The sequence below is a fragment of the Collimonas rhizosphaerae genome (assembly GCF_038896935.1).
Lineage (GTDB): Bacteria > Pseudomonadota > Gammaproteobacteria > Burkholderiales > Burkholderiaceae_D > Collimonas > Collimonas rhizosphaerae.
In genome coordinates this window covers 343,488-396,539 of sequence record NZ_JBANDC010000003.1, presented here as the reverse complement: position 1 = coordinate 396,539, position 53,052 = coordinate 343,488, and the positions used below count along the sequence as shown (strand labels likewise).

At 61.0% G+C, this 53,052-nt stretch carries 56 protein-coding genes and 2 pseudogenes (1 of these 58 cut by a window edge); 31 read left to right on the top strand and 27 right to left on the bottom strand.

Annotated features, from left to right (window positions below; genetic code table 11):
- A partial coding sequence (locus V8G57_RS06330) for a hypothetical protein (RefSeq protein ID WP_342828642.1) occupies positions 1-629 on the bottom strand: 629 nt, incomplete at its 3' end.
- On the opposite strand from V8G57_RS06330, the pseudogene V8G57_RS06325 reads away from it, so the two are divergent.
- A pseudogene (locus tag V8G57_RS06325) lies at positions 526-765 on the top strand (hypothetical protein); the annotation flags it as partial. The gene V8G57_RS06330 and the pseudogene V8G57_RS06325 overlap by 104 nt on opposite strands.
- On the opposite strand, the gene V8G57_RS06320 reads toward V8G57_RS06325, so the two are convergent.
- On the bottom strand, positions 753-893 hold the full coding sequence (locus tag V8G57_RS06320; protein WP_342828641.1) for a hypothetical protein: 141 nt from the start codon (positions 891-893) through the stop codon (positions 753-755). The pseudogene V8G57_RS06325 and the gene V8G57_RS06320 sit on opposite strands and share 13 nt — an antisense overlap.
- On the opposite strand from V8G57_RS06320, the gene V8G57_RS06315 reads away from it, so the two are divergent.
- Both V8G57_RS06315 and V8G57_RS06310 read left to right on the top strand, forming a co-directional pair.
- Positions 892-1,725: a YadA family autotransporter adhesin gene (locus V8G57_RS06315; RefSeq protein WP_342828640.1), complete on the top strand. Its 834-nt coding sequence runs from the start codon at positions 892-894 to the stop codon at positions 1,723-1,725. The two genes, V8G57_RS06320 and V8G57_RS06315, sit on opposite strands and share 2 nt — an antisense overlap.
- A 402-nt stretch (positions 1,726-2,127) precedes the next feature.
- Positions 2,128-3,846, top strand: a complete 1,719-nt coding sequence (locus V8G57_RS06310; RefSeq protein ID WP_342828627.1) for a methyl-accepting chemotaxis protein — start codon at positions 2,128-2,130, stop codon at positions 3,844-3,846.
- A 47-nt stretch (positions 3,847-3,893) separates the two neighbouring features.
- On the opposite strand, the gene V8G57_RS06305 is transcribed toward V8G57_RS06310, so the two are convergent.
- The 3 genes from V8G57_RS06305 to V8G57_RS06295 all read right to left on the bottom strand — a co-directional run bounded on the left by V8G57_RS06305 (position 3,894) and on the right by V8G57_RS06295 (position 6,834).
- A complete protein-coding gene (locus V8G57_RS06305; RefSeq protein WP_342828625.1) occupies positions 3,894-5,303 on the bottom strand; it encodes a heavy metal sensor histidine kinase in 1,410 nt (469 codons plus the stop codon).
- Positions 5,300-5,983 (bottom strand): heavy metal response regulator transcription factor, encoded by a 684-nt coding sequence (locus tag V8G57_RS06300; protein ID WP_342828624.1) that lies wholly within the window; start codon positions 5,981-5,983, stop codon positions 5,300-5,302. The genes V8G57_RS06305 and V8G57_RS06300 overlap by 4 nt, the downstream gene beginning before the upstream one ends.
- Positions 5,984-6,066: 83 nt before the next feature.
- Positions 6,067-6,834: an alpha/beta hydrolase gene (locus V8G57_RS06295; RefSeq protein ID WP_092399880.1), complete on the bottom strand. Its 768-nt coding sequence runs from the start codon at positions 6,832-6,834 to the stop codon at positions 6,067-6,069.
- Between the two features lie 320 nt (positions 6,835-7,154).
- Here V8G57_RS06295 and V8G57_RS06290 point away from each other — a divergent pair, with 320 nt between their 5' ends.
- Both V8G57_RS06290 and V8G57_RS06285 read left to right on the top strand, forming a co-directional pair.
- Positions 7,155-7,388 (top strand): hypothetical protein, encoded by a 234-nt coding sequence (locus V8G57_RS06290; protein WP_092399878.1) that lies wholly within the window; start codon positions 7,155-7,157, stop codon positions 7,386-7,388.
- 297 nt (positions 7,389-7,685) lie between these two features.
- Complete coding sequence (locus V8G57_RS06285; RefSeq protein ID WP_342828620.1) at positions 7,686-10,562, top strand: sensor histidine kinase; 2,877 nt, start codon at positions 7,686-7,688, stop codon at positions 10,560-10,562.
- Positions 10,563-10,578: 16 nt separating this feature from the next.
- On the opposite strand, the gene V8G57_RS06280 is transcribed toward V8G57_RS06285, so the two are convergent.
- Both V8G57_RS06280 and V8G57_RS06275 read right to left on the bottom strand, forming a co-directional pair.
- Positions 10,579-11,211, bottom strand: coding sequence for a response regulator (locus V8G57_RS06280; RefSeq protein ID WP_144737133.1), 633 nt, complete (start codon positions 11,209-11,211; stop codon positions 10,579-10,581).
- 12 nt (positions 11,212-11,223) lie between these two features.
- Complete coding sequence (locus V8G57_RS06275) at positions 11,224-11,568, bottom strand: hypothetical protein (RefSeq protein WP_342828619.1); 345 nt, start codon at positions 11,566-11,568, stop codon at positions 11,224-11,226.
- Between V8G57_RS06275 and V8G57_RS06270 the strand changes: the two genes are divergently transcribed.
- From V8G57_RS06270 to V8G57_RS06235, 8 genes are all read left to right on the top strand, one after another.
- Positions 11,558-11,974 carry a type IV pilin protein gene (locus V8G57_RS06270; RefSeq protein ID WP_342828618.1) on the top strand — a complete coding sequence of 139 codons (417 nt, stop codon included), beginning with the start codon at positions 11,558-11,560 and terminating at the stop codon, positions 11,972-11,974. The two genes, V8G57_RS06275 and V8G57_RS06270, sit on opposite strands and share 11 nt — an antisense overlap.
- The gene (locus V8G57_RS06265) at positions 11,965-12,540 is read left to right on the top strand and encodes a GspH/FimT family pseudopilin (protein WP_342828617.1); all 576 of its coding nucleotides are present in this window, start codon (positions 11,965-11,967) and stop codon (positions 12,538-12,540) included. Before V8G57_RS06270 ends, V8G57_RS06265 begins: the two co-directional genes overlap by 10 nt.
- Positions 12,541-12,972 carry a hypothetical protein gene (locus V8G57_RS06260; RefSeq protein ID WP_144737127.1) on the top strand — a complete coding sequence of 144 codons (432 nt, stop codon included), beginning with the start codon at positions 12,541-12,543 and terminating at the stop codon, positions 12,970-12,972.
- Positions 12,969-14,141 (top strand): PilW family protein, encoded by a 1,173-nt coding sequence (locus tag V8G57_RS06255; protein ID WP_342828616.1) that lies wholly within the window; start codon positions 12,969-12,971, stop codon positions 14,139-14,141. Before V8G57_RS06260 ends, V8G57_RS06255 begins: the two co-directional genes overlap by 4 nt.
- Positions 14,142-14,153: 12 nt before the next feature.
- On the top strand, positions 14,154-14,771 hold the full coding sequence (locus V8G57_RS06250) for a pilus assembly PilX family protein (protein ID WP_342828615.1): 618 nt from the start codon (positions 14,154-14,156) through the stop codon (positions 14,769-14,771).
- Between the two features lie 59 nt (positions 14,772-14,830).
- Positions 14,831-18,619 carry a pilus assembly protein gene (locus V8G57_RS06245; RefSeq protein WP_342828614.1) on the top strand — a complete coding sequence of 1,263 codons (3,789 nt, stop codon included), beginning with the start codon at positions 14,831-14,833 and terminating at the stop codon, positions 18,617-18,619.
- 55 nt (positions 18,620-18,674) lie between these two features.
- Positions 18,675-19,262 carry a hypothetical protein gene (locus V8G57_RS06240; protein ID WP_342828613.1) on the top strand — a complete coding sequence of 196 codons (588 nt, stop codon included), beginning with the start codon at positions 18,675-18,677 and terminating at the stop codon, positions 19,260-19,262.
- A gap of 542 nt (positions 19,263-19,804) precedes the next feature.
- Positions 19,805-20,680 carry an amino acid ABC transporter substrate-binding protein gene (locus tag V8G57_RS06235; protein WP_342828612.1) on the top strand — a complete coding sequence of 292 codons (876 nt, stop codon included), beginning with the start codon at positions 19,805-19,807 and terminating at the stop codon, positions 20,678-20,680.
- A gap of 67 nt (positions 20,681-20,747) precedes the next feature.
- On the opposite strand, the gene V8G57_RS06230 is transcribed toward V8G57_RS06235, so the two are convergent.
- The 4 genes from V8G57_RS06230 to V8G57_RS06215 are packed head-to-tail and all read right to left on the bottom strand — an operon-like array spanning position 20,748 to position 22,498.
- Complete coding sequence (locus V8G57_RS06230; protein ID WP_342828611.1) at positions 20,748-21,107, bottom strand: hypothetical protein; 360 nt, start codon at positions 21,105-21,107, stop codon at positions 20,748-20,750.
- Between the two features lie 9 nt (positions 21,108-21,116).
- The gene (locus tag V8G57_RS06225) at positions 21,117-21,338 is read right to left on the bottom strand and encodes a hypothetical protein (RefSeq protein WP_342828610.1); all 222 of its coding nucleotides are present in this window, start codon (positions 21,336-21,338) and stop codon (positions 21,117-21,119) included.
- A gap of 6 nt (positions 21,339-21,344) precedes the next feature.
- Positions 21,345-21,869, bottom strand: a complete 525-nt coding sequence (locus tag V8G57_RS06220) for a GTP-binding protein (RefSeq protein WP_342828609.1) — start codon at positions 21,867-21,869, stop codon at positions 21,345-21,347.
- Entirely contained in the window at positions 21,869-22,498 is a 630-nt protein-coding gene (locus V8G57_RS06215; protein ID WP_342828608.1) for a hypothetical protein, read from the bottom strand. Before V8G57_RS06215 ends, V8G57_RS06220 begins: the two co-directional genes overlap by 1 nt.
- 631 nt (positions 22,499-23,129) lie before the next feature.
- Here V8G57_RS06215 and V8G57_RS06210 point away from each other — a divergent pair.
- Complete coding sequence (locus V8G57_RS06210) at positions 23,130-23,519, top strand: hypothetical protein (RefSeq protein ID WP_342828607.1); 390 nt, start codon at positions 23,130-23,132, stop codon at positions 23,517-23,519.
- A 40-nt stretch (positions 23,520-23,559) separates the two neighbouring features.
- Here the strand turns inward: V8G57_RS06210 and V8G57_RS06205 are convergent, their stop codons facing one another.
- Positions 23,560-23,973, bottom strand: a complete 414-nt coding sequence (locus tag V8G57_RS06205; protein WP_342828606.1) for a hypothetical protein — start codon at positions 23,971-23,973, stop codon at positions 23,560-23,562.
- Here V8G57_RS06205 and V8G57_RS06200 point away from each other — a divergent pair.
- Positions 23,963-25,426: a glycoside hydrolase family 28 protein gene (locus V8G57_RS06200; RefSeq protein WP_342828604.1), complete on the top strand. Its 1,464-nt coding sequence runs from the start codon at positions 23,963-23,965 to the stop codon at positions 25,424-25,426. The two genes, V8G57_RS06205 and V8G57_RS06200, sit on opposite strands and share 11 nt — an antisense overlap.
- Positions 25,427-25,491: 65 nt before the next feature.
- Entirely contained in the window at positions 25,492-26,199 is a 708-nt protein-coding gene (locus V8G57_RS06195; RefSeq protein ID WP_342828603.1) for a hypothetical protein, read from the top strand.
- Between the two features lie 59 nt (positions 26,200-26,258).
- On the opposite strand, the gene V8G57_RS06190 is transcribed toward V8G57_RS06195, so the two are convergent.
- Entirely contained in the window at positions 26,259-26,579 is a 321-nt protein-coding gene (locus tag V8G57_RS06190) for a hypothetical protein (protein WP_342828602.1), read from the bottom strand.
- Between the two features lie 312 nt (positions 26,580-26,891).
- Between V8G57_RS06190 and V8G57_RS06185 the strand changes: the two genes are divergently transcribed.
- The 12 genes from V8G57_RS06185 to V8G57_RS06130 all read left to right on the top strand — a co-directional run bounded on the left by V8G57_RS06185 (position 26,892) and on the right by V8G57_RS06130 (position 36,663).
- Entirely contained in the window at positions 26,892-26,990 is a 99-nt protein-coding gene (locus V8G57_RS06185) for a sodium/glutamate symporter (RefSeq protein WP_217647639.1), read from the top strand.
- 29 nt (positions 26,991-27,019) lie between these two features.
- Positions 27,020-27,679 (top strand): methyltransferase family protein, encoded by a 660-nt coding sequence (locus V8G57_RS06180; protein ID WP_342828601.1) that lies wholly within the window; start codon positions 27,020-27,022, stop codon positions 27,677-27,679.
- 80 nt (positions 27,680-27,759) lie between these two features.
- Entirely contained in the window at positions 27,760-28,776 is a 1,017-nt protein-coding gene (locus V8G57_RS06175) for a transporter (protein WP_342828600.1), read from the top strand.
- Positions 28,777-28,892: 116 nt separating this feature from the next.
- Positions 28,893-29,372: an OsmC family protein gene (locus tag V8G57_RS06170; RefSeq protein WP_342828599.1), complete on the top strand. Its 480-nt coding sequence runs from the start codon at positions 28,893-28,895 to the stop codon at positions 29,370-29,372.
- Between the two features lie 139 nt (positions 29,373-29,511).
- Positions 29,512-29,712, top strand: coding sequence for a hypothetical protein (locus V8G57_RS06165; RefSeq protein ID WP_041742042.1), 201 nt, complete (start codon positions 29,512-29,514; stop codon positions 29,710-29,712).
- A gap of 25 nt (positions 29,713-29,737) precedes the next feature.
- Positions 29,738-30,649, top strand: a complete 912-nt coding sequence (gene rarD, locus V8G57_RS06160) for an EamA family transporter RarD (protein WP_092401391.1) — start codon at positions 29,738-29,740, stop codon at positions 30,647-30,649.
- A gap of 152 nt (positions 30,650-30,801) precedes the next feature.
- Positions 30,802-31,593 (top strand): MipA/OmpV family protein, encoded by a 792-nt coding sequence (locus tag V8G57_RS06155; RefSeq protein ID WP_342828598.1) that lies wholly within the window; start codon positions 30,802-30,804, stop codon positions 31,591-31,593.
- A gap of 28 nt (positions 31,594-31,621) precedes the next feature.
- The gene (locus tag V8G57_RS06150) at positions 31,622-32,308 is read left to right on the top strand and encodes a response regulator transcription factor (protein ID WP_342828596.1); all 687 of its coding nucleotides are present in this window, start codon (positions 31,622-31,624) and stop codon (positions 32,306-32,308) included.
- Positions 32,298-33,647 (top strand): sensor histidine kinase, encoded by a 1,350-nt coding sequence (locus V8G57_RS06145; RefSeq protein ID WP_342828594.1) that lies wholly within the window; start codon positions 32,298-32,300, stop codon positions 33,645-33,647. The genes V8G57_RS06150 and V8G57_RS06145 overlap by 11 nt, the downstream gene beginning before the upstream one ends.
- A gap of 135 nt (positions 33,648-33,782) precedes the next feature.
- Positions 33,783-34,475, top strand: coding sequence for an HAD family hydrolase (locus V8G57_RS06140; protein WP_342828593.1), 693 nt, complete (start codon positions 33,783-33,785; stop codon positions 34,473-34,475).
- Between the two features lie 69 nt (positions 34,476-34,544).
- A complete protein-coding gene (locus tag V8G57_RS06135) occupies positions 34,545-35,174 on the top strand; it encodes a glutathione S-transferase family protein (protein ID WP_342828592.1) in 630 nt (209 codons plus the stop codon).
- Between the two features lie 103 nt (positions 35,175-35,277).
- Complete coding sequence (locus tag V8G57_RS06130; protein WP_342828639.1) at positions 35,278-36,663, top strand: MFS transporter; 1,386 nt, start codon at positions 35,278-35,280, stop codon at positions 36,661-36,663.
- A gap of 3 nt (positions 36,664-36,666) precedes the next feature.
- Here the strand turns inward: V8G57_RS06130 and V8G57_RS06125 are convergent, their stop codons facing one another.
- From V8G57_RS06125 to imuA, 3 genes are read right to left on the bottom strand one after another with little or no spacing between them, the layout of a single operon-like run.
- Entirely contained in the window at positions 36,667-39,831 is a 3,165-nt protein-coding gene (locus V8G57_RS06125; RefSeq protein WP_342828591.1) for an error-prone DNA polymerase, read from the bottom strand.
- Positions 39,832-39,837: 6 nt separating this feature from the next.
- Positions 39,838-41,310, bottom strand: coding sequence for a Y-family DNA polymerase (locus tag V8G57_RS06120; protein ID WP_342828590.1), 1,473 nt, complete (start codon positions 41,308-41,310; stop codon positions 39,838-39,840).
- Positions 41,243-42,013 carry a translesion DNA synthesis-associated protein ImuA gene (imuA, locus tag V8G57_RS06115; RefSeq protein ID WP_342828589.1) on the bottom strand — a complete coding sequence of 257 codons (771 nt, stop codon included), beginning with the start codon at positions 42,011-42,013 and terminating at the stop codon, positions 41,243-41,245. The genes V8G57_RS06120 and imuA overlap by 68 nt, the downstream gene beginning before the upstream one ends.
- Before the next feature lie 167 nt (positions 42,014-42,180).
- Between imuA and V8G57_RS06110 the strand changes: the two are divergent.
- Positions 42,181-42,544 (top strand): annotated as a pseudogene (locus V8G57_RS06110) (type II toxin-antitoxin system RelE/ParE family toxin).
- Complete coding sequence (locus V8G57_RS06105) at positions 42,541-42,882, top strand: helix-turn-helix domain-containing protein (RefSeq protein ID WP_092401364.1); 342 nt, start codon at positions 42,541-42,543, stop codon at positions 42,880-42,882. The pseudogene V8G57_RS06110 and the gene V8G57_RS06105 overlap by 4 nt, the downstream one beginning before the upstream one ends.
- On the opposite strand, the gene V8G57_RS06100 is transcribed toward V8G57_RS06105, so the two are convergent.
- From V8G57_RS06100 to V8G57_RS06090, 3 genes are all read right to left on the bottom strand, one after another.
- Positions 42,864-43,550 (bottom strand): amino acid ABC transporter permease, encoded by a 687-nt coding sequence (locus V8G57_RS06100; protein WP_342828638.1) that lies wholly within the window; start codon positions 43,548-43,550, stop codon positions 42,864-42,866. The two genes, V8G57_RS06105 and V8G57_RS06100, sit on opposite strands and share 19 nt — an antisense overlap.
- Positions 43,551-43,552: 2 nt before the next feature.
- Positions 43,553-44,305, bottom strand: a complete 753-nt coding sequence (locus V8G57_RS06095; RefSeq protein ID WP_342828587.1) for an amino acid ABC transporter permease — start codon at positions 44,303-44,305, stop codon at positions 43,553-43,555.
- 83 nt (positions 44,306-44,388) lie between these two features.
- Positions 44,389-45,204, bottom strand: a complete 816-nt coding sequence (locus V8G57_RS06090; protein WP_092401356.1) for an ABC transporter substrate-binding protein — start codon at positions 45,202-45,204, stop codon at positions 44,389-44,391.
- 206 nt (positions 45,205-45,410) lie between these two features.
- On the opposite strand from V8G57_RS06090, the gene V8G57_RS06085 reads away from it, so the two are divergent.
- Positions 45,411-46,169, top strand: a complete 759-nt coding sequence (locus tag V8G57_RS06085) for an SDR family oxidoreductase (protein ID WP_342828586.1) — start codon at positions 45,411-45,413, stop codon at positions 46,167-46,169.
- Positions 46,170-46,202: 33 nt separating this feature from the next.
- On the opposite strand, the gene V8G57_RS06080 is transcribed toward V8G57_RS06085, so the two are convergent.
- The 8 genes in view from V8G57_RS06080 to V8G57_RS06045 are tightly spaced (at most 53 nt apart) and all read right to left on the bottom strand, a layout consistent with a single transcriptional unit that may run on beyond the window.
- Positions 46,203-46,772 carry a flavin reductase family protein gene (locus V8G57_RS06080; protein WP_092401351.1) on the bottom strand — a complete coding sequence of 190 codons (570 nt, stop codon included), beginning with the start codon at positions 46,770-46,772 and terminating at the stop codon, positions 46,203-46,205.
- A gap of 53 nt (positions 46,773-46,825) precedes the next feature.
- Positions 46,826-47,815: a Gfo/Idh/MocA family protein gene (locus V8G57_RS06075; protein WP_342828585.1), complete on the bottom strand. Its 990-nt coding sequence runs from the start codon at positions 47,813-47,815 to the stop codon at positions 46,826-46,828.
- 9 nt (positions 47,816-47,824) lie between these two features.
- The gene (locus V8G57_RS06070) at positions 47,825-48,835 is read right to left on the bottom strand and encodes an SIS domain-containing protein (RefSeq protein ID WP_342828637.1); all 1,011 of its coding nucleotides are present in this window, start codon (positions 48,833-48,835) and stop codon (positions 47,825-47,827) included.
- A complete protein-coding gene (gene nagA / locus V8G57_RS06065) occupies positions 48,828-49,961 on the bottom strand; it encodes an N-acetylglucosamine-6-phosphate deacetylase (RefSeq protein ID WP_342828584.1) in 1,134 nt (377 codons plus the stop codon). The genes V8G57_RS06070 and nagA overlap by 8 nt, the downstream gene beginning before the upstream one ends.
- Complete coding sequence (locus V8G57_RS06060; protein ID WP_342828583.1) at positions 49,958-50,923, bottom strand: glucosamine kinase nucleotide-binding domain-containing protein; 966 nt, start codon at positions 50,921-50,923, stop codon at positions 49,958-49,960. Before V8G57_RS06060 ends, nagA begins: the two co-directional genes overlap by 4 nt.
- 10 nt (positions 50,924-50,933) lie before the next feature.
- Positions 50,934-52,055 (bottom strand): ABC transporter ATP-binding protein, encoded by a 1,122-nt coding sequence (locus V8G57_RS06055; protein ID WP_342828582.1) that lies wholly within the window; start codon positions 52,053-52,055, stop codon positions 50,934-50,936.
- A gap of 20 nt (positions 52,056-52,075) precedes the next feature.
- Complete coding sequence (locus V8G57_RS06050) at positions 52,076-52,969, bottom strand: carbohydrate ABC transporter permease (protein WP_342828581.1); 894 nt, start codon at positions 52,967-52,969, stop codon at positions 52,076-52,078.
- Positions 52,970-52,981: 12 nt separating this feature from the next.
- Positions 52,982-53,052 carry the 3' portion of a carbohydrate ABC transporter permease gene (locus V8G57_RS06045; protein ID WP_041742035.1) on the bottom strand. Its footprint extends 853 nt past the window's final position, so the window shows 71 of its 924 coding nt (coding positions 854-924); the start codon falls outside the window, past its right edge — the gene reads right to left on this strand; it ends in the stop codon at positions 52,982-52,984.

Genomic DNA, 53,052 nt, shown 5'->3' with positions numbered 1-53,052 from the left:
AACATCGGTTCGCTGTCGACAGGGCTGAGCACGACCAACAGCAATGTGACGTCGCTGTCGACCTCGACTTCGACCGGTATCAGCACCAACGCCAGCAACATCGGTTCGCTGTCGACAGGGCTGAGCACGACCAACAGCAATGTGACGTCGCTGTCGACCTCGACTTCGACCGGCATCAGCACCAACGCCAGCAATATTGGTTCGCTGTCGACCGGCCTGAGCACGACCAACAGCAACGTGACGTCGTTGTCAACCTCGACTTCGACCGGCATCAGCACCAACGCCAGCAACATCGGTTCGTTGTCGACAGGGCTGAGCACAACCAATAACAATGTGACGTCGTTGTCAACGTCGACCTCGGCCGGCATCAGCACCAACGCCAGCAACATCGGCTCGTTGTCGACAGGCCTGAGCACAACCAACAGCAATGTGACGTCGCTGTCGACATCGACTTCGACCGGCATCAGCACGGCGCAAAGCGGCGTGAATTCGCTGTCCACCGGCCTGAGCACAACAAATAGCAATGTGGGCTCATTGTCGACTGGCTTGAGCACAACCAACAGCAACGTGGCGTCGCTGTCGACCTCCACTTCGACTGGCTTTGCTACGCTGTCGACGGGAGTTGCCAACTCTGTCCAGTATGACAACCCCGGTCATACCAGCGTTACCCTGGGAGGAGTTGGCGCGACAACGCCAGTGACCCTTACCAATGTGGCTGCCGGCGTGAGGCCAACCGATGCGGTGAATTACAGTCAGCTGTCGTCTTTGTCTACATCAGTGTCGACGGACATCAATTTACTGTCAGCCGGCTTGAGCACGGCGACGAGTGGCATCAGTTCGTTGTCAACCGGTGTCGCATCCGTATCGGCAAACCAGGCGGGATCCGGTACCATGCCGGCCTCGTTGAGATCGCTCGCAGCTACGTCAAATGCCGCTGCGGCGAACGGCGCAGTGGTTGGCGGCACGACGATGGGCGGCGCCAACAGCGACGGCACGGTGCAGACGCGCGGTGCTAACGGCACGGTGATCAACAATGTGAACCCGGCAACCTGCGGCACAGTGAAGGGTGTAGATGCGACCGGTTCCGGCTTGTGCGCGCAGGCGACCAAAGACGGCGCGACGGCATTCGGCTCCAATGCGCAGGCAACCGATGCCAACACGACTGCCGTGGGCTTCCGTGCCTTGGCGTCGCAGGCAGGATCGGTGGCGATCGGCAATAATGCCCAGGCGACCGGCGATCCTACCGTCGCGATTGGCCAGAATGCGCTGGCCTCGGGCAATAACTCCGTCGCGACCGGCGCAGGGGCGCAAGCCACCGGGAATAATGCAGTGGCCCTGGGCGCCGGTTCCATCGCGGACCAGGCCAATACGGTATCTGTCGGAGCTCCTGGCAGTGAACGCCGCATCACCAACGTGGCGGCCGGCGTCGATCCAACGGATGCAGTGAATGTTTCGCAATTGTCAGCGGTGAAAAACCAGATTGGAGATGTCCAGCGCATTGCCTTTAGCGGTGTGGCAATGGCAGGGGCTCTGGCCGGTCTTCCGCAAGTCGATAATGGCAAGAACTTCGCATTAGGCGCCGGAATCGGCAGTTATGCCGGCTACACGGCCCTGGCTATCGGCGCCAGCGCTCGTGTCAACCAGAGCACTGTCATCAAATTCGGTGTCAGTACAACTTCCGGTACGCGTACATTGCTCAATGCTGGAGTTGGCTATTCATGGTAGCGATGAACTAGTTGTTAAATGTGCTTCGAATGAGCGTCCTTGGACGCTCATTTTTTTTACAGGCACGATTTTCATCAATCCGGGCCTCGGAAAAGCAAGCAATCGCCAGGTTCTTGCCGCACCTGATGCGGAAGCCCGAGTCTCCCTTGGCCGACGGCGCATGCCAGCGATGCCGGCTGTCCCTGCAGGCTGCCGCCAGGCCCCCTAAAAAAATGATGATGCTTGCCGTTAACTACGTTGTGGACGGTGTTGTTAAGCGAATGTCATCAGATTTCGCGGATCCCGGTCGATATCGGCCGGCTGGCGTCCTGCACGGAAACGGGATCGATGGAAAAATTCGCGGCTGAGAAAAGCGATTTTCTTCGGCGTTGATTAATCGCACTCTTGACAGAAGAAATAGAAATGAAAATTGTAAATCTTAAAGTCGGTACGCGGATGGGAATCGGGTTCGCGATTGTTCTTTCACTTTCAGTCGTTTCGATCACCACCGGCATATGGAACCTGCGCCAGGTTGCCATGGAGACGCAGCGCATGATGGAAAGTCCCCTGGCAAAGGAACGGATCGTGTCCGACTGGACCGTCCTCACCAACGCCGCCATCGCCCGCACTTCGTTCATTGTCAAAAGCACGGACGATACTTTAGCCACCACGTTTGCGGAGGACATCGACGCCAGCGCCAAGAAAGGCACCGAAATCCAGAATTCGCTCGAACCGCTGCTGACCTCTGCCTCGGAAAAAGAGAAATATGCACTGATCAAGACTTTACGCGAAAAATACCAGCAGTCCAAAGTCGCGGCGATGAAAGCCAAGCAAGGCGGAAAGGCTGAGGAAGCATCGCGGATATACAACAGCGAATTCATGCCGACGGCGAAAAGTTACCAAGGCGAGCTTTTTGCGTTCCTGGCCTTGCAAAGAAACAATATCGACCAGACCGGGCTTCAGATTGCCCAGCTATATAACCGCAGCTTCAACCTGCTGCTGCTGTTGGGCGTGCTGGTGATCGCATTGGGCGCGGTGTGCGCCTTCCTGATTTCTCGTTCCATCACGCGTCCGCTGGGCGAAGCAATCAAGGTAGCGCAAACCGTCGCTTCCGGCGACCTGGGCAGCCGCATAGAAGTAAAAACCACCGATGAAACCGGCCAGCTGATGCAGGCGTTGAAAGATATGAACGACAGCTTGCTGAAGGTGGTCGGCGAAGTGCGCGTCGGCACTGATACTATCGCCACGGCGTCAAACCAGATCGCCTCAGGCAACCTGGATTTGTCTTCGCGCACGGAACAGCAGGCCAGTTCGCTGGAAGAAACCGCGGCTTCGATGGAACAGCTGACCAGCACCGTGAAGCAGAATGCCGACAATGCGCGGCAAGCCAATCAACTGGCGGTGTCCGCATCCGGCGTCGCGGTGAAAGGCGGCGGCGTCGTGTCGCAGGTGGTTGAAACCATGGACCTGATCAACGCGTCGGCCAAGAAGATTGTGGATATCATCGGCGTGATCGACAACATCGCGTTCCAGACCAATATCCTGGCGCTGAACGCGGCGGTGGAGGCGGCCCGGGCCGGGGAGCAGGGGCGCGGCTTCGCGGTGGTGGCCAGCGAGGTGCGCAATTTGGCGCAACGCTCGGCTGTCGCCGCCAAAGAGATCAAGCACCTGATCGACGATTCGGTGGAAAAAGTCGGTGTCGGCGTCAAGCTGGTCGGCCAGGCCGGCGCCACCATGGGCGAGATCGTCGACAGCGTCAAGCGCGTAACCGACATCATGAGCGAAATTACGGCGGCCAGCGAGGAACAGACCGCGGGCATCGAACAGGTTAACCAGGCAATCATGCAAATGGACCAGGTTACGCAGCAGAATGCGGCCCTGGTAGAGGAAGCCGCGGCGGCGGCTGCGTCGCTGCAGGATCAGGCCGGCAACCTGGTGCAAGTGGTCAGCGTATTCAGCACCGGCGCGACGCAAGCGCCTGGTGGCGCACTTTTGAAGACGGCAAGCCGTCAGGCTTCGGTTGTCGCAGCACCGGTACGCATAGCGGCCCGTAATGCCAGCTTGCCTTCGGCGAATGTGAAAACCTTCAAGCGCGTGGCGAATGCGCCCGCAGCTGCCGATAGCGAGTGGGACCAGTTTTAATTTCGTCCCTGAAAATGCTTCTGCCGAGGAGGTATTGTTGCCGGCCGTCAGGGCGCATCCCGCCTGGGGAAAAATAGCGTGAAGCGGGTTGTGCCATCGCTGCTGGCGGCATTCCAGCTTCCCTGGTGCAGCAGCATGATGCTGCGCACGATGGACAGGCCCAGGCCGCTGGCGTCGGACGAACCGCGGCGCGAGGCGTCGGCGCGGTAGAAGCGGTCAAACAGACGGGCCAGGTGCCGCTCCTCTATGACCGGGCCCCTGTTCTCCACGCTGATGGAGGTGCCGGCAGCGTCCTGCTGCGACAGCAAGGTGATTTCCGTGCCCGCGTCTGCGTAGCGCACTGCATTCGACAGCAGGTTCGCCAGCGCCCGGCGCAGCAGGTTGGGATCGGCCCAGACCGCGCCGTCGCCACGCCACGCCAGCGTGATGTCACGTTCTTCGGCGAGCCCTTCAAAATAATCGGCAATGCGCTCCAGTTCCGCGGGCACCTCAAGCGGCTTGCGTTCTATGGCGTGATCAGCATGTTCCGCACGGGCCAGGAACAGCATGTTGTCGGTCATCTTGGACAGGCGCTGCAATTCCTCGAAGTTCGAGCCCAGCAGTTTTTCGTAATATTCGGTGCTGCGCTTCTGGCCCAGCGCTACCTCGGTCTGGCCCAGCATGTTGCCGATCGGGGTGCGCAGGTCGTGCGCCATGTCCGCGGATACCTGGCTCAGCTGCGCGAAGCTGGTTTCCAGGCGGTCCAGCATGGCGTTGAAGCCGTCGATCAGCGGCAGCAGTTCGCGCGGGGCATTCCTGCTGTCGATGCGGGTGGACAGGTTGCGGATGCCGATGGAACCGGTTTGTGCTGCCAGCTGCCGAAGCGGCAACAGGCTGCGGCGCGCAATCCAGTAAGCCAGCATGGCCGCCAGCAGCGCTGCCGCCAGCGCCACGCCGAATATCTGCAGGCGGTATGCCGCCAGCATGCTGGTGCGCTCGGTGAGCAGGCGTCCGGTGGTGATCTGCAATTCGTGTTCCATGTGCTGCGGATCGGTGACGCGCGCCGTCGCGGAGACAACAATGAAAGGCGTGCCGTTCTCCACCGAATGATGCACCGCGGACAAGTCCAGCGCGGCGCCGGCAGCCATCGGCTTCATCTCGGGTACGGCAATCCTGCCGGGATTGACTTCGATCAGCGGCGCCTGGCCCGGAAACTTCAACACCAGCAAGGCTTCGCGGTTGCCCAGCATGTTGGCGAACAGTTCGGGCTTCTGGTGGATCAGGTCGAGCAGGTCGACGTCGCGCAGCAGGGTGCGTATCTGCTCCACGCGGGTCACCAGCGCGGCGTCGTCGCGTTTCACCAGCTGCGCCACCAGCACGCTGTATAGCGCATAGCCCACTGTCGCCAGCACGGCGAACGAGAGCAGGGCAAACAGCAAGGCCAGGCGTGAAACGAGGGAGTGGCGCGACCGGTTCATGGTTCCACTTCGCAGCGGTAGCCGACGCCATGTACGGTATGGATCAGGCGGATGGCGAACGGATCGTCTATTTTCTTGCGCAGGCGCCGCACCGCGACGTCTACGACATTGGTGTCGCTATCGAAATTCATGTCCCACACGCGGGATGCGATCAGGGAACGGGACAGCACCTGTCCCTGGTTCAGCATGAAGAACTGCAGCAGTGCGAATTCCTTGTTGGTCAGCGTGATGCGGGCGCCGGCGCGGACCACCCGGCGCTTGGGCACGTCGATCTGCAGGTCGGCGATTTCCAGCAGGTCTTCCTGCCGCGCCTGGCTGCCGCGGCGCAGTACGATCTTCACGCGCGCCAGCAGCTCGGCAAAGGAAAACGGCTTCACCAGGTAATCGTCGGCCCCCAGCTCAAGTCCCTTGAGGCGGTCTTCCAGCGTGCCGCGCGCCGTCAGGAACAGCACCGGCGTATCCGCCTGCTTCTTGTCCAGCTGCAGCCGCCGCATCACTTCCCAGCCATCCATGCCGGGCATCATCACGTCCAGCACGATCAGGTCGTAGCGCAGCTCCTGCGCCATGTGCAGGCCGTCGCTGCCGTTGACGGCGACATCCACCACATAGCCGGATTCCGTCAGGCCGTTGCGCAGGTATTCGCCTGCCTTGAGTTCGTCTTCGACGACAAGAATTCTCACGCTGTGTCCCTGTATCCTGAACCTGGCACGCTGCCCAAGCCTGATTTTACCCCGGCAGGTCTGATGCGCTTGTGCCGTGGCAATCAGTTGCCTGCAGATTGTGCGGCTTCTTCTATCATCGCGGCCACTTCCTTGGCCCGCGAGATATAGATGGTATGGGCGCCATCCACTTCCACCGTGTGGCTGTGGGCGCGCGCCGCGTACATGCGTTCCAGGTCCGGGTTGATGGCGCGGTCCTGTTTCGCCACCATATACCAGCTCGGCTTGACGCGCCAGGCAGGATTGGTGATCAGCGTGGTGTTGACGCGCGCTGCCGCCGGTATTTGCGAGCGGGCCATGAATTCGGCCTGGTCGGCCGGCAGGTCGCCGGCAAAATCTTCATGGAAATGGGCCGGGTCGACAAAAACGAAACCGTCCGGCGTGGTCACGGTGCGGATTTGCCCGGGAATCTTGTTTTTGTTGGAGGCAGTGGATTCGCCGGCATCCGGCGCGTGTGCGGCGATGTACACCAGCCCGGCGACATGCGGATCGGTGCCGGCCTGGGTGATGACGGCGCCGCCGTAGCTGTGCCCGACCAGGATGCTCGGCCCCTGCTGGCGGGCCAGCACGCGCACCGTGGCGGCGACATCTTCGTCCAGCGAGGTCAGCGGTTCCTGCACCATGTTGACGTTGTAGCCGTCCTTGGCCAGGATGTCGTACACGGGTTTCCAGCCGGAGGCGTCGGCAAACTGGCCATGCACCAGCACGATATTCTTGACCGGAGCGGCGGATGCCGGCGCCGCAGCGAAAGCCAGCAGCAAAGCGGAAGCAATTGCGCAAGCAATGCGGGTTGGGGTGAGGGAGATGTTCATCATTATTCCTTGGTGGTGGGGGCACGGGGTTGGACTACAGGTACAACGTTCCCGTAGTATGGTTTTCGTGCTCCGTCAGCCTGATGACCAAGTGATGACAAAAAAATGACAATGCCTGGCGTTGTGCCGTTCTGCTGCCGTCGAATTGACGCAACGTAAGGAATTCCCGACGGCGGTTTCTCCCGTGCCCACCTGGAAATCATGATTTCCTGATGCCTCCTGTCCTTCGGATTGATTAACATTTCTGCTGAGGGAGTATCAAAACAAGATTGCATTTTTGGAAATGCATCTGATTTCATGTTAACAACCGAAGGCAAGCAATGAAGAATGCAGACGACGCGGATGAGTACACCAAGAATGCCAACAAGATGCTGGATGCCGTCATGGCCAAGCTGGAACTGAAAAACGACGCTGCACTGTCGCGCCGCCTTGAAGTTGCTCCCCCTCTCATCAGTAAAATCCGCCATGGCCGGCTGCGGGTCGGCGCATCCATCCTGATCAGCCTCCATGAAACCAGCGATATTTCGATTGCCGAACTGAAGAGTTTTTTTTGATGTGCAGCGGTATGTTCCAGGGCGGCCCTGCATTTTAGTCCTGATTGCCATGGGGGATCCTTTGAGCGGCAGGCATCAGCTGGATGCTTAGATAAGGATTTTCACCATATTCTGTCGCATGAGGTATCCTCGGAAAAACCTCGTTTGTGTCCTCACATGGCGGCAGGAACCTGAATGATGAGCTTGCGCTGGCGTCGTCGACTGATCGTAATGCTGTGGCTGATCTGCCTGCCGACGGCGGCAATCTGCCAGCAGCTGCCATTGCGTTATTACAGTCAGTCAGATGGTTTGGCAAACATGGCCCTTACCACCTTGGCGCAAGAGCCTGGCGGCTATCTCTGGATCGGGACTCAAAACGGCTTGTTCCGCTACGACGGCGCGCGCTTCCAGCGCTTTGAGCTAGAGGGCTTGTCCGCTCAGTTTATAACCGCATTGCATGTCGACGGCAGCGGCCGGCTGTGGGTCGGCACCAGCGAAGGTTTGTACCTGTGGCAGGGACAGCGTTTTGTGCCGATGCAATTTAAAAATGTCCAGTTCACCTTCCATGAAGGGCAGACCTTTGCAACCCTTGGGCCGGATCGCCTGCTGGTGCTGAGCCGGGACCGGTTGTGGCTGGTGCAGTCGGCGGACCACGGCCATTCCTGGCAGGCGCAGGAATTTTTTGAGGCAGGGCAGTTGTCGCACTATCCCGAGATGCGGACCTTGTTCAGCATCCATGTCGGCTCGCACGGGGACCTGTGGATGGGGTGCGAGCGCGCGCTGTGCCATTACGACCAGGGAAAGCTGCAGGTTCTGGGCAAGGAAAGCGGTTTGCCCGCCGGGGAAAATTGGCGCGCCATCCTGCATGACCGGCAAGGGCAGCTCTGGGTGCGCGGCGAGCACAAGATCTTTATGCTGCCGGCCGGCGGAGATCTCTTTCAGGACCGCTCGCCAGACCAGAACGATCAGAAAAAGGCGCACGGAATTCCATTCCTGGCGGCGGACGCCGCCGGCCGGATTTTCAGCCGGCACGACGAAGGCATCATCCGCTGGAACGGCAAGCGCTGGGAATCCTTTGGCGAGTCCAGCGGGCTGATCGTCGGCGGCGGGATCAACGCCATCCTGTTTGATCGCGACGGCGGTGTCTGGCTCGGATCGCTGGGACATGGGCTGGTGCATTGGATAGGTTATCCGAATTGGGAGAACTGGACCTCCAGGCAAGGCCTGCCCAACAACGTCGTGCTGTCGTTCTTGCGCGACCGGCAAGATTTGCTGCATGTAGGCACCCGTTCCGGCTCCGCCATATTGCAGAAGAATGGGTATTTTTCCGTTACGCCGACAACCTATGGCGGCACATCCCACCAGTGGGGGAACATGGTTGAAGACGCCAAAGGCAATGTCTGGACCGGCTCGCTTTCAGGACTCCTGGTGCGCCGCGGGCGCGGCGCCGAAGCGGAGGTCAAGGTGGCTCAGCTGCCAACGATCAACAGCTTGTTTTTCGATCAGTCGGGACAACTGTGGATTGCTACCGAGATAGGCATTTACAGCATCAGGGAGCCGCAATCCATTCCGGTTCCGGTTCCGGTAAAAGTAACGGAGTTTCCATCCATTGAGGATATCAACGCCTACCAGGGGTGCCAGGGCCGGACCGGGGTGCTGTGGTTTGTCACAGACAAGGGGCTGTTGCGTTTTGACGGCGTGCATTGGCGTAAGCCGCGGACCAAGCCTGCGGCGCAGGTTTTCCAGCCTAGCGCGATAGCCTGCACCCGTGGCGAAATATTGTGGCTGGGCAGTGAAGCAGGGAATGTCTGGCGCGGCGTCGACCAGGGCGAGACGGTGGAGATCAGTGATGTTACGCCGTCGCTGCTGCTGGATCAGGCAGTGACGGCGCTGCTCGAAGACAGGCGCGGCTGGTTGTGGGCAGCTACGGACGCCGGAATCGGCGTATGGAATCACAAGCAATGGCGGTTTTTCAACCAGGAAAGCGGGCTGGTGTGGAACGACACTGACCTGAACTCCTTTTATGAAGACGGCGACGGCTCGATGTGGGTGGCAACCAGCGGCGGCGCATCCCATATCCTGCGGCCGGAATCGCTGTTCGCGCCATTGCAGCTGGATGTGATGGTGGAAAGCATCGCGCGCGACGGCGAAACCCTTGCCCGCGGCCAGCCTGTCCGCTTGCCGTGGAGCTCCGGCCCGCTCAATTTCAAGCTGGCGGCATTGTCCTACCAGAACCGCGAGACCCTGAATTTCCGTTACCGGATGCAAGGGCTGGAAACTGGCTGGTCCAAGACAAACGTCCCCGAGGTACGCTATGCGGCTCTGCCTCCCGGCCGTTATCGTTTCCAGGTGGCGGCAGACAATCCTGCCATGCAGGCTTATTCGTCGATGGCGGAAGTCGAGGTCGTGATCCTGCCGCCGTGGTGGGGGACCAGGGTTTTTTATGCCTCCTGCGGGATGCTGTCGCTGATGCTGCTGTACCTGATGCATCGCTACCGCGTCCGCAGGCTGGTCGCGCGCCAGCGCCTCAAGGAACGGCAGGCGCGCGAACGCGCCTATGAACTGGAAGCGTCGCGCGAAGAAGAGCGCAAGCACCTGACGCGCGAAATCCATGATGAACTGGGGCAGCACCTGTCAGCGTTGCGCATGGGGGTATCGGTGGTGGGACTGGAATTCGGAGAGAAAAACCCGTCGCTGCAAGGAAAAATCGAACGCATGGTGACGCTGGTGGACGGCACCATCAAGGTGGTGCGCAATGTCGTCTCGTCGCTGCGTCCGTCGGCGCTGGACATGGGGATAGTGTCGGCGCTGGAGTGGCTGGCCGAGGAATTCAGGGATAATACCGGCATTCCGTGCAACCTGTTTGTGCGTGAAGAAAACATCATACTGGATGATCAGCGGGCGACCACCATTTTCCGCATCGCGCAGGAATCATTGACCAATATCAGCCGCCATGCGCAAGCGAGCCAGGTGGAAATCAGCCTGGAGAGAAAGGAACAGCATTATCTGCTGGAGGTGCGCGACAACGGCAGGGGATTTGACGCCAGCGTGCAAAAGAAGAAATCGTTCGGCCTGATCGGCATCCGGGAACGGACGCTCATGCTCGGCGGCGAGGTTGCCATTTTCAGCGTGCCTGGCGTCGGCACCACGATCAAGGTGTCGATTCCCATCGCCGATGCGGAGCTGGACCAATGACAGCCGGAGACAAAGGTCACTCGATAAGGTTGTAGGTAATCGCGTAGCGCACCAGCTCGGCGTTATTCTGGAAGTTCATTTTTTGCATCAGCCGCGCCTTGTGGGTGCTGACGGTCTTGTTGCTGATCGACAGCTCTTCCGCAACCTGGTTGACGCTTTTCCCGCGCACCAGCAGCCGCAGGATATGGAACTCGCGATCGGACAGGAGTTCATGGGGCGGACGCTGGTCGGAGCTGCTGGACTCGAACACCATCTGTTCCGCCAGTTCAGGATCGATGAAACGTCCTCCCGCGACCACTTTGCGGATCGCGTTCATCAATGTTTCCGGTTTGTTATCCTTGGTCAGGTAGCCGGCGGCGCCGGCAGCCAGGGCCCGGCGTGCAATCGGCAGTTCATTGTGCATGCTGAGGACCAGGACCGGCGGATAGGATTCATGGGCGCGGATGCGCTGGATGAGGTTGACGCCGCTGACGCCCGGCATGGTCATGTCGAGCAGCACCAGGTCGATCCCGCCCGCATGCAAGGCATCGAGCACCTGTCCGCCGTTGATGGCTTCTCCGGCCACCGTCACTTCCTTGCCCAAAGCGAACAGTTGTTTCAGCCCTTCACGCATGATCGCGTGATCGTCGGCAATCAGTACTCGTATCATGAATCCCTCAATTCACTTCACCATGGATGGAAATGCCAGTCCTGATCTTTGCGTCTTGATCTGGCATCCGTGGAACAGCCGGTTTTTCCCGCCATTATCGCGCACCTCCCGCCGCTGATGGTTTTCTTTTCTGCAAGGCATTCGTGCTGCCGATTTCATCCTCGCGTCTTTCCTGTTTACTGCATGTACTGCTTGATATGACTGCAACGTGCAGTTTACCGCAAGCAAGGAAATCCCTACACCAAGTTCAGGATATGCCGATATTTCCCTTGTGAAAGAATGGTTATTCTCACCTCTGTCCGGTTTGTTTGTAAAAATCACATCTGAAGAGAAGGTCGGCATGGCCATGGCAAGCAAAGGTTTTACCTTGATCGAATTGATGATCACAGTCGCCATCATTGCGATTTTGTCGGCGATCGCCTATCCAAGCTATACCGATTACGTGCTGCGCGGTTACCTGGTGGATGCTACCAACGGCATGGCTGCGGGACAGGCGCAGCTGGAACAGTTTTACCAGGACAACCGGAAATACACCGGCGGACCTTGCGCCGGCAACACCAATAATTTCACGTTTACCTGCGCCTTGAGCGACCAGGAATATGCGATTACGGCGACCGGCAGCGGTCCTGTCAGCGCTTTTTCCTACACCTATACCTACACGGTCGCCGCGGGCCTGGTCAAGGCCACCACCGCGCTGAAAACCGGCTGGGGCAGTGCCTGCGCCGTTGCCTGGATCGTTAAAAAAGGGCAGTCATGCGCTTGACGCTGTCCCCGTCCGGAGGCCAGGGGTTCAGCCTGATCGAACTGATGATCACCGTTGCCGTAGTGGCCATCCTGGCGACGGTAGCCGTGCCGGCGTTCTCTACCTGGATCCAGAATACCAAGATCCGCTCCACCGCCGAAGCATTGCAAAACGGCATGCGGCTGGCAAAAACCGAGGCGGTGCGGCGCAGCCGCCTGGTCGATTTCCGGCTGACGGCAGACACGCCGGCCAAGGATGCCGCCACGTCGAAGACCGGCAGCAACTGGTACGTGCAGCAAAACAGCGCGCTGCTGGCAGCCGACGCCACCGACGCCGCCTACAACCTCTACGTGCAGGGTTCTTCATTGGCCGGCGCGAACGCCAATGTGACTGTGGCCGGCGACGTCGATACGCTGACTTTCACCAGCCTCGGGCGCCTCGGCAACACCGGCGCGGCATCCTATAAATTCGATGTCGCCAATCCAGGCGGCGACCGTGCGCTCAGGATCATCGTTACGCAAAGCGGGCAGATCCGCATGTGCGACCCAAAAATCGCTTTATCCAATACCACGCCGACAGGATGCTGAATGATGAACCACTCCCTGAAACGGCAAGGCGGCTTCATGCTGATCGAAGTCCTGGCGGCGATCCTGATTTTTTCGTTCGGCATCCTGGGCCTAGTCGGATTGCAAGCTGCAACCATCAATAATTCCATCAGCGCCGAAGACCGCAGCCAGGCGGCGCTGCTGGCCGACAACCTGGTGGCCGCGCTGTGGAGCAAAAGCAAGCTGGTCAGCGGCAGCTGCGACTTGCTGTGCGCCGCCGACGGCGGCAACGCCAAGGACTACACCAACTGGCAAGCCAAGGTAAAGACTGCATTCCACGGCGGCAGCGGCGTCGCCAAGCTTGATGCGAGCAATGCCAGCCTGGTCGTCATCACCATCAGCTGGACCGCGGCCACGAAGAACAATACGGCGGCCGCCAGCCATACTTATACTACAGAGGTAGTGGTGCAATGACACAGCAATCGCAAAGCACGGCGCCGCAGATGCGCCGGCCATTCCAGCACGGCGTGAGCCTGATCGAGCTGATGGTGGCGCTGGCTATCGGCCTGGTGGTGTCGCTGGCGATTTTCAGCGTGATGTCGGTCAGCGAGGCGCGCAAAAGAAACACTACCGGCGCCAACGACATGAACCAGAACGGCGCTTTCGCGCTGTACCAGCTGGACCAGGCCATCAGGAGCGCCGGCACCGGGTTTTCCCAGCAATACACCTTGACCTTCGGCTGCGCGATCAATGCCATGCGCAACGGCAAGGCAGTGATCCCGCCCGCCGCGCTGCCGAGTCCGTTCGACGGGCTGGCGGCAAACATCGGCGGCGCATTCCGCATGGCACCGGTGATCATCGGGCAAGATCCTAAAGGCGTGCTGTCCGATACCTTGATCGTGATGGCGGGTTCCGCCGGCTACGGCGAAATGCCGGTCGAGTCGACCAGCATCCCCACGACCAGCCCCAGTCCGCAGCTGCATTTGCTGAATACGCTGTCATTCTCGGCCGGGCAGCAATTGCTGGTGGCTGAGCGTCCCGGCGCCGCTGCGCTGTCTCCCTGCCTGGTCGAAACCGTGGACAGCTCTTACGCCGGCCCGGCCAGCAGCGGGGTGCTGCCGCTGGGCGGCGCCTTTTATACGGCGGGCACCGACAAGGCCCTGACCAGCTATTCCTCCGATTCGGTCGCCCTCAATCTTGGCAGCGCACCTTCGTTCAGGCTATATGGCGTGGGCGCCAATAACACGCTGGTGGGTTTCGACCTGCTCAATGGAACGGTAACGGCTACCGACCAGATCGCCGATGGCGTAGTCGAAATGCAGGCGCTGTATGGCGTCGACAAAGCCAACAACGGCAATATCACATGGACTGCGCCGACGGGCAGTTATGCGGCCAGCGCGTTGCTGGACGGCAGCGTCAACGCCGGCAGCCTGATTGCCTCGATCAAGGCGATCCGCATCGGCATGATTACCCGTTCCGCGGTGGAGGACAAGAACGCGGTTTCGCCGGCGACCTTGCCGGCCATGTTCGACGGCACGGCGTTTTCATATGCCAAGACCTTGACTGCGGCAGAACAAAAATTCCGGTACCGGGTCCTGGATGCCGCCATTCCATTGCGCAATGCGCTTGCACTGAGCAACTGAGGAGCGCCTGCCATGACCATGCTTTCATCTTCCCGATCGTCGCCCGGCGCTTTGCGTCCTGGTCTGGCATCGAGCCGCAGCGCAAGGCAGCGCGGCTCGGTTTTGATCATGGCCCTGATTTCCCTGCTGATACTGATGCTGGCCAGCGTGGCGCTGATCAGTTCGACCGACACCTCTTTGCTGACGGCAGGCAACCTGGCCTTCAAGCGCGACCTGGCGAACCAGTCTGAGCGCGCCGTGGCGCAGGTCCGGACCCAGTTCGTCAGCGGTGCGCTGGTGTCGGAAACCGTGTTGTACAGCGACCAGGCGGCCCAGAACTATTGGGCGCATGTCTTGCCATCGACAAAACTGCCGGGTATCCCGGATGTATTGATTGCATCGGCAAAAAAAGACGACATCACCGACACCGCGACAGGCATCCGGCTGCGTTACGTGATCGACAGGATGTGCATATCAGGGACGGTTCCGGATAAATCGACCTGCACGATGGGTTCGTTCGTCGACGACAAGAAAGGCACGGCCGGCGTCACCAAGGTGAGCGCGGGGCTGGGGCCGGTCTACCGGCTGACGGTCATGGCGCTCGGACCGCGCAATACCCAGACGTTTACCCAGATTACGTTCACCCACTAAAACGCGGAGGCCCGGCGGCGCCATTTTCCCCGCCCGGCATACACAGGAGCCATCAGTACATGAATCGAATCTCCACGGCACTGCACTGGTGCAACCGCCTGTTTCTCGGCGCGCTGGCGCTGGGCGCCGCTTGCGCGGCGCAGGCGCAGACCGCGCTTAACGACACACCGATGTTCAGCAATATCATCGTGCCGTCCAACGTGCTCCTGGCATTGTCGGTGGAACATCCGACCGCGCTAAGCCGCGCGCATACCGATGCGTATGCGTCGAGCGCAACGTTTATCGGTTATTTCGATCCGGCCAAATGCTACGACTACGATAACGTCAACGGCTATTTCACGGCTAGCGCAGCAGCCAAAAGCCACGTCTGCGCCGGCCAGTGGAGCGGCAATTTCCTGAACTGGGCCACCACGCCGACGATCGATCCGTTTCGCTGGGCGCTGACCGGCGGTTATCGCGCGATAGACACCACTACCACTACGGTATTGCAAAAGGGCTATATGTCGGGCCAGGACGGGGTCGGGAATTTCCCGGTCCAGGCTATCACTAATGATGCTGCCACGATCAGCGGCGCCACGCCTTTCAAAGGCGGCAATTGGAAGAACATCTATGTGCGGGTGTATAACTTCGGCACGTCCATGCGGGTATCGAACAGCAACGGCGGCAAAACCATCAGCAAGGACGATACGCCGGCTGCTTCCGCGGTCTTTGTCACCACTGCATATACAGCCGGCGGCAATCCCGTCGCGGCGTCGAGCCGCACCGACGACGCCACTTTCGACATACCGGTCCTGGTCAAGGTGTGCGACACGGCGGTATCGCTAGAAGACAATTGCACCAAATACGGCAGCAACATCTACAAGCCGACCGGCCTGATCCAGAACAATGCCGACAAGCTGCGCTTCGCCGCATTTTCCTATCTGAACGACCTCGACATCAAGCGCGATGGCGGCGTGCTGCGCGCCAGGATGAAATCGGTTGGCCCGAAGACGCCGGTTCCAGGTTCCACCAGCCTGGATAACCCGCAAAAGGAATGGGATCCCGACACCGGCATCTATATAACGAACCCTGACAGCGCAGATGCCGCCGCCACCGGCAACGCCACCAGCAGCAGCATAGCCAACAGCGGCGTCATGAACTACCTGAACAAGTTCGGCCTGGCCAGCAAGACATACAAAAGCAAAGATCCGGTCAGCGAAATGTATTATGCGGCGATCCGTTACCTGCGCAACGCAGGCAACGTCGATACCTACAGCAACGGCCTGACCGCAGCGATGACCGACGGTTTTCCGGTAATTACGAGCTGGGACGATCCGGTCCAGTATGCGTGCCAAAAGAATTTCATTATCGGCATCGGCGATGAAAATACCCACGCCGACGCCAATCTTCCCGGCAGCACCATCGCCGACCCCAGCAAGGAACCGACCATGCCGACCAGCGTGGCGGCCGATGTGCCGGTGTCAGGAACCAAAAGCTCCGCGATTGATGTCCGTCTGGCGACCAACAAGGTCGGCGCGCTGGAAGGGCTGGGCAACCTTGGCGAGATGCATCCGGGATGGTGTTGCGACCAGAACAGCTATTTCATCGCCGGCCTCGCTTATGCCGCCCACACCAGCGATTTGCGGCCCAACGATTTCGGCAGCAAGAAAGGAAGTTTCACTACCACCGCGGCCACCTACTGGCTGGACGTGATGGAAGGCAATGTGGAGAACAAGAACAACCAGTACTGGCTCGCCGCCAAGTATGGCGGCTTTGCGGTTCCAGACGGTTACAGCACTTACGGCAATACCACGGCGCTGGCGCAATCGGCCTGGAACAAGGCCGGCGACAAAGACCGGAACGGCAACTTGAGGCCGGATAATTATTATGATGCGGGCAAGGCAGGGTTGATGGTGTCGTCGTTGACCGACGCCTTCAAGAATATCAATTCGGCATCGCAATTTTCTTCTTCGCTGGCGGTAGCTTCGCCAGTGGGCGTTACCGATGGCACAGTCAGCTACAGCACCCAGTACTTCGCGGCCAACTGGTCGGGCGACGTGATTGCCAGCGCCTTGCAGTTTGACGCCAGCAGCGGCCAGGCAGTCGCCACGGCGGCCGCATGGAATGCGCGCCTGCTGCTGGAGACGCAGGCGGCGGCCACCGGCAGCAGCAGCAGCCTGGTCAACGGCTGGGATACGCAGCGCTTCATTGCCACCAGCGACGGCGGCAAGGGGGTGCCGTTCCGTGCCGCCAATATCGGCAACGCGAGTAATGCCGCGGCCCTGTCGGTATCCGGGGTGAGCACCGCCGATGTCGTCAATTTCTTGCGCGGCGACCGCAGCAAGGAAGGCAATCCTTTCCGTCAGCGCGCATATCTGCTGGGCGATATCGTTACCTCGAAGGCCGCCCCGGTTGGCGTGCCGGCGGCAACTTATGCGGATGCGAGCAATCCTGGCTACGGCAGCTTCGTCGCCGCCCAGAAAACGCGCGGCACGGTAGTCTACGTCGGCGCCAACGACGGCATGCTGCATGCTTTCGACGGCGCCTTGAGCGGCGGCAAAGAACTGTTCGCCTATGTGCCTAGCTTCCTGTACCAAGGGCCAAGCGCCACGCCCGCGGTGAACGGCCTGGCTTCGCTGGCCAGCGCCAACTACATCCATCATTTTTTCGTCGATGCGACACCGGTGGTGACCGACGTCGATTTCGGCAGGGCTGGCGCTGCAAACAGTTCTGCCGACTGGCGCTCGCTGCTGATCGGCGGGCTGGGCAAAGGCGGCAAGGGTTACTACGCGCTCGACGTCACCAATCCCGGCACGCTGAGCAATGAAACCAATCTCGCCAAGGCGGTCCTGTGGGAGTTCACCGATGCAACGATGGGCTACAGCTATGGCCCCGCTGTGGTGGTGAAGACCGCCAAGTACGGCTGGGTGGCGATCCTGACTTCGGGCTACAACAACGCCGATGGCAAGGGATATTTTTATATCGTCAATCCGAGCAACGGCGCGCTGCTGGAGCCGCCGATCCCGACCGGCGCCGGCAGCGCAAGCGCGCCGGCCGGCCTGGCCCAGGCATCGGCCTACGTCGGCGACTTTACCGATTACACAGCGGACGCCGTATATGCCGGCGACCTGCTGGGCAATGTATGGCGCCTGGACCTGACCAAGACCACCGGCAGCAGCTACGATGCGCCGACGCAGATCGCCTTGCTGACGGATCCGTCCAGCGCAACCGCGGTACAGCCTGTCACCACCCGGCCGCTGATCGAGGTTGATAAAAATTCATTGAAGCGTTATGTGCTGGTCGGCACCGGCAAGCTGCTGGCAGACAGCGATATCAAGAGCAGCCAGGTCCAGACTTTCTACGCCATCAACGATGGCACCGGGACCAGGTTCGATACTGTCGCCACCTTGCCGGCCGCCGTTGGCAAATATCCGATTACCCGCGCCAACCTGAACAACAATACGGATGTGACAACCGGCATAGGCGCCACCCCCGAAAAGCCGTCAGGCTGGTATATCGACCTGGGATTGAGCGGCAACAATATCGCGCGGCGCGTTACGTCGCAAGCTGCCGCAAACGGCGGCGTCGTGGCATTTGCCGCCAACCTGCCGGATGGCGACGTTTGCACTCCCTCAGGCAGCAACGATGTCTATGCGGTCAGCTACAGCACCGGCAAGTCTCAATACGGCAACCTGGCGCTGGTGACCGCGGCTGGGCTGAACAACGGCATCTATTTTGCCAACATCAACGGCAAAGTGAAGCTGGTCACCACCACCAGCGACGGCAAGAGCGGTACTTACGAGCCTGAGCCTTCGGTGAATAATCCATTCAACCGCCTGAACTGGCGCCAGGTCCCGGTTGCCAATTGATTGCCTGCGTAGCGTGCCGCCGGCGCCACATGCATATGCAAGGGAAACACGCGGCGTGAAACCCGATATGCGCCGGTTGCTTGGCGCCGGAGTTTCCTTGGCGCTGCATGTCTGCGTGCTGATGCTGTGGCGGCATGCTGCGGATGCTGCAGGAATCGTCGCGACGGATGCGGGGCAAGAGACAGGCGTAGATGTGCAAGTTATCGCGGCGGCGCCTGGTGTGGCGCGAATTGCGTCAACCGCGCCAAAGCCGGCATACGGGGAACAGCAGTCCGCCAAACCGTTCCAGGCCGGCGTCGTTGACGAACAGACGGCATACCGGTTGCCGGAGCCGACATATTACGGGCCGCAGGAGGTAGACAAGGATGCGTTGCCGTACAGTGCGCCCGATCCTGACCTGCTGGCGGACGTTGCCGTTTCCGGATTGCCGATCCGCATACGCCTGTATATCGACGCCAGCGGCGTGGTGACCGGCGTCGATACATTGCAAGCGCTGGCCGACGACCAGCAAGCGCTGGAACGGATAGAAAGGATGTTGCGGGGTACGCGTTTCATGCCCGCCAGGCTGGGAGGAACGGATGTGAATTCGTACCAGGACCTGGAGTTCCATATCGGGCCGGAACTGAATAACCCGCCTGGATAAGCAGCAAGAACAGGAAAACCGACGGATAAAAAATGGAAAATTCCAAGGCTAACGATATATGGCAATGCATACGATCGCAAAACAGTCACATGAAAACAAGTGATCTGGCGATAGGCAGCATCCTGGGCGGATCGGCAGGAGCAACCCTGGCGGTTCTCATTGCATGTCGTCTGCATAGAGAGGCGTGGAGTGCGGACCTGGTTTTGTTGAGCGCATTGTGTCTCGTCGGGATAGGCGCTTTTCTTGTCTATGGCGGCCTGGCTCTCGGCAGGGTCCGCGAATCTTCCCCGCGAAAGGCCGGTGCGCGCCGCGATCCGGCATAGGCAGGCGGCCGGCGCCGCGGGTTCCCATCTGACGTCCAGTCCGAAGTTCTTATCCCTACATGAAGATCAGGATCTCCTGATATGCCCTTGGCCAGACTCTGATTATCCTGGGTTCGGCACGATGGCTGCCAATGCGTTTTCCGAAGATTTCGCATCCTCCTCTCCCAATGACAAGGTGGTTCAATGCATATTGATGTTTTTCTTCGGCCTGGACATGCGATGCTTGGAGCGATGCTGCTGCTGCCGGCGTTGTTGCCCCCGCCGGCAATTGCCGGCGCCACGCTGGCGAAAATCCGGGATACCCAGGCGATCACGATTGCCTACCGGGAAACTACGGCGCCGTTCTCTTATCTCGATGCGGATAAAAAACCGATCGGCTTCACTATCGACCTGTGCTCCAGAATCGTCGAGGGCATACGGCAAGAATTGAAACTGCCGCAATTGAAGGTGAACTACCTGGCGGTGACGCCTTCCACCCGCATCGCCGCCATCACAAGCGGCAAGGCCGACCTGGAATGCGGCACCACCACCAACAATGCCGAACGGCGCAAGCAGGTGGCGTTTACCATTCCGCATTTTTTTGCCGGGGTACGGATGGCGGTCCGCACCGATTCAGGGATCAGGAACTGGATAGATTTGCGCGGAAAAGAAGTGGTGACGACCAAGGGGACAACTACGGTCAAGTTATTGAACGACAGGAACAAGATAAGGGCGCTGGCCTTGAAACTGGTCGAAGGCAATGACCATGCCGAATCGTTCGGCATGCTTGAAAAAGGGCAGGCAGCTGCGTTCGTGATGGACGACGTCATCTTGTACGGCTTGCGTGCAAACATGCAGCATCCCGAAGCATTCGCGATCGTCGGCGATGCGCTGTCGGTAGAGCCTTACGCCATCATGCTGGCCAAGGACGATGCCGAGTTCAAGGCTGTGGTCGACCGGGAAATGGCGGGCATGCAGAATGACGGCGGTTTCCGGAAGATCTACAACAAATGGTTCATGAACCCCGTCCCGCCGCAAGGCAAGAGCATGAGCATGCCGATGGGATATCTGCTGCGCGATTCGATTCTTTACCCTACCGATAAAATCGGGGATTGAGCTGCCTGGATGCGCCGCCCGCACGGCGATGCGGGCGGCGGCCTGCGGACACGCCGCCCGGGCGCAATTACATGACCAGCGCCTGCTCCGCATCCAGCACCTTGCGGCGGGCCAGCGCCAGGTTGGATTTGCTCTTGTCGAGGACCACATAGATGAACAGGCCCTCGTGCTTGTCTATCGGCCGCAGGATGTGGTACTGCTTGCCGAGGGTAATCAGGATATCTTCGATGGTGTCCTGCAGGCCGAGGCTTTTCATGGTCTTCAGCTTGGCGCGCACCACCTCGGTATTGCCGGCCGCCGCCAGTTCCAGGTCGACGCCCGAACCGCCGGATCCCAGGATCATCCCGCTGTTGCTGTCGACGATTGCCGCGGCCAGCGCGCCATCGATGTCCAGCAGTGCCTCAACGATAACAGTCATGTTGCTCATGTTTTTCCCTTATGTATGTAGATAGCGGCGTTGGATGGAACAGACGCGTCGCCGCCGGCCGGCCAGCGGCGGCGATGCGTGGAATTTTCGCCCTGGGTCGTGGATCGCGATTTCCTGTCCATCGAGCGTAGTCATGACTACAGTGATGATGCCGTTCCGCGACAAGCCGATCTGGTTGAATACGTGATGGCCCGTGATTGATGCAGAAGCAAGATTGGCTTTGATTTCCATGCGAAGTCATGTTGTTGTCAGCAGCGATGAAAATACGTCCAGCGCATCCAGCATCTGTGATTTTTCGCGTACGTCTGCAGTCATCATCGGGACCGCCATGCCCAGTGCACTGGTCAGTTCCGACGCAAACCGGTTGCTGTCCTCGATGCTGACCGGGCGCGCCAGCAGCAGCATGCATGGCATGGTTTCGGAAACGGAAAAGACGGTGCGCAGATATTGCTTTGCCGTGTGGATGGCATCTGCGTCATTGGCGTCGATCATGACGATGACGCCGATTGCCATGGAGAGCAGCCAGCCGCGCATGAAGTCGAAACGGTCCTGTCCCGGGCTGCCGTAGATATGCAGCTGTTCGCCGCCATCCAGCTCTACCACGCCGAAATCGGCGCCTACGGTCGTGCTGGTCTTGGCTGAAGAGGCAGGATCCATGTTGGGGACATCGCAATCGACCATCAGGTCTCCGCACAAAGAGCGGATGGCTGTCGTTTTGCCTATGCCCATCGGCCCCAGGAGGACAATTCTCAGTATGCTCACTAGCGGGTCGTCTCCAGCTCTTGCGAACGGGTCCGGCCCAGCCACTGGTTGATTTTCTTGACAAATAATCCGACGCCGCTTTCCTTCTGCTCAGGGTGGAACTGCTGGGCCGGTTCTTGGGCGGCCGGCAGCTTGCTTCGTTCGACCAGCACTTCTTTCTTTCTCAGTTCATCAAGAAACAGATAGGCGTCGCGTTCCGACAAGCCGCCGTATACGAGGAGCCACCGCCAGTCGACGGATTGTTTGGTCATGACCGCAAGGATTTTCTGGAAATTGACAGCCGAAAAATCGTGCTCCAGGCTGATCCACCTGGAGATGCGATAGGTTCTTTGGGAGAGGGGATCGGACGCATCGTCCATGCCGCTTGTCCCGGTCTTCATGTCGAGTATCCGCAAGGCCGCCCGGTCCAGTACATTGATCAGGTCCGACAGGCGGAACTTGGCCGGCAAGGTCATGTCGCCTTTGCCGGCAGGATGATCGGGGGATGCCGCAACCCAGATGCAGATGCAGTTGGCCGGCAGCGTCTCCAGGGGATTGAAGACGGACGGGTCGAGCAGCGCTACCGAGGCAACCCTGGAGTCGGACGGAAGCCAGCGGAATACAGTCTTTTCATTCGCGATCGGCATCATGAGTTCATACCGCAACAGTTCTTTTTCAGCGAGGTGTTTGACAGAAATAAAGACAGTCTTACGCATCGCTGCAACCATATCGATGGATGGCATTCCGGGCGAATGCCTGAATATTTTCTGTCGGCGGATACGGCATGGTTTTCCCCTTGAAGATGCGCTAGATCGTTAGCTCCGGTTTTCTGCAGGGACAGTGTCGTGCAAGACATGCCCTTGGACCGGTGAACTTGCCGCAAGGGTAAGCAATGTGCAGGGGCCAGGCTATCAGGGGATCTTGATATTTGCGCGGGATCCGGGAAGCGCCTTGTAGGGAATTCCTTACGCCGACCATGAAACCGTCATTGCCGTGGAGATCGATTGGCGCAAGCATTTGCCGCCCATGGCGTTGGTTTTTTGAGATATGCCAGCTGGCTGGCGATGCCGGGATTGGAGGAAATGCTTACCCGAAATTCAGGATTGCCTGATTGAAACATTCTTTCGCATTGTTCATTATCGGCGCCAGGAAATTATCCTGGCGTCGCAGGCAGCCGGCGCCGGAATTTTCAGCTTGATAACGGATTGTGTCGCGGATTGTGTAGCGGATTGTGAACCTTGCGAATTATCGCGTTTTGTCGGGATCGATGGAGTAGACCACATGGGACAGAAAATTTCAGACGACGACGCCTTGTCGCTGGCGCAAATACTACGTTCTTTCGACCTGGATGAAACGACCAGCGCCGCGCGATTCGTGGAGAGCCTGACTTTCGACGCGATTTTTCGTGAAGAGTGGGAGCGTATTTGCGGCAGCCAGTATCAATTCCATTTTTATGACAGGCTCGCCGACGCTATTTTCGACGCGCTGGAAAACCATGGAGATCTGGAAAATTCCGTGCGGGAGAGGGCAGGCCAGCTGCTTCGGGAAATTGAGGCGCGGTATACCAGCCTGCTTGGCGAGATCCAGGCGCAGTACGAATGGATTTGCAAACACATAGTTTCCATGGGAAGCCGCAGGGACGCCTCAAAGACGGAATTCTTGCCTTTCTGACCAGGGCGGCCGCGTCCCGATGTAAATGTTGAATCCCTTTTTACCGGATGGAAAAAGTTGATGTTCCGGTTATCTTGATTTTTTTGGAAAATGCGATGCCTGGTTTTATGAAACTGCTGTGTGTATCAATTTTGACTGGCATGGCTTTGAGCGCGTGCGGCGGTGGCGATAGCGCCGGGGAGAATTCCAGTTCAAGCGGTAGCACAACGGCGACCGGCACTACCTCATCAGGTACTGGCAATACATCAACCGGAACGGGCGGCACGTCAACCGGAACGGGCGGCACGTCAACCGGAACAGGCGGCACGTCAACCGGAACAGGCGGCACGTCAACCGGAACAGGCGGCACGTCAACCGGAACAGGCGGTACATCAACCGGATCGAATGGTGTTTCTTCAACAGTGGATGCGGCGCTCCCGCCCGAGCCGCAGCTTCCTGGAACCGTGTGCGCCACCCTGGTCGCGAGCCTTACCCAGGCGGGCGGCCTGTTGCCTGCCTCTGTCGACGCCAGCCCGAGCAATTCCAATCCGGATACCGCGCGGATTCAAAAAGAAATCTCCCGCTGCCCTGCCGGGCAGGCGGTCAAGCTGACTACCGGCAGCAGCGGCCAGAATGCATTTCTTTCCGGGCCGTTGATCCTGGCTAGCGGCGTCACCCTCTGGGTGGATCAGGGAGTGACCTTGTTCGCGTCGCGCAGTCCGGCCGATTTCGATACCGGCGACGGCAATTGCGGTACCGCTGCCGGTGACGGCAAGTCCTGCAATGCCTTGATCACCGCCAGCAAGACACAAAATAGCGGCGTAGCAGGCGACGGCATCATCGACGGCCGCGGCGGCAGCGTATTAACGTCCGGCGCCAACGCGGGCACAATGACTTGGTGGGACGTCGCTATGCTGAACAAGTCGACGGGCAAGAACCAGAACAATCCGCGCCTGATCCAGGTCTTTGGCGGCAGCAATTTCACGCTGTACCGTATTACCGTCCAGAATGCGCCGGCATTCCATGTGGTGCCTAATACGGTAAGCGGTTTTACCGCCTGGGGAGTGAAAATCCTGACCCCGACCCTGGCTTACTCCAGGCCGGGGTATGCCTGTCCGGCCGGGAGCAGCCCGGATCCGACAACGCCCGCTACTTCGCCAAGCACTTGCTTCACGCCGGAAACCACGAAAAATACCGACGGGATCGATCCCGGCCAATCCAGCAATGTGCTGATCGCCTATTCTTATTTCAGCGGCGGCGATGACAATATCGCGATCAAGGCGAGCGGATCGGCGCCGGCTCTCTCGCACCGGATTGTCCACAGCCACTTCTATTATGGCCATGGCATGTCGATCGGCAGCGAGACGAATTCGGGTGTCGACGGCATCGAGATGCGTGATCTGTCGATCGATGGCCAGGATTCTCAAAACAGCGTCGGCATACGGATCAAGTCGGACGACGGCCGCGGCGGCACGGTGAAGAACATCAGCTATCGGCAGATCTGCATGCGCAACGTCAAGGAGCCGATGATATTCGATCCTTACTACAGCGTCGGCAATCACACCCTGGCGCCGGATTTCCACGACATCGCGGTCAACGGCTTCCATTACCTCGGCAGCGCAAAGTATGGCGGCGGCACGCTCACCTTCAACGGCTATGCTTTCAACGGCACGGTCAATCCGCTGAAGATTACCTTGGATAACGTCATGTTCGATTCCACGCCGAAGATATCGAACAGCCCGCACAACGGTGGCCCGACGCCGCCGTCGAACACACAGTTTACTGTCGGGCCTGGTCCGGTCAACTTTGCGATCGCACCGTCCGCAGCGAATAACGTGACGGTGGCCACGGCGCCGAAAGACGGCCAGCAGGCAATCGACTGCAGCCAGGCTTTCGTGTCCTTTCCATCCTCGATGTCGCCTTTCTAGATTCTGCCGGCTTGATTTTTCCGTGAACGCGGCCATCGATTCTGCGTTTGCCAAATGCAGAATCGATGGTGCTGCACTCGTTTGAGCATATGTGCCAGATATCAATACAAAAAAAATCCATAACATGCCTGTTAGCTATCCTGTTGTTTTCGCATGTGACTGCGGTTCTTTCCGATGATCTGCTGTATGTGATCTGGCGGGATATCGGATTGCCCGATGCGGTGCGTCTGGCCAGCCAGTATTCGGGGAAGACGATTCGTCTGGCTCAGAATGTGCACGGGACGATCAGTCTTGCGTCGTCAGGTCCGCTGGGTTCCAGCCAGTTTTTCTCTCTCTTCGAGAACTCTCTGCATGAGCGCGGCCTGGTCCTGATGCGTGACGGCGGCAATATTTACCAGGTGAGGGCAGTCGAGCCAGGGGCGGGCGGCAGCGCTCAATCGCCCAGTGCCAGTGTGGAAGCGGGGCCGCCGCACGTCCCGCAAATTGAATATGTCGGAGCCGTATTCGCTTCCGAACGGCGCGCGCAGGCAATCGTTGCGCGAATCCGTGCGATGGGCGGCGAAGCTGAGGTCCGGGCCCCTGGCGATCCGGCTGATACAGGTTTTTCCGTCGTGCTGCTGTGCCGTGACAGCGCCGAAGGTTACCAATCGATGATTTCCGCAGTCGAGCGGGCGGGATTAAGCAATCTGATTTCCATGCCGTCGTTGCCTGCCGCATTTCCGGTACAGGAGACGCCGTCTTTCGCTGACAGCCCGCCGCCGAGCCAACCATGAATTTGACAACTTGCCCGTCGAACCCGCGAAGCGTGTAATCGCGCATCTTGGTTTTCGCGCTATTTCGACGCCATTTCTATGCCGGCGATCTTGCACTCCGATCGCTCGGTGTTTTTCCACACCTCATAGTCTTTTTCATCGTTCGCCCGCAGGAACGAGGTCGATGCCGCGCCTGCCTGGGCGCAGGCGACTTTTGCCAGGCCGTTGCGTTTGGCTTTGTGATATTGGGCGACGGTCTGGAACGCCACGTTCCTGTCGATGGCGCGCGTATTCTGCCTTGCCATCACTTCGATGCCGTCGCAGAAGAAATACCAGATGCCGGGGGAGATAGCGACGAAACAGAAAAACGTTTGTAATGTACTAAGATCCTTGGTTCTCACTGTACTTGCCTTCCAATATTACGGGTCGCGACACTACCGCGGCCGGGTGCTTGTTCCGGGTCCTAGGTCATTGATTTGATTAATTTTTTACAATTGTTCGTATGCTAATTTAGTTTTCAAAAAAAACAATGGTTTGTTAAAAATTGTTAGGTAAAAATCCTGGGAATGACGATATTTGTGGGTTTTTTCCTACAATAAAAACATTCAAAATTAACATCATTCAGGTAACGATTTCGTGCGCAATTACGCAGGGCAACAATTCCCGTTCGCCGGGTTTTTGTTGGCATTTGATCAAATGATGAAAGGACGTGGATGAGTCTGCGCCTGTGGAACCTGGCTTCGCTGGCGCTGCCGGTGCTGCTGATCCTGGCAGTGCGGGACAGGCTCGGGCAAGGCCGCACGTCGCTATAATGAAGAAGGTTCACTTCAGGGAGGCGCTCATGCAGCTCACACCCAGACTGGCGATCTTCACTATGGTGTCGAGCCTTGCCTACCTTTGGCTCGCCATCTTCGGCGAGGGCGGATTTGCCGCCTTTTTCTCGCGGCCGGCCTTGCTTGTCACCGCCGCCGCATTCATGGCGCTGGCCGGCGCGGCGCTCTTCACCAGCGCCAACCTGAGTTCCGGCGAGCGCGAGGACCGCGGCAACCGCTGGATCATTCCCGCCGTCGGGCTGATCGGGCTGCTGCAGGCTTACCTGCCGGCGTATTCCGACCGCATCGGCTTCTGGACCTTCGGCGGCGATGCGCTGCGCTGGACCGGCGTTATCCTGTTCATCGCCGGCGGCGTGCTGAGGCTGTGGCCGGTTTTCATCCTGGGACGCCGCTTCAGCGGCCTGGTGGCGATCCAGCCGGGGCATGAGCTGGTCACCGGCGGCATCTACAGCGTTATCCGCCATCCCAGTTACCTGGGCCTGCTGGTGAATGCGCTGGGCTGGTCCCTGGTTTTCCGTTCCGGGCTCGGCGTACTGCTCACCGCCCTCATGCTGGCGCCGCTGCTGGCCCGCATGCGCGCCGAGGAAGCGCTGCTGCGCAGCCAGTTCGGCGCCGAGTACGATGCCTACCGTGCTCGCACCTCGCGGCTGATTCCCGGAATTTATTAGGACCTGGTTTTTGCCTGATGGGCATGCATGCGAATCGACCGCCTGCGCTAAACTGTGCGTTTGGGTTGATGGGAGAAGCGATGCAGACCGTGACACTGCCTTACGGCTCGGACCAGACCGGCCTGGTATGCGGTTTTTTATTCGACGCCGACGCGCAAGGCCGGCCAATCGAGTCGAAACAGGCGGAGGAGTGGCTGGCTGCACGCGAGCAGCATCCCGGCCAGTTCATCTGGCTGCACCTTAACCTGGCCAATACCGCCAGCGAAAAGTGGTTGAGGAAGCATGCCGCGCTGGGCGACGAATTCTACGCAACCCTGCACGAAGGCCAGCGCTCGACCCGCATCGAACTGGTCGACAATATGCTGATCGCGGTGGTCAACGATGTGCTGCACGATTTTTCATTCGATCCGGCGGACATTTCCACGCTGTTCCTGAATGTCGACCGGCAGGTTGTGATCAGCGCCCGGCTGAAGCCGCTGAAGGCGGTCGACCGCTTGCGCAACGCGGTGAAGAACGGTGAGCCGATCCGTTCTTCGATCGAGCTGCTTACCCATCTGCTGCGCGACCAGGCTGAGGTGCTGTCGAAGATCGTGCGCGACGCCATCCAGCGGGTCGACGGCATAGAAGACACCCTGCTGGCCGGCAAGCAGAACCAGAAACGCGCCAACCTGGGCGAGCTGCGGCGCGTGCTGGTGCGTCTGCAGCGCCTGCTGGCGCCGGAGCCGGCAGCCTTGTTCCGCCTGCTGCAGCGGCCGCCGAACTGGGTGGCCGACATCGATTCGCAAGAGCTGCGCCACGCCACGGAAGAATTTTCGATGGCGCTGCACGAAATCGCCACGCTGCAGGAACGCATCAAGCTGCTGCAGGAAGAAATCGCGGCGCGCGTCAATGAGGGCAATAACCGCAGCCTGTTCGTGCTGACCATCGTCACGGTGCTGGCGCTGCCGATCAACATCATCGCCGGCCTGCTTGGCATGAATGTAGGCGGCATCCCGCTGGGGCAGGATCCTCAAGGATTCTGGATCATCGCCGGCATTGTCGCTAGCTTCACTGCGGTGGCCGGCTGGCTGGCTTTCAGGAAGCGCGGCGACGAGTGACGCCGGCCCGGCTTCGGCAATGCGCGCCGATACGAGCGAGCCGCCCACGGCATCGGAAAATTTTCGGTATCATCGTGCGCGCAGAAACTTGTCAATCCAAACCTGAAGGAAATGCCATGTCGATCCATGTCGCCACTATCGCGTGGGAACGCGCGGATGCCGTATTCACCGATAACCGTTACAGCCGCGCCCACAGTTGGCATTTCGACGGCGGCGCCGTGGTGCCGGCATCGAGTTCGCCGCATGTGGTCAGGGCGCCTTTGTCGAATCCGGCCAATGTCGATCCGGAAGAGGCGTTCGTGGCCTCCTTGTCGAGCTGCCACATGCTGTGGTTCCTGGACATCGCGCGCAGCGCCGGCTACCTGGTCGAGCGTTATGTCGACCAGGCCAAGGGACATATGGAGCGGGCGGCGGATGGCAAGAGCTGGATCGCGCTGGTGGAGCTGGCGCCGGCGGTGGCCTTTTCCGGCGCCAAGATCCCGGACGACGCCGTGCTGCGCCATTTGCACCACCAGGCGCACGAAGAGTGTTTCCTGGCGCGCTCCGTGAAAAGCGAAATCAGGATCGACGGCAGCTGGAGCCATGCCGCGTCGTGAGCGCCGATTCGGCAATCCATATCCTGGCCGGCGCGGAGGCGGGTAGAATACCGGCGGCGCAGGTTTGCCGCGCAGGCCGAGGCTGGCATGCGGCAGCATTGGCAAACTGCCACGACACGACGTTTACACAGGAAAAATGATGGCAAAGAAGAATGAAGAGCTGGACCCGGAAACATTGGCGCTGATTAACTGGTGCATTGAAGTCGAAGGTTTCCTGGTGGCCGGCGGCGCGACCCTGGAACAGGCGCAAGAGCATATCGAAGAACAGGTGGAATGGTTTACCGACCAGTTTTATGACGGCCTGACGCCGGAACAAGCCGCCAAGGAAGCGCTGGCGTGATGCCTGCCGAGGTGCGGTCGGCCCAATGAGCCAACATGAAATAGGGCGCGGCATCGGCCTGTCGGTCTGCGCCTCGATGCTGTTTGCCTTGTTGTCCGGCTACACCAGGCTGCTGGCGCCGCTCGACGGCCTCGACATCTTCGCCTGGCGCGTGGTGTGGACCTTGCCTGGCGCGCTGGCCCTGCTGGTCCTGCGCCAGCGCCTGCCGCAGGCGCGCGCCTTGCTGCAGCGCCTGGCGCGCGAACCCTTGACCTGCGCCGCCCTGGCGATAGTGGCGGCGCTGCTTGGCGTCCAGATCTGGATTTTCCTGTGGGCGCCCTTGCACGGCCGTGCGCTGGAAGTCTCGCTGGGATATTTCCTGCTGCCCTTGACCATGGTGCTGGTCGGCCGTTTTTATTATCACGAACGGCTGGATGTTTTCCAATGGCTGGCGGTTGCCTGTGCCGTGGTCGGCGTGCTGCACGAACTGTGGCTGACGCGCAGCTTCGCCTGGCCGACCCTGGTGGTGGCGCTTGGCTATCCGCCTTACTTTATCCTGCGCCGCAAGATTAATGCCGATCCGGTGGTGGCGTTCGCGTTGGAGATGGCGTTGCTGCTGCCGGTGGCGGCTGTCATGCTGTACCTGCGCGATTCCTGGGCCGTGGTTGCCTACCGGCCGGACATGTGGCTGTTCCTGCTGCCGGGGATGGGCCTGCTGAGCACGGTGGCGCTCGGCGCTTACCTGGGCGCCAGCCGGCTGCTGCCGATGGCCTTGTTCGGCATCCTCGGTTACGTCGAGCCGGTATTGCTGGTCGGCGTCGCCATCGTTTTTCTCGGCGAGTCGATGGCGCCGGGACAGCTGGCCACCTATATCCCGATCTGGTGCGCGGTGCTGCTGACGGCGCTGCACAGCGTGCGCCTATTGCGCAAGGAGCGGGCTGCGCGGCGCGGCGGTTAAGCTCGTTGTCAACAAAGAAACGCACCCGCCAATCGCCGCAAGTCCAGCCAAATATTCCCGGTTTAAAGACTCCAGTAAGTAAGTGGTAAGAGCTTATGGCTGAACATGCTTGTCGGCAGCAGTCATTCGTTCAATCATCTTGTGGGGTCAACATGCATCATTTCAAGTTTTCCTGCCGGCTAGCGCTGGCAGCGATAATCGGGACGGCTTTCAGCGCCGCGGCAGGTTTGAGTCATGCCGATCCGGTCCTGGCCGAAGAACCGCATTCCGCCGACGCGTCCCAATGGGGGTTGGGCATCGGCCTTGGTTCTGAAAGCCGGCCCTATCGCGGCGTCAGCAATCATGTCTCGGTCTTGCCGCTGGTGCTGTATGAAAATCGCTGGATCCATTTCTTCGGCAATACGCTTGATTTCAAGCTGGGATCGGTCGACCAGTTCAGTTTCACATTGCGTGCCAAATATGCATTGAACGACGGCTACAAAAGCAGCGATTCGGAGGCATTGCGCGGCATGGACGAACGCAAGGGCAGTGCCTGGGGCGGCGTTGCGGGCACTTGGGACAATCCCTACGCGAAGTTGTCGCTGGAATGGCTGACTGCCGGCAGCACCAAGGGCAACACGGTGAAACTCGGCGCCGAGCATTCGTTCGCGATGGGCGCGTTTCAGCTGACGCCGCACCTGAGCACGACCTGGATGGACAGCAAGTACGTCAATTATTATTACGGCGTCAAGGCCAGCGAAGCGATCGCCGGCCGCCCGGCTTATACTGGCAAATCGACGGCCAACATCGAGTTTGGCGTGCGCGCGGACTATCCGCTCACACGCAACCAGATGATCATGCTTGACGTCGGCGACCTGCAGCGCGGCACCGGCATCAAGGACAGCCCGCTGGTCGACAAGTCGTCGGCGGTGAGCGTGCGGGTAGGCTACCTTTATAAATTCTAGTCGCGAAACACTACACTAAATACCAACCATGAACCGGATCGGCCTGCTGGAAGACCACGAGCGGATGGCGCAGCTGATTCGCCAGGCGATGGCGGGGGTCGGCATCGAAGTCGATATCTATGGCCGCATCGACCACGCGGCCGACGGCTTTACCCGCATTCCCTATGCGGCGCTGGTGATCGACCGCGGCTTGCCGGACGGCGACGGGCTTGACCTGGTGCGCAAGCTGCGGAGCAAGGGCGTGCTGGCGCCATGCCTGATGCTGACCGCGCTCGATGCCTTGCATGACCGGGTGGCCGGCCTGGAGGCCGGCGCCGACGACTATCTGCCGAAGCCGTTTTCGATGCAGGAACTGGTGGCCAGGGTGCGTGCCCTGATGCGGCGTCCGCCGCAACTGCAAAGCCTGGTTCCAGCCTATCTCGGCTTGCAGGTGCTGCCGGAAACGAGCTGCATGCGCAACGGCGACGATTCGGTGTCGCTGGCGCCTTCGGAGCTGCAGCTGATGCTGAGCCTGGTGCGCGCAGGCGGGCAGCCGGTGCGCCGCACCGCCTTGGAAATGGCGGCCTGGGGCGTGGGCGATGCGGTCACCCCTAACGCGCTGGATGTCGCCTTGCACCGGCTGCGGCGAAAACTGCTGGCGATCGATTCCACCGTGGAGATCGCCAACGTCAGGGCTTACGGGTTTGCATTGCAGGAACTGCCCAATGCGCTATAGCTTGTCGAAAAAACTGATTGTCTCTGCCGCGGCTACGATGGTGGTCATCACCTTGCTGGTGTCCGCGGGCCTGGCTGCGGTATTCCAGTGGGAGCCCGAGATATTGCTGAAGCAGGAGATGCTCAGGCATGTCGACAAGATCAAGGAAAAGATGCGCTTCGACGCCGCGGGCAAACTGACCGGGGTCGAGCTGAATTCCAAAATGCAGCTGCTGTATGAAGCGTTGAAAGACGACTCCATCTACCGCATCCTGGATGACAAGGGCGCGGTGCTGGCCGCCTCCGACGGCGCCGGCATCCCCCTGTTTGCCAAAGGCACGCGTTTCGATCCCAAAACCGCAACCGAGAGCGGCTTGGTCGTGCGGCGCTCAGGATTGACATTGCATGTATTTACGCAAGCCGTTTTCCGCAACGATAAGACCTACTATATCCAGGTGGCGCGGAGCGAACGCATGCACCAGGCCATCATGGGCAGCGACAGCGCCAGTTTCATGATGGCCGCCGGGGTCGCGGTGATTGTCGCCATCCTGGTATTTACCGGTGTCGTGTGGGGCACATTCAACCGCGCGCTGCGCCCGCTGCGTGTGGCGTCGGATGCCGCCAGCAAGATTGAATTCAACCGCCTGGGCTCGCGCCTGTCTACGGTGGACGTGCCGCAAGAGCTGGTGCCGCTGATAGACGCATTCAACAAGGCGCTGGACCGGCTGGAGCGTGGCTATCGGCTGCAGCAGGAATTCCTGGCGACGGTTGCGCATGAATTGAAGACCCCTTTGGCCCTGATCCGCGGGCAGATCGAACTCGATGGCATGGCTGACCGCACGCTGCTCTTGAAGGATGTCGACCGCATGGCGCGCCAGGTGCACCAGTTGCTGCACCTGGCTGAAGTGAGCGACCAGAAAAATTTTGTGTTCGAACAGCTCGACGCTGGTGAAGTCGCGGTCAGCGCGGTCGAGCACCTGGAACGGCTGGCGGACCGGCTGGGCGTGCGCATCGTCCTGCATTCGCCGGCTCGGCAGGTATTGCTGCTGGCCGACAGCGGCGCGCTGTTTGTACTGGTCAAGAACCTGCTGGAAAACGCCCTCCATCATTCGCCGGCCGGCGCCAGCGCTGTCGTCACGGTCACGCCGGAGCAGATTTCGGTGCGCGACCGTGGCGAGGGCATTGCCGCGGACCACGTGCCATTGCTGTTCAAGCGTTTCTGGCGCGGCCCGAACCGGCGCGATGAAGGCGCCGGCCTGGGGCTGTCGATCTGCAGGGAAATTTCGCATGCCCACGGCTGGCGCTTGCTGGTCAAGCACGACCAGCGCCCCGGGGCAGAATTCATCGTTGCATTCCATTGATTTCCGCGGGCGCCGGCAACAGCGCTCTCGTCGAAGTCATCGTCCTGTCATAAGACTGCTATAAGTTGAGGCCTTGCAACCGGCGCTCAGAGCGGCCGCCGCCTCGCTGCGATCGCTTTCCTTGACGGATAAACCATGTACAACAATAGCAAACGATTAATCATCCTCGATGCGGACGGCACCACTATCGATGCCTACAACGCCATCGACAAGACGTTTTCCCGCCACGGCATGGAGATCGGCGATGAGGAAAGATTCCAGAAGCGCCGCCGCCTGTTCAAATACCTGGGCGGATTGAAAGAGTTTCCCTCCAACCTGAAAAAACAGATCGGCAAGCAGAGCCGCAAGCAGCTGATCGCCACCCTGACCGAGGTTTACCGGGAAGAGGCCAAACTGTATCCGGGCATCGCGGACCTGGTGCGCAGCCTGATCGCCGCGCCGGACATCGCGGTCGGCCTGGTGACGCGCAACATGACGAATGAACCGGAAGAGACGCTGCGGCTGCTGTTCCGGCGCCATGACATCGATCTCGATGCGCTCGATTTTTTTGCCCACATTCCGCTGCACCTGGAAAAGATGCAGGAATTCCGCGCCATCCGCGAGCGCCTCGACATCAATCCCGCGCGCGCCTATATCGCCGGCGACGAGCACAAGGATTACCTGGCCGCAATCGGCTCCGGCATGCATCCTTTCATGGTTTCCTACGGTTTCGAGAGCTACAAGCGTTTGATCAAGAAATTCCTGGTGCCGGAAGAAATCATCTCGCGCTCGCCCGAAGAGCTGTGCGGACGCGTGCGGCACGCCATGGGCTTGACGGATAACGCCTGACAAGGCGCTACTGCAAGGCGCCACTCCCTGTTAGAATTTATCTTCCAAAAGATGGATCGGGCAGGGCACATGTATACATTGTATGGCTTCAAGGGCTCCGGCTCCGCCGTGGTGGAGCTGGCGCTGGAACTGGCCGGACTGCCTTACCGGCTGGTCGAGGCAGCTTCCTGGGAGCCTGGCTCGGCGCTCGACGAGCTGCAGCAGCTGAACCCCCTCAGGCAGATTCCCACCTTGCAGCTGCCGGATGGCAGCATCCTGACTGAAAGCGCGGCGATCCTGCTCCATCTCGGCCTGGCCCATCCCGCGGCCGGGCTGCTGCCTGCCGCTGAAACCCAGCGCGCGCAGGCCATCAGGGGCCTGGTGTATATCGCCGCCAACTGTTACGCCGCGATCGGCGTGATCGACTTCCCTGAGCGCTGGTGCGCCAATGCCGACGATGCCGTGAAAGAACAAATCCGGGAAGGCACGCGTGCGCGCCTGCACAGTTATTGGGAAATTTTCGCCGACACTTATCCAGCATCGCCATTCTTGAACGGCGCCTCGCTCGGCCTGCTCGACCTGATGGCTGCCGTGGTTTCCAAGTGGGCGGGCGCGCGGCCGCACCTGGCGCGGGTGCGGCCCGCTTTCTTCGCCTTGGTCGAGAGGGTGCAAGCCGATCCGAAAGTGGCGCCGGTGTGGCGGCGCCACTGGGATCATTGAATTTTCCGGATTTTTACCGATGCTTTCATCATTTTTTGCAAAATACTAAAACATAGGGAGGCCCAACGTGCAGTCACAAACCGAGCTGTCTGAAGACCAGTTGATGAAAAAAGTGGCATGGCGCCTGATGCCATTGCTGATCGTGATGTTCCTGGTGTCTTTCATCGACCGTCAGAACGTCGGTTTCGCCAAGCTGGAAATGGTGCATGCGCTGGGCATGAGCGAGGCGGCCTACGGTCTCGGCGCGTCCCTGTTTTTCATCGGCTACCTGCTGTTCGAGATCCCCAGCACCCTGGCCTTGCATAAATACGGCGCGCGGGTCTGGCTGGCGCGCATCATGTTTACCTGGGGCGCGGTGACCATACTGCTGGGTTTCACCAGTTCGCTGCCGATGTTTTATGTGCTGCGCTTCATGCTGGGCGTGGCCGAAGCCGGATTTTATCCTGGCGTGATCTATTACCTGACGCTGTGGTTCCCCCAGATATACCGCACCCGGGTGCTGGGGATATTTACGTTGGGCAGCGCCCTGGCCAACATGCTGGGCGCCCTGGTCGGCGGCTTGCTGCTGAACCTGAACGGCACGCTCGGGCTGGCCGGCTGGCAGTGGGTCTTTATTGCGACCGGTGCGCCGGCTGTGCTGCTGACGCTGGTGGTGATGGTGTATCTGCCGGGCTCCATCGATGAAGCCAAATTTCTGTCTGCATCGCAGAAAGCCAAGCTGAACGACATGATGCAACGCGATACGCCGGCTAACGTCACCCGCGGCAATCCGCTGGCGGCGCTATGGGACTTGCGCGTGCTGCTGTTTGCCGCCACCTACATGCTGATGTCGACTTCGCTGTATGGCGTCACTTACTGGCTGCCGACCTTGGTGAAGGGCTTCGGCGTCAGCTCCACCATCAACGGCTTGCTGAACATGATGCCGTGGGGGCTGGCGGTGCTGCTGTTGCTGTGGCTGCCGGGCAAGCTGCGCCATGACCGGGTGGTGTTCAAGGCGATCGCCGTCATCGGCTTGCTGGGTTTGCTGTGCTTTACCTCGAGTGCGCTGCTCGATTCCAACACGCTGCGTTTCGGCGCCTTGGTCATTGGCGGCGCTTGCATCACCTTGCTGTATCCCTGTTTCTGGTCCTTGCCGCCGAAATTTTTCCAAGGCGCGCGGGCTGCCGCCAGCATCGCGGCGATCAATTCAATCGGCAACCTGGGCGGGTTTTTCGGGCAGAACCTGATGCCTTACGTGGGCAAGCTCACGCACAGCAATGTCACGCCGATGCTGGTTCCCGCGGCTTGCCTGGCGGTGCTGGGCGTGGGCGGGCTGGTAGCGGTGAACTGGCAGCGCAAGCGCGACCTGGCCGACGACAGCGCGCGCGAGCGCCAGGTGGCGATCCAGGAAGACGGCAGCGAAGATCCGGGCGCCGGCATCGACCAATTGCTGGACCGGCATCCCGACCACCTGCACATGCCGCATCCAAAACCGCCGCGGCCTGATTGAATTTTAGTGAAAGTCGCGGCTGCTGGTGTACAGCTTGCCCAGCATGGGCGACATGTCGATCAGGTGCTGGGCCACCAGGTGCCTGACGCCCTCCTGGGACTGCCAGCTGCCATTGACGCCCATCAGCTTCGCTCCCTGCAATTCCTTGCGCTGGCTGTCCGCCAGGTCGGGCCAGACGATGACGTTGACAGTGCCGGTTTCATCTTCCAGCGTGACGAACACCACGCCCTTGGCCGTGCCGGGGCGCTGGCGCACCGTGACGATGCCGCAGGCCCGCGCCAGCTGGCCGCTGCGGAAAGTATTCAGCACCTCGGCCGGCCTGAAGCGCTGGGCATTGAGCTGCGGGCGCAGCAGCGCCAGCGGATGGCGCCCCAGGGTCAGGCCCAGCGCATCGTAATCGTTGAGCAGGTTTTCTCCTTCCGTCGGCGGCGCCAGCAGCAAGGCTTCTTCCGCCACCTGGGCCTGCCTGAGCAAGCCTTTGTCCGGTGCGCTGACCAGCGCCTGCCACAACGCCTGGCGGCGGTTGCCGACCAGCGGCGCGAGCGAATTGGCGGCGGCCAGCGCCTGCAGCTGGTCGCGCTGCAGGCCGCTGCGCAAGGCCATGTCCTTGAGGCCGGTGAACGGACGCACCGCGCGCGCCGCTTCAATCTCGTCGACATTGCGGGAATTCAGCCCGCGCACCAGGTTGAAGCCCAGCCTGACTGCCGGCCTGGCCGCCGAGGTTGATTCCAGGGCAGCTTCCCAGTTGCTGACGTTGATATCGACCGGCAGCACTTCCACGCCATGCCGGCGCGCGTCCTGCACCAGCTGCGACGGCGAATAGAATCCCATCGGCTGGCTGTTCAGCAGCGCCGCCAGGAACGCTTCCGGTTCATGGCATTTGAGCCAGGAGCTGGCGTAGGCGAGCAGGGCGAAACTGGCGGCGTGGCTTTCCGGGAAGCCGTATTCGCCGAAGCCCTGGATCTGGCTGTAGATGGCTTCGGCGAAACTCTTGTCGTAGCCCCTGTCTGTCATGCCGTCGATCAGCTTGCGTTCGAATTTTTCGAGGCCGCCTTTGCGCTTCCAGGCCGCCATCGAGCGACGCAGGCTGTCGGCCTCGCCCTCGGTGAAACCTGCCGCGATCACGGCGATCTGCATCACCTGTTCCTGGAAAATCGGTATGCCCAGGGTGCGTTCCAATGCTTGCTGCAAATTTTTCTGGTAGACGATTTTGCCAGGATCTTTTTTCCTGTTTTGCAAATAAGGATGGACCATGCCGCCCTGGATCGGTCCCGGCCGGACGATCGCAACCTGGATCACCAGGTCGTAGAATTGACGCGGCTTCAGGCGCGGCAGCATGCTCATCTGGGCCCGGCTTTCGATCTGGAACACGCCTATGGTGTCGGCCTTGCAGATCATGTCGTAAGTCGCGGGATCTTCGCGCGGGATGTCTTTCATCTCGAATGTTTCGCCGCGTTGCGTCGCCACCATCGCCAGCGCCCGCTGCAGCATCGACAGCATGCCCAGCGCCAGCACATCGACCTTGAGTATGCGCAGGGCGTCCAGGTCGTCCTTGTCCCATTGCACCACGCTGCGATCTTTCATCGCCGCGTTTTCGATAGGCACCAGGCGCGACAGCTTGCCGCGTGAAATCACGAAGCCGCCCGGGTGCTGCGACAGGTGGCGCGGAAATCCCATCAGCGTATGCGACAGCTCGGCCCATTGTTCGGCAATCGCCGTATTGGCAGCCATGCCGAGTTCGCCGAAGTTCTGCTGCAGCTGCTGCTTGTCGTCCCACCAGCGCTGCGATTTGGCGACCTGGTCGACCAGGCCCGGATCGACGCCCAGCGCCTTGCCGACATCGCGCAGCACGCTGCGCGGCCGGTAGCTGATCACGACCGCGGTCAGCGCCGCCCGCCGCCGGCCGTATTTTTCGTAGATGTACTGGATCACTTCTTCGCGCCGCTGGTGTTCGAAATCGACGTCGATGTCGGGCGGTTCATTGCGCTCGCGGCTGATGAAGCGGCCGAACAGCAAGGTGCTCCGGGCGGGGTCGACTTCGGTGATGCCGAGGCAGTAGCAGACCGCCGAGTTGGCCGCCGAGCCGCGGCCCTGGCACAAGATGCCCTGGCTGCGGGCGAACTGGACGATATCGTAGACCGTCAGGAAATAAGCTTCATATTCCAGCTCCTGGATCAGGTCCAGTTCGTCTTCCAGCTGCCGCTGCACCGCCGCCGGGATTTCGTCGGCGAAGCGGCTGCGCGCGCCGATATAGGTTTGCTGGCGCAGATAACTGGCCGGAGTATGCCCCGGCGGTACGATTTCATCCGGATATTCATACCGCAGTTCATCCAGCGAAAAGCTGCACATGCCGGCGATCCTTACCGTTTCGGCCAAGGCCGCCGCCGGATACAGGTTGCCTAGCCGCAGCCTGGCGCGCAGGTGCTGTTCGGCATTCGGCGCCAGCGCATAACCGCAAGCGGCGACAGTCTTGCCGAGCCGGATCGCGGCCAGCGTATCCTGCAGCGGCTTGCGCGAGCGGCGGTGCATGCAGACATCGCCGGTAGCGGCTACCGGCAAGCCGAGCGCTTGCGCGGCCTGCTCGATCACGGCGCGCTGGCATTCGTCGCCGGCCTGGTGCAGCATGGTCATGCCGATCCAGGCGCGGCCGGGAAAAGTATTGCGCAGCCATGCCGCCTGGCGGCCCAGCGTTGCGCTGTCGACGCCATGAGCCGGCAGCAGGAGCAGCAGGCAATCGGGCAGCTGGCGCAGGTGGGCGTTGGCGCTGTCCGGCGCATCGAGGTCTTGCGGCCGGAGCAGGTAATGGCCTTTGCCGGCGCGGCTGCGCGCCAGCGTGATCAGTTCCGAAAGATTGCCGTAACCTTCGCGGTTTTGCGCCAGCGCGATGAGAGAAAACGCCGGGCTGCCGTCGGCCTCGTGCAGCTGGAACTGGCTGCCGATCAGCAGCGGCAGTCCATGTTTCTTGGCTTCGACATGGGCGCGCACCACGCCGGCCAGCGAGCATTCGTCGGTCAGCGCCAGCGCCGCGTAGCCAAGCTGGACGGCGCGCTCCACCAGTTCCTCGGGATGCGAGGCGCCGCGCAGGAAACTGAAATTCGAGACGCACTGCAGTTCGGCGTATTCCGGCAATACGATCGACGGCGGCGCCAGCGCGGGATTGTCGTCCATAGGCAATCAGGCAAACAAGCCGTGCAGGAACCAGTGGATGTCATCGCCGTCGCGCTCGCGATATATCCAGTAGCAAGCAGCTTCTTCGCCTTCCGCCACGAAGTAGTCGCGCACAGTCGGCGGACCGTCCCACCAGCCGCATTCGATCCGCTCCGGCCCTGACAGCAGGCGCAGCGGCGAACCATAAAACGGCCGGTGCTTGCGCAGCATCAGGGCCAGCGGCTGCTGCAGCAGCCAGAATGGCCGTTGCGGCTGGAGCCGAGGCAATGCATCGCCTGGCGTTTGGCGGCACAGGCCGTCGCCGGCTGCCTGCCAGGCGTTGGCGACTTCCGGCCGGTGGTCGGCCAGCGCTGCCGGCTGCAAGACGTTTTCACTGCCGAGCCGTGCGCTCAGCAACTCCAGCAGGCGAGCATAGGCGCCGGGCGTGCCGCCCGGCTCGGGAAACAGGGAGGCGGTCGGCGGCAGCATCGGCGCTACCTGGGTTGCCTGCAAGCGCAAGGCGATCACCGGCGCATCGAGTTGCAGCCGGCCCAGCCTTTCTTTCAACAGGCGCAGCAGGTGTTCTTCATGCCAGGCCGGTTCGCCCAGCGCGATTTCCAGCGGCGTCGGGGCGATTGCCTGGCGCCCGCGCTCGTGTTCCAGCGACAGCAGGAAACGCGATACCGCCAGCTGCTGCACTACCAGCCAGCCGATCATTTGCAAGACCAGGCGGCGTGCCGCAAACAGTACCGCCTCGGCATGTTCGATACGGTCCGGCAGCTCCAGCCAGGCGCTGAATGCCTGCGGCGGCTGCACCCATTCGAAGATTTCGGGCGCGCTGCCGTAGGCGCGGTCCAGGGTGTCCAGGATGTGCTTGTCGCTGCGCCGCTGCAATCCGGCGCGCGGCAGCTTGCGCAAGTCGGCCAGGGTCTGGCAGCCGATGCCGGCCAGCCATTCTTGGTGGGGGCGCGCCGCCGGCAGGATCGCGAACGGCAATCCATCCAGCCGCCGCTGCAGGCTGGCCAGGCGCAGGCTGCGGCGCTGCATGCGGCGGCGATGGCGGGCCAGCAGCCACGCGCCCTGGGCGGTCGGCGCCATGCTGAGCTGCGGCGTAAAGCCCAGCGCCTGGATGCTGTCGCGGATGCGGCGGCACAGCGCCAGACGGCCGCCGAAAGCGCTCAGGCTGGCGCTGATGTCGAGCAGCAGCGAATCCTCCTCGGCATGCGCTACTTCCGACGTGTATTGCAGCAGGGCCAGCGCGATATCGTCGCGCGCGCCTTGTTCGCGCGCCGCATCGCGCTCGCATAACAAAGCCTGCGGCGCCAGCGCCAGCACACCGCCGCGGCGCATGCCCGGGCGCACGCCGCTGGCCGCCGCGGCGGGTGTCATGGCCAGCACCTGGTCATGTTCCAGCACCGCCAGCATGCAGGGTTCAGACCAGCGCGGGCGCAATGTTTCCAGCGCCAGCAGCGGCAGGTGTATGCCTATCCAGAGTGTCATGGTCGGGTACGGCAAAAGAAGGTGGCGGAACGGCTGGAGCGGTGGCCGGGGCCACGGTTGCCGCCAGCGGCAGGTAAAACGCTTGTTCGTGTTGCGGCCCTTTGCGTTTGAGCAGCTGGATTTCGACGCCGTTGCGCGCCGGCCGCAATGCCAGCCGCAAAGGCGAGGGCGAGGATTCGTGGGCGGCGCTCAGCGGCCGCAGCAGCCACAGCAGGGTGTCGCTGGCCTGGGCCGCCAGGTGCAAGCGGCGCAAAGCCTCGCCCCGGACATGGGATTGCCATAACAGCAGCGCGCCGCAGCTGCCGTTGCGCAATACCTGTTCCGCCGACCACAGCGCATCGGCGCTGCGCGCCGCCTTGATCCACAGCAGCTGTCCGCTGGCCAGGCCGGCGCCGTCCCAGGCCGCGATCTGCGGCAAATGCGGCGGCTGCAGCAAGACGATCCGGCGCTGGCTGGCGATGCCCATCAGCGCCGGCTGCAGCAGGCGCATTTCGCCGCAGCCGGCTTGTTGCAGCAGCAGCTCTATCAATGCCGAATGCGGCCAGCCGCCGTTCGGCAATTCACGGTCGAGGGATGGATGGCCGGAGGCGGTGACCACGCCCTGGTAGGAACCCATCTGGTCTGCGCGCCACAAGGCATGCGGCAAGGCCGCCACGACCGATTGGGCGGCGGCGGAAATGCTGGATAGGGCGCTGGCGGGCATGGGCATGACTAAATGACATTTAGGTAAAAGCGTGGGCGGAGAAATATTATACTGTATGTATGTACAGTATAAATTCGATTCGGGTTTAGTCAATCGATCAATCCATTCATCTATCTACGCCGTGATGAGGACCATGTCGCGCGCTTATCTATATTTGGGTATAATTTATGACATCTGCTTTTACGAGACCTCTGCACTGGGTAGGTTCGGCGAAAAAAAGACCTTGCCGCGATGCCGGCAGAAGTTCAAGCCGCTTTTGGTTACGCGTTGCATTTGGCACAGGCCGGCGGCAAGCATGATCAGGCCAAGCCGATGAAAGGTTTTGGCGGCGCCGGTGTACTGGAAATTGTAGAAGACTGCCAAGGTGATACGTATCGAGCCATCTATACGGTGCGCTATGCCGAGGCGCTGTATGTGCTGCATTGTTTTCAGAAAAAGTCTGTTAGCGGTAGCGCCACACCCAAGCCGGATATGGATTTGATTCGAACCAGATTGAAAACCGCAATCGCAATGCAAAGGAGTGGAGAGTGAATCAGAAAGTCACTATCAACGGCATCGATATTGAAATAGGCAGCGATAACCCCTATGCCGATCTCGGTTTCCCCGATGCCGATGAAATGCTGGTCAAGGCCAAGCTGGCGCATGAGATCTCCCAGATCATCAGGAGCCGGCATTTGACTCAGCAAGTTGCTGCCGACCTGCTGGGCATGCCTCAGCCTAAACTGTCAGAAATGTTGCGCGGAAAATTCAGGGGGATCAGCCAGGCCAAGATGATCGAGTGCCTGAACCGCCTCGGGCGTGACGTGGACATCGTCGTGAAGAAAGCCAGCCGCTCGGCCCCGGGTCACACTCAGGTGGTGGTGGCCTGAAAATGTGCCGCCACCCGGCCCGCAAGCAAGCCCAGCCCCGAACACAGCACAAAATAGATCAAGCCGATGAACATGAAGATCTCGGCCGGATAAATCATCACCCGGCTGTTGACCTGCGCCGCCACGAATGACAGTTCGCCGACGCCGACGATGTAGGCCAGTGAACTGTCCTTGATCAGGGTTACCCATTGGTTGACGAAGGAAGGCAGCATCATCTGCAGCGCCTGCGGCAGCACGATGTGGCGCAGCACCGCCATGCGCGTCATGCCCAGCGACAGGCCGGCATCCCATTGCCCGTCCTTGATGCCGCTGATGCCGGCATGCACTGAATGCGCCAGGTAGGCGCCGCCGATCAGCGCCAGGGCGCACATCACCGACAGCACGCCCGGCACGTCGATATGGAAAACAATCGGCAGCAGGAAGTAAGTCCAGAAGATCAGCATCAGCACCGGGATCGCCCGGAAGAAGCCGAGCACCATGGTCAGCAGCAGCTGCGGCCAGCCGCGCGTCAGCGACAAGGCGACGCCCAGCACCAGCCCCAGCAATGCCGAGGCCAGCGCCGAACCGACGCTGAGCAGCACGGTCAAGGCCGCGCCGCCCAGCGGGCCGTCGGGATAGGCGCCCCAGAGCAGGTAGGGCAGGTTGTTCGCCAATACGCTGAGCTGCATGCTCATCGCTGCGCGCCGCCGGCAAGTCTTGGCCGGCGCTGGAGCAGCTGGCCGGCGGTTTCGATCAGCGCGATGGCGGCGATGTAAAACAAGGTCGCCACGCCGAAAGCCTGGAACGTCTTGAAGGTTTGCGCTTCTACCTGGCGCGAGGTGTAAGACAGTTCGGCCAGGCCGATGGCCATGGTCAATGACGTGTTCTTGACGATGTTCATGTACTGGCCAAGCAAGGGCGGCAGCGCGATGCGTACCGCTTGCGGCAGGATCACGTAACGCAATCCCTGCCAGCGGGTCAGGCCAAGGGCGGCCGCCGCCAGCCTTTGCGCTTCGGCGACGCCGCGCATGCCGGCGCGGATTTCCTCGCTGACATAGGCGGCGGAATACAGGCTCAGGCCGAAGATCGCGCACAGCAGTTCGAACGATGGCCATGTCAGTTTCAGGTACGGCCCCAGCGCCACGCTGTGCACCGTATTGAGCCATTCCACCGAACCCTCCGGCAGCAGGCTGGAGACGCCAAAATACCAGAAGAACAGCTGCACCAGCAGCGGCGTATTGCGGAAGACCGAAAGGAAGCCGCCGGCAGGCAGCAACAGCCAAGGCTGCCGGCTCGAGCGTGCGGCTGCGACGACGATGCCGAGCAAGGTGGAAAGAACGGCAACCACGGCGGACAGCTGCAGCGTCATCCACAGGCCGTCGACCAGCCAGCCGAGATATTTGGGAGCCAGCATTTGCCCCAGGGCAGCTTGGAACTCAATCATTTTCTACTTCGCAGTTACTAAATAAAAAAACACCGGCAAACCCGAAGGAATGCCGGTGCAAGACAGATGCACTCAGAAGTCGGTCAGTTCTGGCTCAGCTTGGTGTCGCCGATCTTGAACAGGCGCGGCAGCGGCGACTTGCTGCCGGGGCCGAACCACTTGTCGTAGATCTTGAGGGCGGTGCCGTTCTTTTCAAATTCGCGCAGGGTGTCGTTGAGCGTATTGACCAGGCGCGTCTCGCCCTTGGGCACGCCGACGCCTTCGTATTCCTCGGATATGGCAAACGCCGGGATTTCATATTTTTCCTTGTCCGGGATATTCGCCAGCAGCGCAATCAGTTTCGAGCCGTCCTGGGTGATCGCCTGGACATTGCCGTTGCGCAGGGCGGCCAGGGCGAACGGGGTGTCGTCGTACAGGACTACCTTGGCGGCCGGGTATTTCTCGCGCAAGGTGGTTTCCATGGTGGTGCCTTTGTCGGTGCCAATGCGCAGTTCAGGAATCTGCGCAGCGTTCTTCAGCACGCCTTTTTTCGCCAGGAACTGCTGGCCCGAAGCAAAATAAGGAATGCTGAAATCGATCACCTGGGCGCGCTCGGCGTTGATGGTGAAATTGGCGAACACCACGTCGACCTTGCCGGATGTCAGCAAGGGAATCCGGTTGGCCGGGTTGGTAGGCACCAGCTCCACCTTGACGCCGAGTTTTTTGGCGACTTCGTTGGCATAGTCGACATCGAGGCCGATGATCTTGTTGGTCTTCTGGTCGACAAAACCGAACGGCGGATTGCCGTCGAACGTCGCGACCCTCAGCACGCCGGCTTTCTTGATGTCGTCGAGCTTGTCTGCATGGGCCAGGCCCGACAGCAGCGTCAGGCCGGTAAACAGGATGGCAAATGATTTCATTATTGTTGTGGTCCCTGGTTGATGGTTCGGTGCGGTCGACCGCAAAAGCGATCGCCATGCCGGGCAGATTAACAAAACAAAATCACGCAGTGAACGATCAATGTCGCATTTGAATATTACAAGTTTGCAGGCGTTCTCCAGGCGCCTCGGGCCGGATGCTGAAACACCGTTAAAATGAAGGGAAACACACGCAAGGAGCACACCCAATGGCAACAACGAAAAAAGTCGCGCTGGTTACCGGCGCAGGTTCAGGCATCGGCAGGCACATCGCCCTGGCCTTGCTGCGCAACGGTTACAGCGTAGTGCTGGCGGGCCGGCGCGTTGCGGCGCTGGAGGAAACGATCGCCGCCGCCGGGGCGTCGGGCGCGGACGCCTTGGCGGTGCCGGCCGATGTCAGCGATCCGGCGTCGGTCAGGGCTTTGTTCGAAAAAATTAAGGAGCAATTCGGCCGGCTGGACCTGCTGTTCAACAATGCAGGCATCTTTACCAAACCGGCGTCGCTGGAAGATGTCGATTTTGCGCAATGGAAGGCGTCGGTCGATGTCAACCTGAGCGGCGCTTTCCTGTGCACGCAGGAAGCGTTCCGCATCATGAAGGCGCAGACGCCGGGCGGCGGCCGCATCATCAACAACGGTTCGATCGCGGCCCATGTGCCGCGGCCGAATTCGGTGGCGTATACGGCCACCAAGCACGCCATCACCGGCCTCACCAAATCGACTTCGCTGGATGGCCGCAAATACCATATCGCCTGCGGCCAGATCGATATCGGCAACGCCGCCACCGACATGACCGAACGGATGGAACAGGGCATCCTGCAAGCCAACGGCCAGGTTGCGGTGGAACCGACCATGTCGGTGGAAAACGTCGCCAACGCCGTGCTGTACATGGCGAGCCTGCCGCTGGATGCGAACGTTCAGTTCATGACGGTGATGGCGACCAACATGCCGTTCATCGGGCGCGGCTGATCCGCTCCGGCCCGGCAGGAAATTGAATCCTCGCTACGGTTTCAGTTCGACGTTGAATGCTTCGCCGGTGGCAAAAAAGGCGCCGCCAGACAGGTAGTGCAGCGAGCGCTGGTCGTCCGCCGGGAAGTGCCAGCGGCCTGCCGAGAAGGCCGCTGAATCGGCCCAGGCGGCGACCACTTCGGCGATGAACAGGTCATAGCGCTGCTGGTTGTGCAACTCGGGGATCACCTTGCATTCGAGCCAGGCCAGGCAGCCCGACATCAGCGGCGCGCCAATTTTCTCCGATGGAAATGTGGCGATATCAAGCGCGGCGAATTTGTCGCCTTCGCGCCCCGAGCTGGATCCCACTGCCAGCGTGGTTTCGGCCAGCGCCCGGGTCGGGATGTTCAGGGCGAACTCGCCCGAGGCTTCCACCAGCTCGCGGGTCAGGGTGCTGCTGTCGATCACCAGCAAGACCTTGGGCGGATCGAAATCGAGCGGCATCGCCCAAGCCGCCGCCATTACGTTGCTGACGCCGCCATGGGCGCTGGTGACGATGGTGGTGGGGCCGTGGTTGAGCAGGCGGTAGGCTTTGGCCAATTCTACTGCTTGAATATTCTGCATGATGATCCCGGTAATGATAACGCTGCTGGCTCATTCTATCCGGGTTCGCATCCTCAGGCATGGTCGGCCGGATAGGCCACGCCGATTTGCGCGCGTATCGTATCGAGCACAGCCATCTGCGCCAGCGTCTCGTCGTGCGTCATGAACGGGCTTTCAACCAGCCCGGCGCGCAGGCAGCGCATCACCTCGATCGCCTCGTGCGCATAACCGTTGCCGATGAATGGACATTGCTGGCTGCGCGTGCTGCCGTCTGCCAGCGTTATGGTCAAGCTGGCGCCCAGGTGGAAACCGGTATGCAGGCGCAGGTAGCCAAGCTCGCCGGAGATGGTCATTTCTACCGGGCCGGCGACGCGAGTGCTGCAGACGCAGGAAGACAGGCCGCCGCCGCGATGGCGCATGGAAAACGCGGTTTGCTCGTCGACGCCGGTGGCGCCGATGTCGGCAATCGACTGCACGGCGTCGACCGGACCGAGGAAAAAAGTCGAGATCGATAAAGGATAGATGCCGATATCGAGCAGCGCGCCGCCGCCGAGTCCAGGGTTGTACAGGCGGTGTTCCGGTCCGAAATCGCCGACGAAGCTGAAATCCGACTGCACCTGGCGCACCTTGCCGATTTCGCCGCCGGCGACGATGCGCCTGGCTTCGGCGATGCCGGGCAAGAAGCGCGACCACATCGCCTCCAGCAGGAAACGGCTGTTGCGGCGCGCCAGAGCGATCACCTGTTCCGCTTCGCGCCGGTTCATGGTGAACGGTTTTTCGCACAGCACATGTTTGCCGGCTTCCAGGCACATGATGGCATTTTCGGCGTGCATGGAATGCGGCGTGGCGATGTAGACTACATCGATCTGCGGATCGTCGGCCAGCGCCTGGTATGAGGCGTGGCGCCGCTCTACATCGAATTCACGGCCGAATGCGTCGGCGCTGCCGCTGCTGCGCGACGCCACCGCCTGCAGGATGGCGCCGGGGGCGTCGCGCAGGCCGGCAGCAAAAGCCCGGGCGATTTTTCCGGTGCCGAGAATGCCCCAGCGGACAGATTGCTGCATGGATTCTGCTTACTCGGTCTTGGTCACTTTACTCAGGTGCCGCGGCTGGTCGGGATCCATGCCGCGCGCCACCGCCAGTTGCGCCGCCATCACGTAGAACGCCTGGATCGCCACGATCGGATCGAGATCCGGCGTTGCCGCCACCGGCAGGGTCAGGTCGCGCGCCGCCACGTCGTCGGGCGCCGCCAGCAATACCTTGGCGCCGCGGCCGCGCATTTCCTCGGCCAGCTTGAGCAGGCCGGCCTGGGTCGGTCCGCGCGTGGCGAAGATCAGCAGCGGATAACCCTCATCGATCAAAGCCATCGGACCATGCTTGATTTCCGCGCCGCTGAAAGCCTCGGCCTGGATCGCCGAGGTTTCCTTGAATTTCAACGCCGATTCCAGCGCCAGCGGCAAGCTGATGCCGCGGCCGACCACCATGATGCGCGAGGAGGGCGCCAGGACCTCGATAGCGGGCGTCCAGTCAAGCTGGGTGGCCGCGGTGAGCGCTTGCGGCAAGGCGTCGATGGCGGCCAGGAAGGCGGCGTCGTCTTGCCAGTGCGCGGCCAGCCTGGCTGCTGCCACCAGGCTGGCGATAAAGCTCTTGGTGGCCGCTACGCTGAGTTCGGCGCCGGCATGCAAGGGCAAGGTCCATTCGGCGCTGCCGGCCAGCGGCGATGCGGCATCGTTCACCAGCGCCACGGTGGTGGCGCCGCTGTCGCGGAAATAGCGGATCGGTTCGATCACGTCAGGGCTCTGGCCCGACTGCGAAATGGCGATGACGAGCGCATCGCGCGCGATCAGCGGCGCTTTGTTGAGGGTCACCAGCGACAGCGGCAGCGAAGCGACGATGCGGCCCAGGCGGGCCATGATCAGGTAGGCGCAGTAATTGGCGGCGTGGTCGGAACTGCCGCGCGCTACCGTCAGGATGGTCGACGGCGGCGCCGCCCGCAGGCGTTGCCCCAGTTCGGCGTAGCGGTCGCGGTCCTGGCTGAGCTGCAAGGCGACGTGTTCTGCCGCCGAGCGGGCTTCTTTAAGCATCAACGAGGTCAATTCTTTCTCCTTCTACATAAACGGCTTTGAGTTTGAGCTGGCGATCCAGCACCAGGATGTCGGCGAAGCAGCCTTCCTTGAGGCGGCCGCGCTCCTGCATGCCGAGATAGTCGGCAGGGTAGGTGGAAACCCGCAGCGATGCCTCGGCCAGGTCGAGGCCGAGCGACACCAGGTTGCGCAAGGCCTGGTCCATGGTCAGGGTGCTGCCGGCCAGGGTGCCGTCGCCCAGGCGCACGCCGCCCAGGCACTTATGGACTACCTGGCGGCCCAGCATGTATTCGCCGTCCGGCATGCCGGAAGCCGCGGTGGAATCGGTGACGCAGTACAGGCGCGGAATCGCCCGCAGCGCGGTCTTGATGGCGCCCGGATGGACATGCAGCAGGTCCGGGATCAGTTCGGCGTATTCGGCATGGGCCAGCGCAGCGCCGGCCATGCCCGGCTGCCGGTGATGGAAAGAGCTCATGGCGTTGAACAGGTGGGTGAACCCGGCCGCGCCGTTTTTCAGGGCGGCCACGCCATCTTCATAAGTACCCAGGGTATGGCCGATCTGCACCCGCATGCCGAGCTGCGACAAGGTCTTCACCAGCGCCATGTGGCCGTTGATCTCGGGGGCGATGGTGATCAGCTTCAAGGGGGCGAAGCTGCGCAGCCAGTCGACTTGCTCCAAGGTCGCGGCAATTGCAAAATCAGGCTGCGCGCCAAGCTTGCCGGGATTGATGTAAGGACCTTCCAGGTGCGCCCCCAGCACCCGTGCGCTGCCCGCGCGGCGGCCGCGGCAGGCGCGGCCGATTGCGCCCAGCGCCGCTTCCAGCTCTTCCGCCGGCGCGGTCATGGTGGTGGCCAGCATGCTGGTGGTGCCATGCCGGGCGTGCAGGCGCGAAACCACGTGCACGGCGTCGCCGGCTTCCATGATGTCCTTGCCGCCGCCGCCATGGACGTGCAGGTCGATAAAGCCGGGCAAGATGTAATCGCCGCTGGCCGGTGTCTGTTCCTGCGGGTTTTCGTTTGTTCTGCCTTTGATTTCCGTGATCATGTCGCTGAAGCCGATGCTGCCGGTCACCCAGCCGTCGCTGGTCAGGATATTGCCATGCAGTTGTGTAGCGTTGCCGTTCATATTGTTTCCCCTGCTGACTCTGCTGCGAGCTGCTGGCGCAGCAGCAGCAATGCGCCGATCGCGGCGCCGGCGCGCGGCGTGGTCGCGCGCGATTTTAACGGTTCCGGCAAATAGGCTTGCAACGGGGCGGCCAGGCCGCCGCACAGGGCAATCGGCAATTGCTGGGATGGGTCGAGCGCGTTGGCGATCTGGGCGATTTCCTGGCCGGCCTTGTGCAAGATGGCAAGCGCCGCTTCATCCTGCCCGGCATGCGCCACCACCAGCGGCGCCAGCTGCGCAAAAATGCTTTGGTTGGCACTGTTGACCCAGGCGATCACGCGTTCCCGGTTCGCGCTGCTGCTGAAATCGGCACCGGCGTCGTCGTCGCCGCCGCAAAAGCGCACGATGGCCCGGGCCAGCGAACCCGGCGCGACACGGCCGTCCAGGGCGCGTTCGACATGGTTGGCGGCGCGCAGGCCGATCCAGCCGCCGCTGGCTTCATCGCCGGTCTGGAAACCCCAGCCGCCGACTTCCCGGCGGCTGCCGTCGGCCAGCAAGACTTCGCCGACGCTGCCGGTGCCGATGGCGACCACCACGCCAGCCTGGCCCAGGTGCGCGCCGAGCAAGGTGGTGAAGGCGTCGGTGCCGGTGGCGAGGGCGCCGAAACCGGGGTTCTGGGCGCGGAACTGCGCTGCCCATTGCGGATTGTTGATGCCCGACAAACCGCAGCCGGCAGCGATCGCCTGGTAGGGCGGCCGGACGATGCCGGCGCTCTGGAATGCGCCGTCAAGCGCCGTGACGATGGCGCACCAGGCTTTGCTGGTGCCGTGCATCAGCGCCGACGGTCCGCTGCTGCCGTCGGCGACATGGCTGCCGTCCGGGCGCTCGACCCGGATTTGGGTCTTGGTGCCGCCGCCGTCGACGCCGATCAGATATTCGTACGCTGTTTTCAACTCTACCCCCACGCCTTTTTGAAGGCGCATATTGTATCTATTATTGTTTGGATGAAATCATGTTTCCAGGTTTTAACCTCGCCAGCGCCAGGCCCTTGGCGTCGAACACATGGAAGGCGCTGCTTGGCGCCGACAGGGTGACGGTATCGCCGATATGCACCGGATTGTTGCCGTCACCGCGCACCAGCAGGTCCTGGCCGTCCTGCAGCGTCACATAAATGAAGTTGGCTTCGCCCAGGTGCTCGACGATGCTGACCTTGCCGCTGAATACTTCACCACTATGCGCGTTTTCCAGGATATGTTCAGGCCGCAGCCCTATCGTCACGGCGGCGCCGGCCTTGGCCGTGCCGGCGGCGACATCGGCGCGGATCTCCTGGCCGCTGCTGAGCCTGATTTTCAGGTGGTCGGTTTCGATTGCCGTAATCGCGCCGTTGAACAGGTTCATCTTGGGCGAGCCGATAAAAGTCGCGACAAACAGGTTTTGCGGCCGCTGGTACAGTTCCAGCGGCGATCCCGCCTGCTGGATGTAGCCGTCGTTCATCACCACGATCTTGTCGCCCAGGGTCATGGCTTCTACCTGGTCGTGGGTGACGTAGACGATGGTGGCTTCCAGCTGCTTGTGCAGCTTGGCGATTTCGAGCCGGGTCTGGACCCGCAGCGCGGCGTCGAGGTTGGACAGCGGTTCGTCGAACAGGAACAGTTTCGGCTTGCGCACGATGGCGCGGCCGATCGCCACGCGCTGGCGCTGGCCGCCGGACAGTTCGCGCGGCAGGCGGTCCAGCAGGTGGTCGATTTTCAGGATGCCGGCGGCATGGCGGATGCGCTGGTCGATGGCGGCCTTGTCGGCGCCGGCGATCTTCAGGCCGAACGCCATGTTCTTGTATACGCTCATGTGTGGATACAGGGCGTAGCTCTGGAACACCATGGCGATGCCGCGTTCGGCCGGCGGCAGGTGGTTGACGACCTGGTCGCCGATCGACAGCTCGCCGCTGGTGATCGATTCCAGCCCGCACAGCATGCGCAGCAGGGTTGATTTGCCGCAGCCGGAGGGGCCGACCAGGACCACGAATTCGCCGTCCTTGATGTCCAGGTTGAGGTCGGCCAGCACGTTCTGCTTGCCGTCATACGATTTGGTGAGTTGTCTTACGCTTACGTTTGCCATGGAATGTCTCGTTTTCTGTATTACTTGACGGCGCCGGATGTCAGGCCGCGGATCAATTGCCGGGAGAATATGACGTACATGACCAGGATCGGGATCACGGCCAGCGACAGCGCCGCCAATACCGAATTCCAGTCAGTCACATACTGGCCGATGAACTGCTGCACGCCGAGGGTAACGGTCTTGGTTTCATCCGACGGCGCCAGGATCAGCGGGAACCACAGGTCGTTCCAGGCCGGGATCATGGTGAACACCGCCACCGTGGCGATCGCCGGACGGATCAGCGGCAGGATGATCTGGAAGAAGATCTTGAATTCGCCGACGCCGTCGCAGCGCGCCGCGTCTTTCAGCTCCTTGGGGATCTGGCGGATGAATTCGGACAGGATCATCACCGCCAGCGGCAAGCCTTGCGCGGTGTACACCAGGATCAGCGCGGTGCGGGTGTTGATCAGGTCGAGGCTGACCACCAGCTGCAGGATGGAGACCGTGCCCAGGCGGATCGGGATCATGATGCCCAGCGCCAGGTACAGCGCCATCAGGCGGTTGCCGCGGAACTTGTATTCCGACAGGGCCCAGCCGGCCATGGCGCCGAACAGCACGATCAGCAGCAGGGAACCGAGCGTGACCACCAGGCTATTGCCGAAGTACAGCATGAAGTTGGTGTTGTGCAGCACCTTTTCAAAGCCGATCAGCGAAAACGTCTCCGGCGTCGGGAACGCCAGCGGATTGTCGAAGATGGCGTCGCGCGACTTGATCGAATTGATCATGATCAAGGCGATCGGGAACAGCGCGATCACGGCGTAGGCGCACAGCACCACATGGACCCAGATGCGGCCGAGATTGGCGAAGCGGCTTTGGCGCAGCACCGGCGCCGAGGCGGCGGCAGCGTTTGAAGAGAGCGAGGAAATCGGTGTCATGTGCTGTCCTCGTTACAGTTCGTAGCGTGTCAGCTTGCGCTGCACGAAGTAGAAATAGCTGGCGACGCCGAGCAGGATCACCA

Bases quoted from the DNA above. Each gene is read 5' to 3' on its own strand.
- V8G57_RS06090 (WP_092401356.1), bottom strand. From the start codon at position 45,204: ATGAAATCATTTGCCATCCTGTTTACCGGCCTGACGCTGCTGTCGGGC.
- V8G57_RS06280 (WP_144737133.1), bottom strand. From the start codon at position 11,211: ATGATACGAGTACTGATTGCCGACGATCACGCGATCATGCGTGAAGGG.
- rarD (WP_092401391.1), top strand. From the start codon at position 29,738: ATGAGCCAACATGAAATAGGGCGCGGCATCGGCCTGTCGGTCTGCGCC.
- V8G57_RS06150 (WP_342828596.1), top strand. From the start codon at position 31,622: ATGAACCGGATCGGCCTGCTGGAAGACCACGAGCGGATGGCGCAGCTG.
- nagA (WP_342828584.1), bottom strand. From the start codon at position 49,961: ATGAACGGCAACGCTACACAACTGCATGGCAATATCCTGACCAGCGAC.
- V8G57_RS06245 (WP_342828614.1), top strand. From the start codon at position 14,831: ATGAATCGAATCTCCACGGCACTGCACTGGTGCAACCGCCTGTTTCTC.
- V8G57_RS06085 (WP_342828586.1), top strand. From the start codon at position 45,411: ATGGCAACAACGAAAAAAGTCGCGCTGGTTACCGGCGCAGGTTCAGGC.
- V8G57_RS06185 (WP_217647639.1), top strand. From the start codon at position 26,892: ATGAGTCTGCGCCTGTGGAACCTGGCTTCGCTGGCGCTGCCGGTGCTG.
- V8G57_RS06270 (WP_342828618.1), top strand. From the start codon at position 11,558: ATGGCAAGCAAAGGTTTTACCTTGATCGAATTGATGATCACAGTCGCC.
- V8G57_RS06140 (WP_342828593.1), top strand. From the start codon at position 33,783: ATGTACAACAATAGCAAACGATTAATCATCCTCGATGCGGACGGCACC.
- V8G57_RS06235 (WP_342828612.1), top strand. From the start codon at position 19,805: ATGCTTGGAGCGATGCTGCTGCTGCCGGCGTTGTTGCCCCCGCCGGCA.
- V8G57_RS06250 (WP_342828615.1), top strand. From the start codon at position 14,154: ATGACCATGCTTTCATCTTCCCGATCGTCGCCCGGCGCTTTGCGTCCT.
- V8G57_RS06155 (WP_342828598.1), top strand. From the start codon at position 30,802: ATGCATCATTTCAAGTTTTCCTGCCGGCTAGCGCTGGCAGCGATAATC.
- V8G57_RS06215 (WP_342828608.1), bottom strand. From the start codon at position 22,498: ATGATGCCGATCGCGAATGAAAAGACTGTATTCCGCTGGCTTCCGTCC.
- V8G57_RS06210 (WP_342828607.1), top strand. From the start codon at position 23,130: ATGGGACAGAAAATTTCAGACGACGACGCCTTGTCGCTGGCGCAAATA.
- V8G57_RS06080 (WP_092401351.1), bottom strand. From the start codon at position 46,772: ATGCAGAATATTCAAGCAGTAGAATTGGCCAAAGCCTACCGCCTGCTC.
- V8G57_RS06225 (WP_342828610.1), bottom strand. From the start codon at position 21,338: ATGGAAATCAAAGCCAATCTTGCTTCTGCATCAATCACGGGCCATCAC.
- V8G57_RS06060 (WP_342828583.1), bottom strand. From the start codon at position 50,923: ATGCGCCTTCAAAAAGGCGTGGGGGTAGAGTTGAAAACAGCGTACGAA.
- imuA (WP_342828589.1), bottom strand. From the start codon at position 42,013: ATGCCCGCCAGCGCCCTATCCAGCATTTCCGCCGCCGCCCAATCGGTC.
- V8G57_RS06075 (WP_342828585.1), bottom strand. From the start codon at position 47,815: ATGCAGCAATCTGTCCGCTGGGGCATTCTCGGCACCGGAAAAATCGCC.
- V8G57_RS06100 (WP_342828638.1), bottom strand. From the start codon at position 43,550: ATGCAGCTCAGCGTATTGGCGAACAACCTGCCCTACCTGCTCTGGGGC.
- V8G57_RS06305 (WP_342828625.1), bottom strand. From the start codon at position 5,303: ATGAACCGGTCGCGCCACTCCCTCGTTTCACGCCTGGCCTTGCTGTTT.
- V8G57_RS06130 (WP_342828639.1), top strand. From the start codon at position 35,278: ATGAAAAAAGTGGCATGGCGCCTGATGCCATTGCTGATCGTGATGTTC.
- V8G57_RS06055 (WP_342828582.1), bottom strand. From the start codon at position 52,055: ATGGCAAACGTAAGCGTAAGACAACTCACCAAATCGTATGACGGCAAG.
- V8G57_RS06310 (WP_342828627.1), top strand. From the start codon at position 2,128: ATGAAAATTGTAAATCTTAAAGTCGGTACGCGGATGGGAATCGGGTTC.
- V8G57_RS06135 (WP_342828592.1), top strand. From the start codon at position 34,545: ATGTATACATTGTATGGCTTCAAGGGCTCCGGCTCCGCCGTGGTGGAG.
- V8G57_RS06320 (WP_342828641.1), bottom strand. From the start codon at position 893: ATGGTACCGGATCCCGCCTGGTTTGCCGATACGGATGCGACACCGGTT.
- V8G57_RS06145 (WP_342828594.1), top strand. From the start codon at position 32,298: ATGCGCTATAGCTTGTCGAAAAAACTGATTGTCTCTGCCGCGGCTACG.
- V8G57_RS06290 (WP_092399878.1), top strand. From the start codon at position 7,155: ATGAAGAATGCAGACGACGCGGATGAGTACACCAAGAATGCCAACAAG.
- V8G57_RS06295 (WP_092399880.1), bottom strand. From the start codon at position 6,834: ATGAACATCTCCCTCACCCCAACCCGCATTGCTTGCGCAATTGCTTCC.
- V8G57_RS06170 (WP_342828599.1), top strand. From the start codon at position 28,893: ATGTCGATCCATGTCGCCACTATCGCGTGGGAACGCGCGGATGCCGTA.
- V8G57_RS06125 (WP_342828591.1), bottom strand. From the start codon at position 39,831: ATGGACGACAATCCCGCGCTGGCGCCGCCGTCGATCGTATTGCCGGAA.
- V8G57_RS06230 (WP_342828611.1), bottom strand. From the start codon at position 21,107: ATGAGCAACATGACTGTTATCGTTGAGGCACTGCTGGACATCGATGGC.
- V8G57_RS06255 (WP_342828616.1), top strand. From the start codon at position 12,969: ATGACACAGCAATCGCAAAGCACGGCGCCGCAGATGCGCCGGCCATTC.
- V8G57_RS06120 (WP_342828590.1), bottom strand. From the start codon at position 41,310: ATGACACTCTGGATAGGCATACACCTGCCGCTGCTGGCGCTGGAAACA.
- V8G57_RS06070 (WP_342828637.1), bottom strand. From the start codon at position 48,835: ATGCTTAAAGAAGCCCGCTCGGCGGCAGAACACGTCGCCTTGCAGCTC.
- V8G57_RS06195 (WP_342828603.1), top strand. From the start codon at position 25,492: ATGGTGCTGCACTCGTTTGAGCATATGTGCCAGATATCAATACAAAAA.
- V8G57_RS06180 (WP_342828601.1), top strand. From the start codon at position 27,020: ATGCAGCTCACACCCAGACTGGCGATCTTCACTATGGTGTCGAGCCTT.
- V8G57_RS06315 (WP_342828640.1), top strand. From the start codon at position 892: ATGCCGGCCTCGTTGAGATCGCTCGCAGCTACGTCAAATGCCGCTGCG.
- V8G57_RS06050 (WP_342828581.1), bottom strand. From the start codon at position 52,969: ATGACACCGATTTCCTCGCTCTCTTCAAACGCTGCCGCCGCCTCGGCG.
- V8G57_RS06175 (WP_342828600.1), top strand. From the start codon at position 27,760: ATGCAGACCGTGACACTGCCTTACGGCTCGGACCAGACCGGCCTGGTA.
- V8G57_RS06285 (WP_342828620.1), top strand. From the start codon at position 7,686: ATGGCCCTTACCACCTTGGCGCAAGAGCCTGGCGGCTATCTCTGGATC.
- V8G57_RS06260 (WP_144737127.1), top strand. From the start codon at position 12,541: ATGATGAACCACTCCCTGAAACGGCAAGGCGGCTTCATGCTGATCGAA.
- V8G57_RS06165 (WP_041742042.1), top strand. From the start codon at position 29,512: ATGGCAAAGAAGAATGAAGAGCTGGACCCGGAAACATTGGCGCTGATT.
- V8G57_RS06095 (WP_342828587.1), bottom strand. From the start codon at position 44,305: ATGATTGAGTTCCAAGCTGCCCTGGGGCAAATGCTGGCTCCCAAATAT.
- V8G57_RS06265 (WP_342828617.1), top strand. From the start codon at position 11,965: ATGCGCTTGACGCTGTCCCCGTCCGGAGGCCAGGGGTTCAGCCTGATC.